At 60.7% G+C, this 57,411-nt stretch carries 51 protein-coding genes and 1 pseudogene; 27 read left to right on the top strand and 25 right to left on the bottom strand.

Annotated features, from left to right (window positions below):
* Nucleotides 1–56: 56 nt before the first annotated feature.
* Nucleotides 57–1,076, top strand: coding sequence for a thymidylate synthase (locus G9X64_RS03925; RefSeq protein WP_171375981.1), 1,020 nt, complete (start codon nt 57–59; stop codon nt 1,074–1,076).
* Nucleotides 1,021–1,971: an alpha-glutamyl/putrescinyl thymine pyrophosphorylase clade 3 protein gene (locus tag G9X64_RS03920; RefSeq protein WP_312864022.1), complete on the top strand. Its 951-nt coding sequence runs from the start codon at nt 1,021–1,023 to the stop codon at nt 1,969–1,971. The genes G9X64_RS03925 and G9X64_RS03920 overlap by 56 nt, the downstream gene beginning before the upstream one ends.
* Here G9X64_RS03920 and G9X64_RS03915 read toward each other — a convergent pair.
* The 3 genes from G9X64_RS03915 to G9X64_RS03905 all read right to left on the bottom strand — a co-directional run bounded on the left by G9X64_RS03915 (nt 1,968) and on the right by G9X64_RS03905 (nt 3,831).
* Nucleotides 1,968–3,068: an ImmA/IrrE family metallo-endopeptidase gene (locus tag G9X64_RS03915; RefSeq protein ID WP_171375979.1), complete on the bottom strand. Its 1,101-nt coding sequence runs from the start codon at nt 3,066–3,068 to the stop codon at nt 1,968–1,970. The genes G9X64_RS03920 and G9X64_RS03915 overlap by 4 nt on opposite strands.
* Nucleotides 3,065–3,391 (bottom strand): hypothetical protein, encoded by a 327-nt coding sequence (locus tag G9X64_RS03910; RefSeq protein WP_046639277.1) that lies wholly within the window; start codon nt 3,389–3,391, stop codon nt 3,065–3,067. The genes G9X64_RS03915 and G9X64_RS03910 overlap by 4 nt, the downstream gene beginning before the upstream one ends.
* 74 nt (nt 3,392–3,465) lie before the next feature.
* A complete protein-coding gene (locus G9X64_RS03905; protein ID WP_171375978.1) occupies nt 3,466–3,831 on the bottom strand; it encodes a hypothetical protein in 366 nt (121 codons plus the stop codon).
* Between the two features lie 550 nt (nt 3,832–4,381).
* On the opposite strand from G9X64_RS03905, the gene G9X64_RS03900 reads away from it, so the two are divergent.
* Genes G9X64_RS03900 through G9X64_RS03875 form a run of 6 tightly spaced genes read left to right on the top strand, consistent with a single transcriptional unit; the run spans nt 4,382 to nt 11,457 of the window.
* Nucleotides 4,382–4,897, top strand: coding sequence for a toll/interleukin-1 receptor domain-containing protein (locus G9X64_RS03900; protein WP_210259612.1), 516 nt, complete (start codon nt 4,382–4,384; stop codon nt 4,895–4,897).
* Nucleotides 4,898–4,949: 52 nt separating this feature from the next.
* Nucleotides 4,950–5,552, top strand: coding sequence for a TIR domain-containing protein (locus G9X64_RS03895; RefSeq protein WP_171375977.1), 603 nt, complete (start codon nt 4,950–4,952; stop codon nt 5,550–5,552).
* Nucleotides 5,549–6,709 (top strand): Thoeris type III anti-phage system protein ThcB4, encoded by a 1,161-nt coding sequence (gene thcB4, locus G9X64_RS03890; RefSeq protein WP_171375976.1) that lies wholly within the window; start codon nt 5,549–5,551, stop codon nt 6,707–6,709. Before G9X64_RS03895 ends, thcB4 begins: the two co-directional genes overlap by 4 nt.
* A 2-nt stretch (nt 6,710–6,711) precedes the next feature.
* Nucleotides 6,712–7,362 (top strand): Thoeris type III anti-phage system protein ThcA, encoded by a 651-nt coding sequence (thcA, locus tag G9X64_RS03885; RefSeq protein WP_171375975.1) that lies wholly within the window; start codon nt 6,712–6,714, stop codon nt 7,360–7,362.
* 52 nt (nt 7,363–7,414) lie between these two features.
* Nucleotides 7,415–10,432: a GTP pyrophosphokinase gene (locus G9X64_RS03880; protein ID WP_171375974.1), complete on the top strand. Its 3,018-nt coding sequence runs from the start codon at nt 7,415–7,417 to the stop codon at nt 10,430–10,432.
* A gap of 2 nt (nt 10,433–10,434) precedes the next feature.
* Nucleotides 10,435–11,457 (top strand): hypothetical protein, encoded by a 1,023-nt coding sequence (locus G9X64_RS03875; RefSeq protein WP_171375973.1) that lies wholly within the window; start codon nt 10,435–10,437, stop codon nt 11,455–11,457.
* A gap of 323 nt (nt 11,458–11,780) precedes the next feature.
* Here the strand turns inward: G9X64_RS03875 and G9X64_RS03870 are convergent, their stop codons facing one another.
* Nucleotides 11,781–12,428, bottom strand: coding sequence for a MarC family protein (locus G9X64_RS03870; RefSeq protein WP_018242015.1), 648 nt, complete (start codon nt 12,426–12,428; stop codon nt 11,781–11,783).
* 236 nt (nt 12,429–12,664) lie between these two features.
* Here G9X64_RS03870 and gyrA point away from each other — a divergent pair, with 236 nt between their 5' ends.
* Entirely contained in the window at nt 12,665–15,502 is a 2,838-nt protein-coding gene (gene gyrA, locus G9X64_RS03865) for a DNA gyrase subunit A (protein ID WP_168311918.1), read from the top strand.
* Nucleotides 15,503–15,665: 163 nt separating this feature from the next.
* Here the strand turns inward: gyrA and G9X64_RS36955 are convergent, their stop codons facing one another.
* The 3 genes from G9X64_RS36955 to G9X64_RS03855 form a co-directional block, all read right to left on the bottom strand.
* Nucleotides 15,666–15,800: a hypothetical protein gene (locus G9X64_RS36955; RefSeq protein WP_018445350.1), complete on the bottom strand. Its 135-nt coding sequence runs from the start codon at nt 15,798–15,800 to the stop codon at nt 15,666–15,668.
* 38 nt (nt 15,801–15,838) lie between these two features.
* A complete protein-coding gene (locus tag G9X64_RS03860; protein WP_003539654.1) occupies nt 15,839–15,994 on the bottom strand; it encodes a hypothetical protein in 156 nt (51 codons plus the stop codon).
* A 122-nt stretch (nt 15,995–16,116) separates the two neighbouring features.
* Nucleotides 16,117–16,404, bottom strand: coding sequence for a hypothetical protein (locus tag G9X64_RS03855; RefSeq protein ID WP_171375972.1), 288 nt, complete (start codon nt 16,402–16,404; stop codon nt 16,117–16,119).
* A 135-nt stretch (nt 16,405–16,539) separates the two neighbouring features.
* On the opposite strand from G9X64_RS03855, the gene coaD reads away from it, so the two are divergent.
* From coaD to tgt, 5 genes are all read left to right on the top strand, one after another.
* Complete coding sequence (coaD, locus tag G9X64_RS03850; protein ID WP_138329481.1) at nt 16,540–17,034, top strand: pantetheine-phosphate adenylyltransferase; 495 nt, start codon at nt 16,540–16,542, stop codon at nt 17,032–17,034.
* Between the two features lie 58 nt (nt 17,035–17,092).
* Nucleotides 17,093–17,665, top strand: coding sequence for a peptidylprolyl isomerase (locus G9X64_RS03845; protein WP_168311920.1), 573 nt, complete (start codon nt 17,093–17,095; stop codon nt 17,663–17,665).
* Between the two features lie 29 nt (nt 17,666–17,694).
* Nucleotides 17,695–18,204, top strand: a complete 510-nt coding sequence (locus tag G9X64_RS03840) for a peptidylprolyl isomerase (RefSeq protein WP_003559389.1) — start codon at nt 17,695–17,697, stop codon at nt 18,202–18,204.
* A gap of 69 nt (nt 18,205–18,273) precedes the next feature.
* The gene (queA, locus tag G9X64_RS03835; protein ID WP_168311921.1) at nt 18,274–19,359 is read left to right on the top strand and encodes a tRNA preQ1(34) S-adenosylmethionine ribosyltransferase-isomerase QueA; all 1,086 of its coding nucleotides are present in this window, start codon (nt 18,274–18,276) and stop codon (nt 19,357–19,359) included.
* Nucleotides 19,356–20,486: a tRNA guanosine(34) transglycosylase Tgt gene (gene tgt, locus G9X64_RS03830; RefSeq protein ID WP_168311922.1), complete on the top strand. Its 1,131-nt coding sequence runs from the start codon at nt 19,356–19,358 to the stop codon at nt 20,484–20,486. The genes queA and tgt overlap by 4 nt, the downstream gene beginning before the upstream one ends.
* 31 nt (nt 20,487–20,517) lie before the next feature.
* Here tgt and G9X64_RS03825 read toward each other — a convergent pair whose 3' ends face one another.
* The 5 genes from G9X64_RS03825 to G9X64_RS03805 all read right to left on the bottom strand — a co-directional run bounded on the left by G9X64_RS03825 (nt 20,518) and on the right by G9X64_RS03805 (nt 25,186).
* Complete coding sequence (locus G9X64_RS03825; protein WP_168311923.1) at nt 20,518–20,946, bottom strand: DUF4864 domain-containing protein; 429 nt, start codon at nt 20,944–20,946, stop codon at nt 20,518–20,520.
* A gap of 80 nt (nt 20,947–21,026) precedes the next feature.
* On the bottom strand, nt 21,027–22,292 hold the full coding sequence (gene fabF / locus G9X64_RS03820) for a beta-ketoacyl-ACP synthase II (RefSeq protein ID WP_171375971.1): 1,266 nt from the start codon (nt 22,290–22,292) through the stop codon (nt 21,027–21,029).
* 13 nt (nt 22,293–22,305) lie between these two features.
* Entirely contained in the window at nt 22,306–22,812 is a 507-nt protein-coding gene (locus G9X64_RS03815) for a winged helix-turn-helix transcriptional regulator (RefSeq protein ID WP_168317659.1), read from the bottom strand.
* 77 nt (nt 22,813–22,889) lie between these two features.
* Entirely contained in the window at nt 22,890–23,192 is a 303-nt protein-coding gene (locus G9X64_RS03810; protein ID WP_168311926.1) for a hypothetical protein, read from the bottom strand.
* Nucleotides 23,193–23,323: 131 nt separating this feature from the next.
* Nucleotides 23,324–25,186 (bottom strand): calcium-binding protein, encoded by a 1,863-nt coding sequence (locus G9X64_RS03805; protein ID WP_168311927.1) that lies wholly within the window; start codon nt 25,184–25,186, stop codon nt 23,324–23,326.
* 263 nt (nt 25,187–25,449) lie between these two features.
* On the opposite strand from G9X64_RS03805, the gene G9X64_RS03800 reads away from it, so the two are divergent.
* Nucleotides 25,450–27,822, top strand: a complete 2,373-nt coding sequence (locus G9X64_RS03800; protein WP_171375970.1) for an alpha-amylase family glycosyl hydrolase — start codon at nt 25,450–25,452, stop codon at nt 27,820–27,822.
* A 19-nt stretch (nt 27,823–27,841) separates the two neighbouring features.
* Here G9X64_RS03800 and G9X64_RS03795 read toward each other — a convergent pair whose 3' ends face one another.
* The gene (locus tag G9X64_RS03795; protein ID WP_168311929.1) at nt 27,842–28,030 is read right to left on the bottom strand and encodes a hypothetical protein; all 189 of its coding nucleotides are present in this window, start codon (nt 28,028–28,030) and stop codon (nt 27,842–27,844) included.
* Nucleotides 28,031–28,324: 294 nt separating this feature from the next.
* On the opposite strand from G9X64_RS03795, the gene G9X64_RS03790 reads away from it, so the two are divergent.
* The 6 genes from G9X64_RS03790 to G9X64_RS03765 all read left to right on the top strand — a co-directional run bounded on the left by G9X64_RS03790 (nt 28,325) and on the right by G9X64_RS03765 (nt 34,010).
* Complete coding sequence (locus G9X64_RS03790) at nt 28,325–28,720, top strand: hypothetical protein (protein ID WP_168311930.1); 396 nt, start codon at nt 28,325–28,327, stop codon at nt 28,718–28,720.
* Nucleotides 28,721–28,936: 216 nt separating this feature from the next.
* A complete protein-coding gene (locus G9X64_RS03785) occupies nt 28,937–29,767 on the top strand; it encodes a metallophosphoesterase family protein (RefSeq protein ID WP_168311931.1) in 831 nt (276 codons plus the stop codon).
* Complete coding sequence (locus tag G9X64_RS03780) at nt 29,764–30,969, top strand: ABC transporter ATP-binding protein (protein ID WP_168311932.1); 1,206 nt, start codon at nt 29,764–29,766, stop codon at nt 30,967–30,969. Before G9X64_RS03785 ends, G9X64_RS03780 begins: the two co-directional genes overlap by 4 nt.
* The gene (locus G9X64_RS03775) at nt 30,962–31,885 is read left to right on the top strand and encodes a carbohydrate ABC transporter permease (protein ID WP_168311933.1); all 924 of its coding nucleotides are present in this window, start codon (nt 30,962–30,964) and stop codon (nt 31,883–31,885) included. Before G9X64_RS03780 ends, G9X64_RS03775 begins: the two co-directional genes overlap by 8 nt.
* Nucleotides 31,882–32,718 carry a carbohydrate ABC transporter permease gene (locus G9X64_RS03770; protein WP_171375969.1) on the top strand — a complete coding sequence of 279 codons (837 nt, stop codon included), beginning with the start codon at nt 31,882–31,884 and terminating at the stop codon, nt 32,716–32,718. The genes G9X64_RS03775 and G9X64_RS03770 overlap by 4 nt, the downstream gene beginning before the upstream one ends.
* A 26-nt stretch (nt 32,719–32,744) precedes the next feature.
* On the top strand, nt 32,745–34,010 hold the full coding sequence (locus G9X64_RS03765) for an ABC transporter substrate-binding protein (RefSeq protein WP_168311935.1): 1,266 nt from the start codon (nt 32,745–32,747) through the stop codon (nt 34,008–34,010).
* Between the two features lie 71 nt (nt 34,011–34,081).
* Here G9X64_RS03765 and G9X64_RS03760 read toward each other — a convergent pair whose 3' ends face one another.
* Nucleotides 34,082–35,062: a substrate-binding domain-containing protein gene (locus G9X64_RS03760; RefSeq protein ID WP_168311936.1), complete on the bottom strand. Its 981-nt coding sequence runs from the start codon at nt 35,060–35,062 to the stop codon at nt 34,082–34,084.
* 237 nt (nt 35,063–35,299) lie between these two features.
* Between G9X64_RS03760 and G9X64_RS03755 the strand changes: the two genes are divergently transcribed.
* Complete coding sequence (locus G9X64_RS03755) at nt 35,300–38,146, top strand: M16 family metallopeptidase (RefSeq protein ID WP_171375968.1); 2,847 nt, start codon at nt 35,300–35,302, stop codon at nt 38,144–38,146.
* Nucleotides 38,147–38,160: 14 nt separating this feature from the next.
* Here G9X64_RS03755 and G9X64_RS03750 read toward each other — a convergent pair whose 3' ends face one another.
* The 3 genes from G9X64_RS03750 to G9X64_RS03740 form a co-directional block, all read right to left on the bottom strand.
* On the bottom strand, nt 38,161–38,841 hold the full coding sequence (locus G9X64_RS03750; RefSeq protein WP_168311938.1) for a GNAT family N-acetyltransferase: 681 nt from the start codon (nt 38,839–38,841) through the stop codon (nt 38,161–38,163).
* Nucleotides 38,838–39,329 carry a MarR family winged helix-turn-helix transcriptional regulator gene (locus tag G9X64_RS03745; RefSeq protein WP_168311939.1) on the bottom strand — a complete coding sequence of 164 codons (492 nt, stop codon included), beginning with the start codon at nt 39,327–39,329 and terminating at the stop codon, nt 38,838–38,840. The genes G9X64_RS03750 and G9X64_RS03745 overlap by 4 nt, the downstream gene beginning before the upstream one ends.
* Before the next feature lie 116 nt (nt 39,330–39,445).
* Nucleotides 39,446–40,612, bottom strand: coding sequence for an MFS transporter (locus tag G9X64_RS03740; protein ID WP_168311940.1), 1,167 nt, complete (start codon nt 40,610–40,612; stop codon nt 39,446–39,448).
* Nucleotides 40,613–40,828: 216 nt separating this feature from the next.
* On the opposite strand from G9X64_RS03740, the gene G9X64_RS03735 reads away from it, so the two are divergent.
* Entirely contained in the window at nt 40,829–41,740 is a 912-nt protein-coding gene (locus G9X64_RS03735) for an agmatinase (protein ID WP_168311941.1), read from the top strand.
* Between the two features lie 52 nt (nt 41,741–41,792).
* Here G9X64_RS03735 and plsY read toward each other — a convergent pair whose 3' ends face one another.
* Nucleotides 41,793–42,452, bottom strand: a complete 660-nt coding sequence (plsY, locus tag G9X64_RS03730; protein WP_168311942.1) for a glycerol-3-phosphate 1-O-acyltransferase PlsY — start codon at nt 42,450–42,452, stop codon at nt 41,793–41,795.
* A gap of 138 nt (nt 42,453–42,590) precedes the next feature.
* Between plsY and G9X64_RS03725 the strand changes: the two genes are divergently transcribed.
* The gene (locus G9X64_RS03725; protein WP_171375967.1) at nt 42,591–44,099 is read left to right on the top strand and encodes a winged helix-turn-helix domain-containing tetratricopeptide repeat protein; all 1,509 of its coding nucleotides are present in this window, start codon (nt 42,591–42,593) and stop codon (nt 44,097–44,099) included.
* A 29-nt stretch (nt 44,100–44,128) separates the two neighbouring features.
* Here G9X64_RS03725 and G9X64_RS03720 read toward each other — a convergent pair whose 3' ends face one another.
* The 6 genes from G9X64_RS03720 to G9X64_RS03695 form a co-directional block, all read right to left on the bottom strand.
* Nucleotides 44,129–44,662, bottom strand: a complete 534-nt coding sequence (locus G9X64_RS03720) for a YidB family protein (protein WP_168317669.1) — start codon at nt 44,660–44,662, stop codon at nt 44,129–44,131.
* A gap of 169 nt (nt 44,663–44,831) precedes the next feature.
* Nucleotides 44,832–45,173: a hypothetical protein gene (locus G9X64_RS03715; RefSeq protein WP_168311280.1), complete on the bottom strand. Its 342-nt coding sequence runs from the start codon at nt 45,171–45,173 to the stop codon at nt 44,832–44,834.
* A 166-nt stretch (nt 45,174–45,339) separates the two neighbouring features.
* Complete coding sequence (locus tag G9X64_RS03710) at nt 45,340–46,020, bottom strand: peroxiredoxin-like family protein (RefSeq protein WP_168311281.1); 681 nt, start codon at nt 46,018–46,020, stop codon at nt 45,340–45,342.
* Nucleotides 46,021–46,092: 72 nt separating this feature from the next.
* Nucleotides 46,093–49,332: an adenylate/guanylate cyclase domain-containing protein gene (locus G9X64_RS03705; RefSeq protein ID WP_171375966.1), complete on the bottom strand. Its 3,240-nt coding sequence runs from the start codon at nt 49,330–49,332 to the stop codon at nt 46,093–46,095.
* Nucleotides 49,333–49,538: 206 nt separating this feature from the next.
* Nucleotides 49,539–51,245 carry a biosynthetic-type acetolactate synthase large subunit gene (gene ilvB, locus G9X64_RS03700; RefSeq protein WP_168311283.1) on the bottom strand — a complete coding sequence of 569 codons (1,707 nt, stop codon included), beginning with the start codon at nt 51,243–51,245 and terminating at the stop codon, nt 49,539–49,541.
* A gap of 415 nt (nt 51,246–51,660) precedes the next feature.
* The gene (locus G9X64_RS03695; RefSeq protein WP_168311284.1) at nt 51,661–52,749 is read right to left on the bottom strand and encodes a LacI family DNA-binding transcriptional regulator; all 1,089 of its coding nucleotides are present in this window, start codon (nt 52,747–52,749) and stop codon (nt 51,661–51,663) included.
* A gap of 348 nt (nt 52,750–53,097) precedes the next feature.
* Here G9X64_RS03695 and G9X64_RS03690 point away from each other — a divergent pair, with 348 nt between their 5' ends.
* The 3 genes from G9X64_RS03690 to G9X64_RS03680 all read left to right on the top strand — a co-directional run bounded on the left by G9X64_RS03690 (nt 53,098) and on the right by G9X64_RS03680 (nt 56,748).
* On the top strand, nt 53,098–54,060 hold the full coding sequence (locus tag G9X64_RS03690; protein ID WP_027665802.1) for a sugar-binding protein: 963 nt from the start codon (nt 53,098–53,100) through the stop codon (nt 54,058–54,060).
* Between the two features lie 78 nt (nt 54,061–54,138).
* Complete coding sequence (locus tag G9X64_RS03685) at nt 54,139–55,680, top strand: sugar ABC transporter ATP-binding protein (RefSeq protein WP_168311285.1); 1,542 nt, start codon at nt 54,139–54,141, stop codon at nt 55,678–55,680.
* A 42-nt stretch (nt 55,681–55,722) separates the two neighbouring features.
* The gene (locus tag G9X64_RS03680) at nt 55,723–56,748 is read left to right on the top strand and encodes an ABC transporter permease (protein ID WP_168311286.1); all 1,026 of its coding nucleotides are present in this window, start codon (nt 55,723–55,725) and stop codon (nt 56,746–56,748) included.
* A 79-nt stretch (nt 56,749–56,827) separates the two neighbouring features.
* Here the strand turns inward: G9X64_RS03680 and G9X64_RS03675 are convergent.
* A pseudogene (locus tag G9X64_RS03675) lies at nt 56,828–57,275 on the bottom strand (helix-turn-helix domain-containing protein); the annotation flags it as partial.
* Between the last annotated feature and the right edge of the window lie 136 nt (nt 57,276–57,411).

Genomic DNA, 57,411 nt, shown 5'->3' with positions numbered 1-57,411 from the left:
TTCCATTCAACGGTGCATCGCATAAGATGCGATCCTGCTAAGATTCGGAGCGCTGAATGTTGCTTGAGGGCGAGGGCATAGATGAGATCATGATCGAGCTGTACAAAGCGCTCGATGCCGAAGGAGCCGTGAACACAGGAACCCGCGGCGACATGAAGGAGAAGCTTGGCGTCTTCTTCCGGATTACCAATCCGCGAGCACGGATCAGCCGATCCCAGGACCGAGGCAAGCCTTTCAGTGCGCTCGGCGAGCTTCTATGGTACCTCGCCGGTCTCAACACGCTCGATTTTATTAAGGCTTACATTCCGGACTACGCCGATGACGCGGAGAATGGTGTCCTCGCCGGCGCCTACGGCCCGAGGATCCACGCCATGCGCGGTAGCATCAACCAGTTGGAGAACGTCACTGCCCTGTTGCGAAAGAACCAGCCGTCCAAGCGGGCTGTAATCCAACTCTACGACGCCGCGGACAATGATGTTTACCACAAGGAGATACCCTGCACGACGGCGCTACAGTTTTTGATCCGAGAAGGACGGCTCCACATGTCCGTGACGATGCGCTCAAACGACGCTTACAAAGGACTCCCGCACGACGTGTTCTGCTTCACCATGCTACAGGAAATGATGGCTTCGCGGCTGGGCGTCGAACTCGGGAACTATCTCCACTACGCGGCGAGTATGCACGTCTATGATGAGTCCATGGAGGCGATGAAGCGCTACATTCACGAGGGCCATCAAAAGACGATTGAGATGCCGCCGATGCCGGGCGGCGATCCGTTTCCGCTGACCGGCCGCCTGATGGACGCGGAAGCCGAACTGCGGAGCGGAATCACGATTGAAGCCGTGAAGGTGTTCGACGACCCGTACTGGGCTGATATCGTGCGGCTGCTGCAGGTGTTTTGGGCGACGAAGAAGGAGGACGCGCCAGGTTTCGAAGATCTCGACGCACTTAAGGGCGAATTCCACCACGAGGTTTACCGGACCTTTCTTGAACGGCGCCGCAAGATTCGACTGATAAGAAATGCAGGCAAAAAGACTTCTGGAGAAGATTGCGATGTGGCCGACAAGAACCGGTAGATGGGACGAGATCCGGCAGGCGCTCCAAACGCATTCCCAGACCGTTCGCGACCTGCCAGGCGTAGCAGATGACGATAGCCGCAGCACTCTGGCGATGCAGTTCGTCGCCAGCCTGCGGCGCGAGGATTACTATCGCCGGGTCCAGGAAAAGCACATCGGCGCCGCCAAGGCCGATCCGAATTCGGGCGCCTTCGATCCGGAGCGGGCGGTGGCGTACCATCTCCAGAATGGCGACGTCGAGGAGGCCGCCTGGCTGGTCTTCCTCATGACCCATTTCGCCCGGCCGGCATCGACTGGTTGGCTCCGTCTCACGCAAGTCTATGGCCGGCTGGGGCAAGGCACATGGGATTGGGTGACTGTGAGCTCGGATCCCGACCAAATGATAGCGTGGCTTGCAGAGAACTGGACAAACGTCGGCGGAAAGTTCGGTAACCATCGAAAGTACGAAAGCCTTCGTCCGGATTCAAACCGCAATTTCGGCAGCGTTCTGAATAGCTATCTCGCATGGATCGGTGAAGACGGCCATCGGTCGTTCTTCGCCAACATGGTCCAGCAGACGGGGAACGATCCCACGCAGATATTCGACGCGCTGTATCGGAGCATGAAGGTTTCGACGTTCGGTCGACTGGCGAAGTTCGACTACTTGGCAATGATCGGCCGATACGGAATTGCCCCGATCGAGGCGGGTTCGGCGTATCTGAAAGGAGCGACCGGGCCGGCGTCCGGAGCGCGACTGCTTTTCACGGGTTCGGTTCAGGGCGTCGCGATCGAAACTCAGCTACAGAGCTGGCTCGACGAGCTGGACGCCAGCCTCCACGTCGGAATGGCGGTTATGGAGGACGCGCTCTGCAACTGGCAGAAAAGTCCTTCGTCCTTCGTCCACTACAAGGGCTAGACCCGGACCGGGTTGATCTGAGCCCAATCCCAAGTTCTCTTCAGGTAGTTCAGCTTGTCCGGTCCTAGCATTCCGCGATGCTGCATCTGCCCGACCGTGAGGCCCGCGCCGATGCCGATCGACACGCTGAACCGAAGGATGTCGTCCCTTTTCGGAGGAACCCGCTCGAACTCTGATTCCCTCAGCGGTGGGATGATACATTCGGCCGCGAACTCGTTGGCCTCCTGTTCCCGGTCGGCGTCGCTAGGAACGGCGTCGTCATCGACGAACGTGTCCGCCTTATGGAGGACGAGATGTCCCATTTCATGAAAAACGGTGAACCAGAACTGGTCATCTCGTTTGTACCTGAAGCTGAGAAGAAGCATGGCTTTGTCGGGGTCGACCATCCTGATCGCGCCGCTTGCCCGACACCCTTCGGGCGCCTTGACGATGACGAGGGCCACCCCAGCCTCGGCACACAGGGTGCGAAGCTTCGGCAGGAAAGCCTCGGGATGCCTGATCATCGAAAGCTTTCGGATCGCCTCGAGCCGATCCAGAAGGTTTCCCGCATTCCAGACCCGCGTCTGGACCATGTCGGCCTCGAGCTCGCCGCGTCTCAGCCACAGCAGCGTGGCGTCTTCCTTCGCAACGAAGGTTTTCGACGTCCGGTAGTCGGTCTCACCGACGAGCCGGCCGTAACGAGCGGTCCATGATTCCGCGTTCGGAACATTATAGAACACAAGCCGCTTACGGATTTCTTCAATGCGCCTCTCGGCCGACAGTCTCCCGCCGGCTTTGCGTCCAGGCGCAGGGAGGCGCAGCAGGACGTCCTCGAGCCCACTTTCTTGAATCTGGATGACCGCGCGATGGACGGCCGCTTCGAAATTTTCTTGACGCTTCAGCCAGAACTTCGGTGATGCGCCCAGCGCCTCGGACAGAGTGTTCGCGGTCTCTTCGTCGATACGGCGCGATCCGTCGAGCAGTGTCCTAACCGTCTCGATGCCGTCACGGAAGCACTGCGCGAGATCGTGCGCGCCGATCTCGCGGCGCTGCATGATCGCCCGTATCGAGTCGCCTGGCTTCGAAAACCAATTCGCTGTTGCGTGCTCTTCGATCATTGTACTTCCGATATGGACATCAACTTAATGTATTCAACACTCGCCCAGACGATCCGTCCATTCACGTCGAAGGCTGCGTTCTCGTCCACGCTGACGAAGGTCGCCATGTAGCTCGAACCGATCACCACTTGAAAGGAATTGTCAGCAAAGGTCGTCACGTTACCCCCAAGAATCTGGTGCCACTCGTCGACGTAGTCGAATGCCTCGGCGTCCGCGATTTCCGAAACCAGGCGGTCGGCGTAGGTCCGACCGAAGCGTTCTTCGGCTACCTCGCGCTTCTGACAGCATCGCTTCAGGTCTGCGGTATCGTAGGAAATCTGCATACGATTCTCGCTACTGTCCGCGACTTTGACAATGAGCCTTGAGGCTTGTGCACGCTGCTGAGCGGGATGAAACTTCATTGCGGCAGTGCCGAACCTTGTGGCCTGGCGGCCTGCTTCGCCCGAATCCTGTCGATTCTGGCCCAGTTCCGATCCAGTTCGCGCTGCCCTGCCTCCTCCATGTCTATGCCGTTCGCGTTGCAGAGCGCAGCCAGCGTCACGAGCGTGCCGCCGGTCTCCTGGGCGAGCTCTCCCGGCGCGCGGCCATAAACGTAGTCGACGAGATCCTGCGCATCCTGCCTGGAGCATCCGTTCGCCTGGGCAAGCTCCAGTGCTTCCTCAAGAAAGCGGTGTGTCCGCTCCTTTACATCCGCATGGGCCTGGGGCGGGAAGCATGCAGCGATCCATTGCCAGACCCGTTCCTGAAATGAGTTCCCTGACATGAATTCTCCTGCAAGTTGTCTGCAGAAGACACTGAGTCCCCTTCGTCTTCAAGCTCCAGGCGCGAATTGGTCCACAGTCATGACGTTTGCAGTGCTGAAATCTGTCACGGATGCCAGCTCCAGGTCCTTCGTCTTTCACCTCCCGAGCAGCGTGTAGCCCAAAGAGTATACGCGACATAATCCCGATCTTTCGCGATTACCTCCGCGCATATCGCAGCGTTCTGCCTTCCTAAAAGAAATGAATCTACTTATGGCTAGGCTAATTCATCGAGGGGGTGCAGCTTCGGGTTGGATGGACGATAAGCAGGCTGTTCCGGCCCGCAGCGCGTGCGCTCGGCTTCACCGCGGCGACGCGCAACTCCTTGGTCGTTCTGCCTTGGCGCTCGCCCCGGTGCACTCCCGGCGCTGCTGCCGCCGTCATCCGGACGCAGACCGTGACCACTTTTTTCCGAGTGATTAGGCCGAGGCGCGGCGTCGGCTCCGAGATCGCAGTCCTGGACTCGATTAGCGGTTGAGAATCAGGCAAATAACACTCCACTTGGAGGGGTGAATGGCAATGGCGATTGATCAGAGCGACATACGAAGTTCAGCAAGCTATTCAACTGTCAGAAAATCCGCGAGCGACGGGAGGAGGGAAAACAAGCGAACCGCCTTCCTATGCCACAGCCATGTGGACGCCGATCTCGCAAAGGGTCTGCAGGGTTATCTCCATCGAAAGGGCTGGGAGGTCTACATCGACTGGGAGGACCATACGATGCCCGAGCGTCCTGATCGCCGGACCGCCGAGAAGATCCAGGGAAAAATTCGCGACCTGGAGATGTTTTTCTTCCTCGCCACCCAAAACTCGATGGCTAGCCGCTGGTGCCCTTGGGAGATCGGTTACGCCGACGGCGTGAAGGATTTGAACCGAATCCTGGTCATTCAAACTAGGGACAGCCGCGGCGTCACCCACGGAAACGAGTACCTACAGCTCTACCGTCATCTCAATGACACGCAGTCAGGGGGTATCGGCCACTTCGACGCAGCCGGAAATGGACATCGCTTGAGCGGAAACCAGGTGCCTTGACGGGTTCGCTTCAATCGCCGTGATTGTCAACTTTGGAAATGGAAAGTAGCCGATGGCGCGACGAACATTTTTTTCCTTTCATTACACTCCAGATGTCTGGCGCGCGTGGATCGCCCGCAATTCCTGGGTGGTCGCACCCGCAGATCAGATCGACGTCGGCTTCTTCGACAGCAGCGTCTTCGAAGCGTCGAAGCGCGAGAACGACGACACGCTGAAGAGCTTTCTTCGGAAAGGACTCGAGAATACTTCGGTGACCTGCGTCCTTACCGGAACGAACACTTGGCAGCGGCGATGGGTACGCTACGAGATCGCGCGGAGCGTTATCAAGGGCAACGGCCTACTCACCGTGCATGTCCATGGTGTCAAGGATAAGAACGGCAACACTTCGACGAAGGGTGCGGACCCCCTTGCACAGATGGGCGTCTACAAGACCGACGCAGGGATCTATCTCGCGGAATGGAAGGACGACAAGTGGGTGAAATACGCCGACTACACACTTGCGATCCGTAAAGGCGACCTCTGGTTCGACCCGCCGACGTCCACTACCGTCGTGCAGCTCTCGCAGCATTGCCTAAGCTACGACTATGCGCAGCAGAACGGTCACAAGAACATCGGCGGCTGGATCGAGACAGCCGCAGGGCTTGTCAGCCGATGAGCCTCTACGAACTAGCGATATTAGGGCAGCCGACTGGTGAAGAACGTGCCAGGCTCGCCACAACCATCGGAGAGATGATCGCCGACTTCGATCTGTCGGTCGGAGAGGGTGTTCTGATCCACGATGGCCAGTCCGTCGGTGGCCGCGACCGGCGCAATGCGTTCGCAGCGATATATTTCGGAAGTGCGGGACATCCCGATCTCGCTGAGGCGCAGGAACTGGTCGCCGCCAGCATGCCGATAATCCCGACCGTTGGACATACGGAAGACTTTGGCGCCCTAATCCCGAAGCCCCTGCAGTTTGCTAATGGTCTCAAGCGTCGGCCCGACGATGCCAATCTGACCGAATTGTCCTCCGCCGTGCTGGAGTGCGTAGGGCTTTTGCGTCCGCAGCGCCGAGTGTTCGTTAGCTACCGACGAACGGAGTCGCGGGCGGCCGCCTTGCAGCTCCACGATCTTCTCAATTCGCGCGGCTTCGACGTCTTCCTAGACACGCATGACATTCGCCCCGGTGACCCGTTTCAAGACGTGCTCTGGCATCGCCTCGTTGATTCCGACGTGGTGGTCATGCTCGACACACCGACCTACTTCGAAAGCCGATGGACACGCCAGGAGATTGGCCGAGCTCGAGCGAAGGAAATTCAGGTCATTCGCGTTATATGGCCCGAGCACACCCCGACCCGACTGACGGATATGTCCGAGACGGTCTACCTCGATCCGGAAGAGCTTCTTGGGCAGGACGGCCCGATCGCAGATGCTACCGCCGAATCCATTGTTTTGCGTGTGGAACGACTGCGAAGCATGAGCATCGCGGCGCGGTACATGTCGATAACCGGAAAGCTCAGGGCCGACGTCGAGAAGATCGGAGCGTCGATCGAGGCGATTGGGGCTCATCGAGCGATCGCCGTGCGCCTGCTGAACGAACGGTTGGTCTGGGCCTATCCGATCGTTGGGATTCCTTCTGCCGAGACCCTGAACGATGTCGCCACCAAGGCCAGAAAGGCCAATCAGGGGGAGACCCCGATTCTGGTTTACGATCACGTAGGAATTCGTGATACTTGGATTCAGCATCTCGCGTGGTTGGACGAGCAGATCAAGGCGGTGAAGGCGATCCGGGTATCGGAGGCCGGCTGGGCCTTGGCAGGGATGGACGATTGATCATGGCTGAAGCTATCTTCCTATCGGCAGGAGTTCCTGACCCTAAGCGCGGCCCTGCCTACGCGGAAACAGCAGACACCGTTGCGATCACCTCCGCAGTCTCGGCACTTGCCTATGTCACCTTGGGACGGCGGCCGCTGGTCTGGGGCGGGCATCCAGCTATTACCCCGATGATCCTTGTAATGTCCGAGGACATGAGCGTCGACTACGGCGAATGGGTCACACTGTATCAATCTGAAGTGTTCAAGGACGAATTCCCGGAAGATAACAAGCGCTTTCACAACGTCGTGTTCACCGCAAACCTCGGAGGGGACCGGGACGCGAGTCTGAGCCTGATGCGCGAACGCATGTTCACCGAGACTCAGTTCAAGGCCGCCGTATTCATCGGCGGAATGGGCGGCATCGTTGCCGAGTACGAGATGTTCAAAAAGCTGCAGCCGGACGCGAAGGTTATCCCCGTCACTTCGACGGGCGGTGCTTCCTTGGAAGTCGCCAAAATCATGGGCGACGTCTCCTCGGATTTCGAACTCAACCGAGACTACGTCGCGCTCTTCCACGAGCACCTCGACATTTCCGTTAAGGAGGAGCGGTATCGCGTTCCGGAGGAACAGCCTGCGACGGCGGAGGATCGGTACTGGCGGCGCAACAACTAGACACGGGTCGCGCAGAAATAGATATGTTCGTAGCTGAAAAAAGCTCCACTCGATGAACCTCCAAGACTACGAGCGCTTCTACTTCGCTGTCTACCAGGCCTTCGCAGACACTGTGGCCCATCTGCTCGAGCGCTCGATCGCCGCTGCGGGCGATCTTCCCAAGCCGCAATCGATACAAGCGCGCGCCAAGACTCCCGAGAGTCTTCATAAACGAATGCAGGAAACCGGAAATCTGGACGCGGACGTCGCAGTGGTCCGTCGCGATCTCGCCGGCGTGCGCATCATCTTCTATACGAATAACGACGTCGACCGGTTCCTGAACTCAAGCATCGTGTTCGACAACTTCGACGTCGACCGCGATGCAACGAAGATCCATCATCCAGTAGAGGAAAACGGACAAGTCCGATATCAGGCCGTCCACTATACCGTGTCATTGAATGAAGCGCGCGCCGTACTGCCAGAGTACCGCGACTTTGCCGGTCTCCGTTGCGAAATACAGATCCAGACGATCCTAATCCACGCCTGGGCGGAGACCTCTCACGATATCATCTACAAGATCGATGACCGGGAAGGATTTGGCAACGAGGCGCTTGATCAGATCAGGAAGCGTTTCGACCGTATCATGGACAGGTACCTCATGCCCGCGGGATATGAATTCCAGCGTGTGCAGCAGGACTACGAGCGCCTTGTCGCGGGCAAACAGCTCTTCGATCAGAACCTTCTCGAATCCTTGAAGGCTGCCGCCGACAACAACGAGCGCTTCGATCTCGTATCGTCGCTTTCCGACGACCTCCTACCTCTATACGACGATGTGCCCTCCGTATTTCCCGAGGTTGTCGAGGTTCTGGTAGGCGCGGTTGAAGCCGCGAGAGCGACGACTACGAAGCCGATCGAGACGCCGTTCTCAACCTTTGACGGTCACGCGGCCGAGGAGATTGCAGAGAAGGTCGTTGAGGTGATCGATCGGTATCGCTACACCGCGGTCGAAGAGGTCTATCTAGCACTTCAGAGGATATTCGTGGGCGAGGCCGAGGAAAGGATTCGAACGAAGATCCTCGATGCCGTCGGACATCTGGCCCAGTACAATCTTCAGGTTTGGGAACAGGTCGGACCGGACGTACAGCGCCGGCTAGCGAAGCTGATCAAGCGACAGAAAGACTGTTCTACCGAAACTCGCCCATTGATCGTCGAGACATGGAAGGAACTGCTCGACGCGGAAGCCACCGGTACGGAATGGAGCGCGGACGCCGTCTCCTGGCAAGCTGGAGAGGTGCCGGTTGCAACGGTATACGAACTCCGGCAGACGGCGATGACAGCGCTTTTCGAGTTGTTCGAGACCGCAGTCGACGACCGCGAGCGGCGACTGGTATTCCATGCTCTGGACAATGCGACGAGAACCGCTTCCCGCAGCGGACCGAGCGGCGACTTCCTTCGCCAGGTGCTGATCGACCACGCAGCGATCATTAGCTTCTATACCAGCCGCGCTGAACAGATTTCGTACGAGCTGCGCGAGACGATCGAGCACAACGCGCTTTACGCGTACTACCGAACGACGGAGCTGCTGGGAACCAAGGGCGCTGCGATGGGTTGTCTTCATCAAGCATCCCAGCTCGCGGAAGCGATTCTCGCTTTGCGCGACAGATTCAACACGGACCAGACCTTCGTTCGGTACAAAATCCTGGTTGGTTTCGAAGGCGTCATGCCACAGCAGTGGGAAGACCGGGGGTTCGACCACGCGAAAGTGGACGCGTACCGAGACAGCCAGATCGAGGCTTTTCTCGACGAGGTCGACGATCTCTCCCGCTCTACCTGGCTGGAGTTCTTGGAACGCTGCGCCGCTACCAGGTCGGACGACATGGCGACTTTCCCGAAGCTCGGGCAGTTCATCGTGAAGCTTTCGGAGAACCAGCCTTCGGTCGCAAAGTTCCTGCTTGCCAACGGCAACGACGATCTTTTGCGTTTTCTGCCGGGCTTTCTGAACGGCCTCATCAAAAGCGGCGATCACGCGGCGTATAAACAATCGCTAGACGAGTTCCTCGCAAGGCCCGGTCATCTGCTATCGATCGCGGTCCATTGGCGCGGATCGTCGCCCAACGATCCGGAAACTTTGAAGGTCCTACTGAACCGGGCGATCGAAGACGATGACCGGCATGCAATCGCGGAGTGTCTGCTCTTCGCCATGCGAAATTATCCAGAAAACGTTCCCTCGAACGACGAGCTGGTGCGCCCCGCACTCCGCCATCTAATCGCTGTCAAAGATGCACGTTGGATCAATCTGGCGTGGCTGCCAGAAAAGACACCGTTCTTCGAGACCTTCGAAGCCATTGACGCAAGCCTAATCCTTGAGAGTCTTGTCGAATTCCCGGAAATTCCCTGGAATGGCGAGCGAATTCTTTCCTTCGTCGCGGAACCCTACTTGGAGCTGGTTTGGGACTTCCTTGGTCGTCGCCTCCAACATCCAAGCGAGGGTGGCGACGACGTCCGCTACGAAGCCGTGCCCCATCGGTTCCAGCTTCTTGCCGCGTCTCTATCCTCGGACGCCCGCTTGGCGGTGGCGAAAGCCCGCGGTTGGTTCGAGGAGGACTCCTCGTTGTTTGGTTATCGCGGCGGTCGCGTGCTTGCCTCGATCTTCTCCGGATGCCCGCCAGAATTTGCAGCCGCGCTCGTCGCCCTCATTGATGCCGGAACGGTCAAGGACGCGAAGTTCATCCTTAGCGTTATGCAGAACTATCACGGAGAAACCTCGACGCACTCGGTTCTGAAGGCTCTCCTTCTTAAACTCCCGGACGACGAGGGGGTGAGAGCCGGCGTTTCCAGAAGTCTCGAGAACACCGGCGTCGTCCATGGGGAGTTCGGATTCGTCGAAAGCCTCAGAATGAAGAAGGCACTTATCGAGCCGTGGCTGGAGGATGGCGACGTGCGCATCTCCGGATTTGCGCGACGGCAGATCGCGGATATCGATCGACGCATCCAATCAGAAAAGAGACGGGCCGATGCGCAAAGCGCCCTCCGCAAGCTCGAGTTCGACAATCTCGACGACGACGCGGATGGCAACCGAGAAGGGGGCTGATCTTGACCGTTTCCGTCGATGTTCTACGCGATCGCCTCAATCAGGTGGAAGAACGGTTCGAGGCTTATGCGGCTCAGGCGAAATCGAATGGAGGAAGCCTGCGCCGTCACGAGTTCTGGCGGCAGGAATACCTCTCGTTTCCATATCTCATCGGGGCACCTGACGAACGCGTCGCCCAGCGGTTCCGCGACGTCTTTATCAATGCGATGGAATTGACAGGCATTGGTCAAATCGGGCTCCTTCCTGTTGGCTCGTCCAACGGCTTCATGGTCACCTACACGCATCTGCTCGAGGAGTATGCTACGCGGATCGGCATCCCCACTGATGTGATAGGCGAAGCCAGAAAGCCGCTGCTTGCATACTTCGAGAACGGGGAGCCGATCGGTGTGAGGATGTTCGCTGGATTTTCGGCGCCGACCTCGTCGTTCGTCGTGAAATACGGCCGTAGGGAGTTCCTCGAGCCGATGCTGCGGACGGGACACCTGAGAATCTGTCCGGCAAGCTACTACAACGACGGTTCGCACAACGCAGCCATCAAGGACGACGAGATCCATCGGACCTTTTACATCCCGACGTTTCGGGAGCGACTAAAGGGCATCCATCACATCGACTTCCAAGGGCACCGCGTCGTCTTCGGTGACGACGACATCGTCATGCCGATCATAGCGCCAGACTACTTTCTGTTCAGCCTGTGCGATCACATCTACTATCGGATGCCTACTGACTTCGGCTCTGACGCCGCGCTCGTGATAAGAAACCCGGACTTCTTTGCGCAGCGTATTATCTCCAGCTTCCTGGCGCGATGGGCCGATTGGGAACCTGACTATGGCCCGGTAACCTACTTCGACCCGTACCGGGACTACACAAAGGTGAAGGTGCACGAAATGTCGAAGCACTTCGGCTACTCCTACCAGCGGGAAGTTCGCATCGTACTCCGGGCGACCCGCCGACCGCGGTCAGCACTGCAGCCGGAGTTTCTCGATATCGGCCCGATGACGGAGTATGCGGAACTGATTTCCGCCTGACTGGTCGCTCGTCAAGTGCAACCAGGCCCTATGCCGTTTGCCGCCCAATCCAAGGGGCTTTTTCAGTCGCCGTTCATTTTTGTAAACTAAAAGCCGAAAAATCCCCCAAAATCGGACACAAATTTACAAGATGTCACATCGGGGCAAATTGAAGGAAGATAAGCTTCTGAAATACCGATCTTTCTCTCTCTCAGTTTACAAATGAACTCCCTATTACCATTCTGATCGGTAGCCTTTTCTGGCTTTGTGAAAGACGTGAGAGAGCATGATGCCTTGGATGGCGTAATGCTCTTTTTCTTTGATTTCGCGGCAGATGCCGCCATTCAGTGCGGCGTCGCGCTGATGAGATTGAGCGCCGATTTCGCGCCGTCGACGACGAATTGGGCGGCAAGGGCGGCGAGGATGACGCCGAGGAGGCGTGTCAGGATGGCCCGGCCGGTGACGCCGAGGAAACGGTCCAGCCTTTCGGCGACGAGCAGCATGAGGAAGGTCAGCAACAGATTGGCGGCAAGGACGCCGATCAGCTGCGCCTTTCCGACGGAGGTCGCCAGCGTACCGGCAAGCAGGATCGTCGCCGAGATCGCGCCCGGGCCGGCAATCAGCGGCAAGGCGAGGGGAAAGACGGCGATATTCTCGATATGATCCTTGGTGATCGCCACCTCCGTGGCCTTCTCCTTGCGGTCCTGGCGCTTCTCGAACACCATCTCGAAGGCGATCCAGAAGAGCAGCAGCCCGCCGGCGATACGGAAGGCGCCGATCGAGATCCCGAGTACGCTGAGCACGCCGGCGCCGAACAGCGCGAAGACGGCGAGGATGATGAAGGCGATGGTCGAGCCACGCAGCGCCACCTGCGTGCGCTCACTGCGGCTCATGCCTGTCGTCAGGCCCAGAAAAATCGGTGCGAGCCCCGGCGGATCGATGGTGACGAGAAGCGTCGTGAAGGCGTTGATCAATTGGTCGGCGCTTGCCATCGGCTCTCCGGAACCCCATATGAGTGCGTGGTTTTTATGATTGTGAAGCGGGGATTCCGATTTGGCAAATATCCCGCGGTGGACTGCGGCGGATTTGTCGGGTCCGGCGGCGCCACTCACATGTTTTACCCTCTTTAAGCCGCAAAAGCCTGTTCAAAACGCGCTGTGAAATTGGCGCGGGAACAGGCTTTCCGCTATAAATCTTCAAGTGATTCTAGAAGAGATCGTGATCTGTTTTGACTGAGCAAACACCCCCCGGCGGCGGGAAGCTCCCGCCAGGCATCGAGCCCATCTCCATCATGGAGGAAATGCAGCGGTCGTATCTCGATTACGCCATGAGCGTCATCGTCAGCCGCGCGCTACCCGACGTGCGCGACGGCCTGAAGCCCGTGCACCGGCGCATCCTCTACGGCATGTCCGAGCTCGGCATCGACTGGAACAAGAAATACGTCAAATGCGCCCGCGTCACCGGTGACGTGATGGGTAAGTTCCATCCGCACGGCAATTCCGCGATCTATGATGCGCTCGCCCGCATGGCGCAGCCCTGGTCGCTGCGTCTGCCGCTGATCGATGGTCAGGGCAATTTCGGCTCGGTCGATGGTGATCCGCCGGCGGCCGAACGTTATACTGAATGCCGCCTCGAAAAGGCTGCCCACTCGCTGCTCGACGATCTCGACAAGGAAACCGTCGATTTCCGCGACAACTACGACGGCACGCTCTCCGAGCCGGTCGTGGTGCCCGCCAAATTCCCGAACCTGCTCGTCAACGGCGCCGGCGGCATCGCCGTCGGCATGGCGACCAACATCCCGCCGCACAACCTCTCCGAAGTCATCGACGGCTGTATCGCGCTGATCGACGATCCGGCCATCGAGCTGCCGGAACTGATCCAGATCATTCCCGGTCCTGATTTCCCGACGGGCGCGAAGATCCTCGGCCGTGCCGGCATTCGCTCGGCCTACGAGACCGGCCGCGGCTCCGTCATCATGCGCGGCGTTGCCGCCATCGAGCCGATGCGCGGTGATCGCGAACAGATCATCATCACCGAGATTCCGTATCAGGTGAACAAGGCGACGATGATCGAGAAGATGGCCGAGCTGGTGCGCGACAAGCGCATCGAAGGCATCTCCGACCTGCGTGACGAATCCGACCGCCAGGGTTATCGCGTTGTCGTCGAGCTGAAGCGCGACGCCAATGCCGAGGTCATCCTCAACCAGCTTTATCGCTACACGCCGCTGCAGACTTCCTTCGGCTGCAACATGGTGGCGCTGAACGGCGGCAAGCCGGAACAGCTGACCCTGCTCGACATGCTGCGCGCTTTCGTCTCCTTCCGCGAAGAGGTCGTTAGCCGGAGAACGAAATTCCTGCTGCGCAAGGCGCGTGACCGTGCCCATGTGTTGGTCGGTCTCGCCATTGCCGTCGCCAATATCGACGAGGTCATCCGCGTCATCCGCCAGGCGCCCGATCCGCAGTCCGCCCGCGAAGAACTGATGACCCGCCGCTGGCCGGCGGAAGATGTCGAAAGCCTGATCCGTCTGATCGACGATCCGCGCCATCGCATCAACGAGGACCTGACCTATAATCTCTCCGAAGAGCAGGCGCGCGCCATCCTCGAACTGCGCCTTGCCCGCCTGACGGCGCTTGGCCGCGACGAAATCGGCGACGAACTCAACAAGATCGGCGAGGAAATCAAGGATTATCTCGATATTCTCTCCTCGCGCGTCCGCATCCAGACCATCGTCAAGGACGAACTTCTCGCCGTCCGCGACGAGTTCGGCACGCCGCGCCGCACCGAGATCGTCGATGGCGGTCTCGAAATGGACGACGAGGATCTGATCGCCCGCGAAGACATGGTCGTCACCGTCTCGCATCTCGGTTATATCAAGCGCGTGCCGCTCACCACCTACCGCGCCCAGCGGCGCGGCGGCAAGGGCCGCTCCGGCATGACCACTCGCGACGAAGATTTCGTTAGTCGGCTATTCGTCGTCAACACCCATACGCCGGTGCTGTTCTTCTCCTCGCGTGGCATCGTCTACAAGGAGAAGGTCTGGCGCCTGCCGATCGGCACGCCGACCTCGCGCGGCAAGGCGCTGATCAATATGCTGCCGCTCGCACCCGGCGAGCGCATTACCACCATCCTACCCTTGCCCGAGGACGAGACGAGCTGGGACAATCTCGACGTCATGTTCTCGACGACGCGCGGCACGGTTCGCCGCAACAAGCTGTCGGACTTCGTCCAGGTCAACCGCAACGGCAAGATCGCCATGAAGCTCGAGGAGGAGGGCGACGAAATCCTCTCCGTCGAGACCTGCACCGAAGATGACGACGTGCTGCTCACGACGGCGCTCGGCCAGTGCATCCGCTTCTCCGTCGACGACGTCCGCGTCTTTGCCGGCCGCAATTCGATCGGCGTGCGCGGCATCTCGCTTGCCGGCGGCGACCGCATCATCTCGATGACCATCGTGCGCCATGTCAACGCCGAACCTTGGGAACGCGCCGCCTATCTGAAGCGCGCCGCCAACGATCGGCGACTGACGACGGGCGAGGCCGAGGAGATCGCGCTGGTCGGCGAGGAAGTCACCGAAGAGGGACAGCTGAGCGACGAGCGTTACGAAGAGCTGAAGCAGCTCGAGCAGTTCGTGCTCACCGTTTCCGAAAAGGGCTTCGGCAAGCGTTCGTCCTCCTACGACTTCCGCATCTCCGGCCGCGGCGGCAAGGGCATCCGCGCCACCGACACGTCGAAGACCGGCGAGATCGGCGAGCTGGTCGCGGCTTTCCCCGTCGATGACGGCGATCAGATCATGCTGGTCTCCGATGGCGGTCAGCTGATCCGTGTGCCGGTCGGCGGCATCCGCATTGCCAGCCGCGCCACCAAGGGCGTCACCATCTTCTCGACGGCCAAGGACGAGAAGGTCGTCTCGGTCGAGCGCATCAGCGAGCCGGAGGAGGATGAGACGGAAGAGGCTGTCGAGGTCGCCGAAGGCACCCCCGCTACCGACGAAGGTGCTGCCGACGAAGGTGGCGGCGACGAGGCGCCGATTGCTGATGACGATCCGGCCGGGCCAGCCGAAGAGTGATCAAATGAACGGGGCGGCTTCGAGCCGCCCTTTTTCTTTTCAGATGGATGATGGTTCAGGACGACACCAAAGAAAAAAGCCGGACGCTGGGTGCATCCGGCTTTAAATAGCCCTGGCGACGGAAGGGTTCCGCTCAAGGGTGGGAAGAGGAGAGAAAGGAACGTCAGAATGCTCTATGTTTTTCGTTCAGAGCCTTCACCTCTTCGCCTTCGCGCCGGAGCGCTGAAATCGTCGAGGCCACAGACACGATGAACATGACGCTGATAAGGGCGGTGAGCACTGTCAAGATCGTGAACATAGGCATTCCTTTCCTGGGGAGTTGTGCGTTCTCGCCCCTCAGTACTGGCCCAGCACGGCCGTCCGGGCCGAAGCATAGGGACCATAAACCTTGGACGTATCGACCTTCTGATCATAGAGAGCGACAGTTGCGGTCAGCATGCCCGTGACCATTACCATCCAGAGCACGTTAATCATCGTAATCTTGCCGGGCATTTTTAATCCTTCCGCGCCGCTCTATGTATCGGTTGAATGAACGCATCCGTCTATAAATGGTTCCGCCGGATGTTGATCGGGTGTTTACCAATGCCGATCTGAAGCGACCTTGAATGTCTCGTTCATCTGGCATTCAGATTCGAAGCTCGTTTTTCGCACAGCCGGCCCTGAGCGCGCACGATCGCCGCATGCTCGGCAAGCTCCGGCCGCACCCAGCTCATCTCGTATCGATCGGCGAAATAGCCATAGGCCATCTCGGCAGCGAGAGAGGAAACGATGGCAAGTGCAACGAGTACGATCAGCATGGACCTGGTCTTTCGGGGAGTGCCGGATGCCGGAATGGCATCGGCTGCTTTGATGATCGGAGTTAAGCAGATCCTGTCTGAAACGGTCTTGAACGGGCCATTCATCCGCCGTTTAACCGCCCGGCGCATAACGTCCTTTACGCGTCTGAAAAGACGCGCGGTGCTCTGGCCGGAGCTGGGCAAATCACTTGCGGGAAGGCGGCATCCGTGACAAAAGGCGTCAAACCAACGGTCGGGCCAATGACGACAGCTTTCTATCCGGGGTCCTTCGACCCGATCACCAATGGGCATGTGGATGTTCTGGTCCAGGCTCTCAACGTCGCCGAAAAGGTGATCGTCGCGATCGGCATCCATCCCGGCAAGGCGCCGCTCTTCTCCTTCGAAGAGAGGGCCGAGCTGATCCGCCGTTCTCTGGCTGAAGCGCTGCCTGGTAAGACCGGCGACATCACCGTCGTCTCCTTCGACAATCTGGTCGTCGATGCCGCCCGCATCCATGGCGCCACGCTGTTGATCCGCGGTCTACGCGACGGCACCGATCTCGATTACGAAATGCAGATGGCCGGCATGAACCGGACGATGGCGCCCGATATCCAGACCATCTTTTTGCCGGCGGGCACGGCCTCGCGGCCCATTACCGCCACATTGGTCCGCCAGATCGCCGCCATGGGCGGCGATGTCAGCGCTTTCGTGCCTGCCGCCGTCTTGCAAGCCCTCACATCCAAGCGCCCAAACTAGTCAGAACAAAGACTAGCAAGCGCAAAGACCAGGCGGACCCCGCCGCAATGGAGCTCATATGAAACTCTTTTATCTCGCATTTGCCGGCGTGTTGTATCTCGCCTCCTTCGCGGGGGATGCTTTCGCCCAGTCGGCCGATCATTATCTCACAATCGAGCTGAAGAACGGCCCGGTCGTCATCCAGCTCATGCCTGAGGTGGCGCCGAAGCATGTCGCCCAGATCGAGGCGCTGGCCAAGAAGGGCGAATACGATAACGTCGCCTTCCACCGCGTCATCGACGGCTTCATGGCTCAGACCGGCGACGTCAAATTCGGCAACATGGAAAAGGGCTTCGATGCGAGCCTTGCCGGCACCGGCTCCTCGGATATGCCTGACATCCCGGCAGAATTCTCCAAGACCCCGTTCGTGCGCGGCACGGTCGGCATGGCTCGCTCGCAGGATCCGAATTCCGCCAATTCGCAGTTCTTCATCATGTTCGCCGAAGGCTCGTTCCTGAACGGCCAGTACACCGTCGTCGGCAAGGTCGTCTCCGGCATGGAGAACGTCGACAAGATCAAGCGCGGCGAAGGCCAGAACGGCGAAGTCAAAAGTCCCGACCGGATGATCAAGGTCACCCTGGGCAAGAAGTAAGTTACGAGAGAAAACGAGAGGAAAAGACAATGGCCGAGATCAAGGATCCCGAAAACACCGTCATTCTGGAAACCACCAAAGGTAAGGTTGTCATTCAGCTTTTGCCGCAGGTCGCCCCGGAGCATGTCGCCCGCATCAAGGAACTCGCTCGCGAGAAGGCCTATGACGGCGTCGTTTTCCACCGCGTCATCCAGGATTTCATGGCCCAGACGGGCGATGTCGAATTCGGTAAGAAGGGCTCGGAAACCTTCAATCCCGGCCGCGCCGGCATGGGCGGCTCCTCGAAGCCGGATCTGAAGGCCGAATTCTCTGCGACCACGCATACGCGCGGCACCTGCTCGATGGCCCGTTCGCAGAACCCGAACTCGGCCAATTCGCAGTTCTTCATCTGCTTTACCGACGCGCCCTGGCTGAACAAGCAGTATTCCGTCTGGGGCCAGGTCATCGAAGGCATGGACAACGTCGACAAGATCAAGCGCGGCGAGCCGGTTTCCGATCCGGACTCGATCGTCTCCATGCGGGTTGCCGCCGACGTCTGATTGTGATTTCTGCTGAAACCCGCCCTTGCGTGACTGCGCGAGGGCGGGTTTCGCTTTGAAAGTGCCCTGATGCGCGTAGACCTTTTCGATTTCGATCTGCCCGATGAACGCATCGCGTTGCGGCCCGCCGAGCCGCGCGACAGTGCGCGCCTGCTCGTCGTCGATCCGAATGCGGCAAACAGTCTTTCGGATCACAGGGTCGGCGACCTGCCGTCCTTCCTGCAAGCGGGCGATGCGCTGGTCTTCAACGATACCAAGGTCATTCCCGCCCAGCTCGAGGGCATCCGCCATCGCGACGGCGCCGGCGGCCAGCAGGTGTCGGCAACGCTGCACATGCGCACCGGCCCCAGCCGTTGGAAGGCCTTCGCCAAGCCCGGCAAGCGCATCAAACAGGGCGACCGCATCGCCTTCGGCCATTCCGGCGAAAGCTGCTTCCTCGGCTCGCTCGATGCCACCGTGGAGGAAAAGGGCGAGGCCGGCGAGGTAACGCTGCTGTTTGATCTCTCAGGTCCTGCGCTCGACGAGGCGATCGCCGCCGTCGGCCATATCCCGCTGCCGCCCTATATCGCCGCCAAGCGCCCCGAGGACGAGCGCGACCGCGCGGATTACCAGACGATCTATGCCCGCGAGGAGGGCGCCGTTGCGGCCCCCACCGCCGGCCTGCATTTCACGCCGGGCCTGTTCGAGGCGCTCGACAAAGCCGGCATCGAACGCCATTTCGTCACGTTGCATGTCGGTGCCGGCACCTTCCTGCCGGTCAAGGCCGACGATACCGACGATCACAGGATGCATCTGGAAAGCGGCTATGTCAGCGACGAGATCGCCGCCCGGCTGAATGCCGTGCGGGAAAGAGGCGGGCGCATCGTCTGTGTCGGCACGACCTCGTTGCGGCTCATCGAGAGTGCCGCCGGGGAAAGCGGAGAGATCAAACCCTGGGCCGGCGCTACCGGCATCTTCATCACGCCTGGCTACCGCTTCAAGGCGGTCGATATGCTGATGACCAATTTCCACCTGCCGCGCTCGACGCTGTTCATGCTGGTCTCGGCCTTTGCCGGCTTCGAGACCATGCACGCGGCTTATAAACACGCCATTTCGACGGGCTACCGCTTCTACTCTTACGGCGACGCGAGCCTTCTTTTCCGGAAAGACAAATGACAGACAACTTCCAATTCACCCTGAAGAAGACCGATGCCGGCGCCCGTCTAGGCCAGGTTTCCATGCCGCGCGGCGAGATCCGCACGCCGGCCTTCATGCCGGTCGGCACTGTCGGTACGGTCAAGGCGATGTATCTCGACCAGGTGCGCGAGACAGGCGCCGACATCATCCTCGGCAATACCTATCACCTGATGCTGCGCCCGACGGCCGAGCGCGTCGCCCGTCTCGGTGGCCTGCATAAGCTCATTCGCTGGGAGCACCCGATCCTGACCGATTCCGGTGGCTTCCAGGTCATGTCGCTGTCCGGTCTGCGCAAGCTCGACGAGCAGGGCGTCACCTTCAAGTCGCATGTCGACGGCAGCCTGCACCATATGTCGCCGGAGCGCTCCATCGAAATCCAGGGGCTGCTCGGCTCCGACATCCAGATGCAGCTCGATGAATGCGTGGCGCTGCCGGCCGAGCCGAAGGAGATCGAGCGCGCCATGGAAATGTCGCTGCGCTGGGCCGAGCGCTGCAGGGTCGCTTTCGGCGAGCAGCCCGGCAAGGCGATGTTCGGCATCGTCCAGGGCGGCGACATTCCGGCGCTGCGCATCCGTTCGGCCGAGGCGTTGAGCCAGCTCGACCTCAAGGGTTATGCGATCGGCGGCCTTGCCGTCGGCGAGCCGCAGGATGTCATGCTGCAGATGCTGGAAACGACGCTGCCGGTACTTCCTCTGGAAAAGCCGCGTTACCTCATGGGCGTCGGCACGCCTGACGATATCCTGAAATCGGTCGCCCGCGGCATCGACATGTTCGACTGCGTCATGCCGACCCGTTCCGGCCGCCATGGCCTGGCCTTTACCCGCCGCGGCAAGGTCAATATCCGCAATGCCCGCCATGCCGAGGATATGCGCCCGCTCGACGAACAGTCGAACTGCCCGGCCTCGCGCGACTATTCACGCGCCTACCTGCACCATCTCGTCCGCTCCAACGAGGCGCTCGGCGGCATGCTTCTCTCCTGGAACAATCTCGCCTATTACCAGGAACTGATGCAGGGCATCCGTAAGGCGATCGCCGAAGGCCGCTTTGCCGATTTCATGGCGGAAACGCAGGAGGAATGGGCGAGGGGCGATCTCGAACCCGTTTGATCCAATCAGACGAAGTTTGATCAGAGCGGAATCATATGCCCTTGCTATCGGCATCCGGCATGATCTGCACGCCGTTGATCCGATAGCTGCCGTCCGGCTGGCGGGTGATCTGGTAGATTGCCGTCCAGTCCTTGCCGTCCCGGCCTGAAATCAGCACCTCGTGATAGATCAGCGCGCCGTCGTCGATCGAGCGGCTGCGGCCGAAGGCGTAATTGCCGGGGTGATAGACCGGCTCGTAGCTCTTCTTCACCATGGCGAAGAACAGGTTCTTGTCGGGATACATCGCCTTGATGCCAGGGGCGGCGAAGGAATAGGCGGTCTCGGCATCGTCCTTGAGGAAGGCCTTGATCTGGTCCTCGATCATCGTCCGCGTCGTGTCGATCGGATCTTCGGCGCGGGCCGAGACAGGAGAGAAAAAGGACGCTGTACACAGAATAAGAACTGCGAAGAAGGCGCGCATGGGGTATCTCCGGCTCTATCGGGAAAGGATCGCCGATAGAGCAGAAGTGTAGGCGATTTTCAGCGCAAGGAAAGTGGACTTTACGACCAGCGGCGGAACAGGGCGCTGGCATTCACCCCGCCGAAGCCGAAACCGTTGGTGATGGCATAATCCATGGTGAGCGGCCGCGCCGTCTTGCCGACGATATCGATGCCGTCGGCGGCGGGATCGGCCTCATCGAGGTTGCGGGTCGGCGGCGCGATCTGGTCGCGTAGCGCAAGGATGGTGAAGATCGCCTCCAGCCCGCCGGCCGCCCCGAGCAGGTGGCCGGTCGCCGATTTCGTTGCGCTGATGGCAATACCGCCATTGCGGCCGAAGACCGTGCCGATCGCCGCGATCTCGCCTCTGTCACCGACCGGTGTCGAGGTCGCATGCGCGTTCAGATGCCTGACCTCCGAAGCCGTGATCTTCGCCTGCCTGAGTGCCGCCTCCATCGCCCGGCGCGCCCCGTCGCCGTCTTCGGGGCCTGAGGTCATGTGGTAGGCGTCTGCAGCCGTGCCGTAGCCGACGAGTTCGGCGAGCGGTGTGGCGCCGCGGGCAAGCGCGTGCTCCAGCGTTTCGATGACTAGGATACCGGCGCCTTCGCCCATGACGAAACCGTCGCGGGCAGTGTCGAAGGGCCGTGACGCAAGTTCCGGCGTTTCGTTGAAGCCGGTGGAAAGCGCCCGCGCAGCGGCAAAGCCGCCGAGGCTCACCTTGTCGATGCAGGCCTCGGCACCACCGCAGATCGCCACATCCGCTTCGCCGGAGCGGATCAGCCGCGCCGCATCGCCGATTGCCTGGACGCTGGCCGCACACGCCGTCACCGGAGCCCCGAGCGGCCCCTTGAAGCCGTAGCGGATGCTGACCTGGCCGGCGGCGAGATTGACGAGGAAGGAGGGCACGGTGAAGGGCGACAGCCGCCGCACGCCTCGCGTTTCGCCGATCCGCACCGCTTCGGCGATCGCCGGGAAGCCGCCGACGCCCGACGCGATGATCGTTGCCGTGCGCTCGCGCTTGCCTTCATCAACGGGCACCCAGCCGGCCTGCCTCACCGCTTCCTCCGTCGCCGCCATGGCGAAGTGGATGAAGCGGTCCATCTTCTTCTGGTCCTTCGGCGTGATGTAACGGTCTGGATCGAAACCAGCCTCTGCATCTTCCGCGATACCGGGAACTATGCCGCCGACCTTGGCCGAGAGTTCGCCGACGATATCCTCCGCCAGCACCCTCAGCCCCGAACCGCCACCGAGAAGGCGCTTCCAGGCAGGCTCGACGCCGGTGCCGAGTGGCGAGACAAGTCCCATGCCGGTGACAACGATGCGATCCATTGTATTTTCCTCTCTATCCGTCGATGCCGAGATACCAGGCGCGCATACGGGCGATCCGTTCGTGCACCTCGTCGTCGGCGGCGGGACCTGCAAGCAGGCTGGTGTTTTCGGGGGTCACTTCTTCGCCGGTCCGCGCATCGACCAGCATCGTCTCGCGCTTTTTGCCGGAAGCGGCATCGCCCAAGAGAAAGGCGAGATCCTCTTCCGGGATGTGCCGGCTTCCCCAGGAAAACAGCGTCATCAGAACAGGAAAGAAGTCACGGCCCTTGTCCGTCAGCCGATATTCGTAGCGGGCAGGGCGCTGATGGTAGAGCCGCCGTTCGAACAGCCCTTTTTCCGTCAGATGTTTGAGCCGCCGCGTCAGGATATTCGGCGCCACGCCGAGGCTTTTCTGGAATTCGTCGAAGCGCGAAAGCCCCTGGAAGGCGTCGCGCAGGATCAGCATGCTCCACCAGTCGCCGACGCTGTCGAGTGCGCGCGCCGCCGGACATTTGAAATCGCTGAAGCTCGTTCGCTGCATGGCTGATGTCATTATAGCAGTGACTATCATCATGCAAGTTACTTCAAAAACCGCCGCACACTTTTGCGCGATATGTTTTAGATCGCGTCGCCCTCGAAAATACGGGCAAGCAGGATGCCGGCAACGAGCATGCCCGCTGCCACGAAGATCGTGTCACCCGGCGTGCCGATATAGAGCGGCCCGATATTGGCAAAGAGCAGGAAGGCGATGAGGAAATTCGCCCAGCCCCAGATGACATTGGCTGTCGGCGAGCCGAGCTTTGCGCCTTGCGCGAAGGGAATACGGAAGCGCCGGCCGCTGACCCCGGCGACGAAATGCGGGATGCCATTGGTCAGAAATGCCGCGGCGATGAAATGGACGATATAGGCGATCCAGGGCAAAGGCTTCTCCTGACCTGCACGGGTGGCGTCAACGGAGAATGTGGCCGGGATTCCGGCTCCGGCAAGAGGAGGAGACACGTCGGCCCGTGACGCTGTCGGTCCGCCGCCTGAAAGGCGACGGACCGACCGGCTCAGACAAGCAAGAGATCTTTGAAGTGAAGTGCGGCGGAATTGTCGAGATCGGCGACATGGATTGCCCCGCCTGCTGCGTTTCCATCCGCATCATAGGATAAAATGCCGCTGGCCTGATCGTAGATCAGCTTGTCATCAGCCTCGAACGCCTTCGTTCCCAGGACGAAATTCTCGGCCGAAAAGCTCGATGGTTTGAGCCCGGTGAAAATCGCATCGTCGAACACCAGCTTATCGCCTGCGGCTGAAGAGAAATCGACGATCTTGTCGACGCTCGTATTGCTGGGCTTCACATCGAAGACGAAGGAATCGCCTCCACCTCCGCCCGTGAGAACGTCAGCACCGGTCTTGCCCATCAGCTTGTCATTGCCGAGTGCGCCGACCAATCGATCGTTCCCTTTCCCGCCGTTGAGAAAATTGTTTCCGTCGTTGCCGGTGAGAACGTTGGCCGTATTGTTGCCTGTCGCGCTGAGATTGGCCGTCCCGGTCAAGGTGAGGTTTTCGATCGTTCCGATCGCATGCGCCGTGTCCGCGAGGCTGAAGGAGATCGAAGCCTTGACGGTATCCGTTCCGCCGCCCCGGCTTTCGTCGACGATTTGATTCGCATTAGTCACGGTGAAGGTATCGTTGCCGGTGCCGCCATAGAGATGATTGGTGCTCGGCGGCGTGCTGGTACTGCCGCGTTCTATGTCGATGATAACGGGATGGTCGAGGACATCGAGCGTCAGGGACGACACGTTGCTGAGGCTTTTGATCGCCGTCGTTCCGGTCACGGGGTCGAAGACCTTAACGGAGCCGAAGGAGGCGCCGAGATTGACTTTGACGGCTGTCGTCGCGGCCTGAATGGCCGTGTCGGTGGTCTGGTTCCAGATATCGGGCTCGTTCCAGATGATGATCTGGTAGCTTCCGTCCGATTTTTCCGTGAGCAAGCTGCGGGCCGAGGACGGCAGACCGTCAATCGAATAATTGAGGGTTCCCGCGCTGAAGCTCGCCTTCGCAGCGCCGTCGTCGGCAAGGATTTCGGTCAGATTGTGGATCGCCGTCGCCGCCGGCTTGGCCGAATAGTCGAGACGAAAAAGGCCGAAATGCTTTTCTTGATTGGCGCCCTGCGGATCGGAATAGGCGTCCAGCAGCTCGTAGATGAAGGTCTGTTTCGAGCCGAGTGCGGCGCCGTCCATCAGCGTATTGAGCAGGAGCTTTGCCTGCGTCGCCTCACTGACTCCTTCCCACCCGCCATTGGTGTCGGCGGTGAGCGAGGTGTGGTATCCGGTCTCGGTGATCGCCAGCGGCTTGCCCGGATCGGCAGCGCGCTGAACGCCGGCTTCCCGGGAAAGCCATGAATATGGCTGGTCGCCATCCTTCGCATAGGTATGGATCGTCGTGTAGTCGGAGGCGGAAGCGACCGTATATCCGGTAAAGCCGAGGACCGGGATATTTTTCAGCAAGGGATCGGCGTTGACGGCGGCAGAGAGGTCTTTCTGATAGGCGAGCGCCGCAGCCTGGCCGCTAAGGCCATGATAGCTGACCGGCCAGTTGTTGACTTCGTTCGGACCTTCGATACCGACGACCGATCCGGGATGGGCTTGCACGAAGGCATGCAGCCGCTGGGCGACAGTGGCGGGGTCGACTTCACGCTGGGCGCTGAAAACGAATTGCACGCCGGCTTCCGCGGCATCGCCGAGATGCGTTTGGCCGTTGGGGTCGGAGGCGGAGTTGGGGGCGTGATCGCGAACTGTATCAAGGCCAAGATAGTCGAGAGCCTTAACAACTTCTCCGACATTGGAATATTTTCCGTCGGTGTAGTCGATATGCGTGTCAATTCCAAAGGAACGAATAATATCGTTTATTCGAACGGCTTGAGCCAAAGTTTTTCTCCCAGTTTATGAGGGAATTGGCGATGGGAATTTATTCTTCACATTTCTGATGCCAATTCGATTTAATACACGAGGAGGGCCGTGCAGTGCTGCCCGTTAACCATGATAAATTGTCCTGAATGTGGCCCCGCGCCGGATCGGTTTTTAATGCCGAACCTGTGCTTGCATTTTTGCGCCCAGCCGGCCGATCATGACCCAGTGAAACAGACGCATAGGCAGAATCTGGCGAAGTCCAACATGGCCCGGAGGATCCGATGACCGTTAATGTTCAATTCCGGTTTCGCAGCGGCTTGCCGTCGACGGTGTTCGACAATGTCCGTCTTCGCGGCAGTTGGGACGAGCAGGGCCGTCCTTCGAACGAGTGGACATCTGTTCCGATGCAGCGCTCTCGCGACGAGGATGGTTATGATGTCTTCGTCGCCAGGGTTTCTTTTCCCGATGACGAGATCGGTACGCATTTTCGCTGGGGGATCGAACTCGATCGACCCGGCGCTTCAAGCCTGTGGGCGATCGCCGCCGAATTGGACGACGAGGCCTCGACGCGTCGCGAACGCTCCTTCGATCTCCAGCAGGGGATAGCGGCGCAGACCTATTATCTGACATGGATCGGGCGTCTGGGGGCGAACCGGGTTGAGAGGCGCAACAGTGTCGACGGCATTCGCTTTTCGGTCTGGGCGCCGAATGCCCGAGATGTCTTGCTCGTCCTCGCCGATCCCGCCATCGGCTACGTCGCCGACGACGGCACCGGAACGGTCGCAACCATCGGGATGCGCAGGACCGTTGATGGATTCTGGAGCGTTGAAACCGGCGAGGACCACGACCTTTCCGATTTCGACAGCATGGTCGGCACGCCCTATATGTACCGCATCACCAGGGATGATGGATCTCTCGCCTACCGCACTGATATCTGGTCCCTCATGCAGATCGGCGCGGGAGACTTCGATCCGGATGGAGCGATCTATCACGGATCGCCAGCCGCATTGGACGGACCGCAAAGCTGCTCGGTCGTCTGCGATCCGAAGCGGGTCGTACTTCCATCCGGGCAGGAGGTTGCCGCCGAGACGTTCTGGGCTGACGAATTCGTTGGAGGTCGAACACTTCCGGAGCGGCTCGAGGATCTGGTGATCTACGAACTGCACGTCGGCGCGCTCGGTTTCGGCAAGGCCGCGCCCGGCACGCTTGATGATGCCATCGCCTTCATCGAGCATCTTTCGGCACTCGGCGTCAACGCAGTGGAACTGCTGCCGATTGCGGAATTCGAGACGCGGGCCAACTGGGGTTACGGCACGTCGCATTTCTTTGCCGCCGACCAGGGGGCTGGCGGCACCGACCGGCTGAAGATGTTCGTCAAGATCTGCCACCAGCGCGGCATCGCCGTCATCCTCGATGTTTGTTACAATCACTTCGACCCGGACGGCGAACGGGCGCAATGGGCCTATGATTCCACCGATCACACCCGGAATATCTATTATTGGTATGAGGGACGCCCCGGCGATTACGCCGATCCGACAGGCGGCTACATCGACAACATCTCCACGGGATGGGCGCCTCGCTTCGATGAGGAAGCGGTGCGCCAGCTTTTCATCTCCAGCGCGGCATTCCTCGTCTCCGTCTGCCATATCGATGGTTTCCGGCTCGATCAGACAAGTTCGATCCATCAATATCCGGTTCTGCATGCCGACGGCCGACGCGCCGATCGGGCCGCAGCCTTCGGCACCAAATTCCTGAAGCAATGGACCCGCACGATGCGGCTGATCAAGCCGCAGCTTTTCCTCACGGCCGAGGACTATTCGGACTGGTCGGCGATGACCGAGCCGAGCCTGACCGGCGACGGGCTCGGCTTCGATGCGACCTGGTACGGCGATTTTCATCACAACCTCGTCGAATATCACGGCGGCGCGCAGGCGCAGCTGTTGAAGAATGCCGGCTTCGGGGACAAGCGGGCGCTGACCATGTCGTCTCTTGCCGGCGCATTGCAGACGAGCGCGCGATCCAAGGTGGTCTATAGCCAGTCGCATGACGATTGCGGCAATCGTGAAGGATCGGCGCGAACCGCCGTTATCGCCGTCAATTTCGCGCCGATCGTCGGTGAGACAAGGGCGTGGGCTGAGGCGAGATCCCGGTTTGCGGCGGCGATGACGCTGCTATCGGCCGGCACGCCGATGTTTTTCATGGGCGAGGAAATCGGCGCCCAGAAGCCCTATCGCTACAATGATTTCCTCGAGAACCGGGAGAATATTCTCGGCGAAGCGGAAGGCAGCGGCGCAGGGATGCTCAGCTGTTATCGCGATCTGATCGCGCTCAGCATCCATCAGGATGCCATTCGCTCGCGCAACATCGCCATTCCCCTGGTTCACGACGAAAATCGGGTGATCGCCTTTCATCGATGGAATGACGGCGAGGATTTCCTTGTTGTGGGGTCGCTGAACGACGCTCCCTTCGAACACGGCTATCAGCTGCACAGCGAACGTCTGGGGGATGATCTCTGGGAGGAGATCTTCAATACCGACGCTCACCTATATGGCGGCTGGAACGTCGGTAACGGCGGCGGAAGAATCAGAGCAACGGCGGGAGTGCTGAATGCCGTGTTGCCGGCATCAGGCGTTCTGGTCTTTCGCAGGCTGTGATGCGCCACGCCCGGAACGGTCAGACAAACCCGAGCGGCAGATTTTCCACTTTCCTGTCATTGCCGTAGTCGCGCTCGTGCGGCGAGCGACGACGACCGTCGCGGCGAGCAGAAAGGTCGATCCGGTTTTCGGCGAAAATTCCGTCGGGCCAGGTGCCGGTTTCATGGCAATCGGCGTCGATCTTGGGGGCAAGGATTTTCAGGATCATCGGGGGTTCCTCCAGGCGGAGCATCAACATTTGGAAAGCGCGTCCGGTTCCTTTTATAAATCCGGAATTATTAATAAATTAACCATAAAACTTAGGAGCGAGGGGCGCGACGGCATTCGATCCGGTCACTCGCGAAAGGGTGACATTTAATGGATGATTGATGGCGAGGACATCGACGCCAGCATCCGCTCGGTCGCCCGGATCAGCCTCACCGCTTCTCTTCAGTGGAAGTGGCATTGCCGTGGAACTCCGAGACCTGAAGGCCGTTGAGGTGCATGAATATAGGAGGTTTCCATGCAGCTGATCGATACTCGGGTGACGCAGGCCGGCGACATCTTTACCGTCGAATTCCTGGGCGAGGGAGGAGAATCGATTTCCGTCAAAATCGACAACTCCCATGGCGAACTCGATGATAGGGCGGCGGTCGACCGCGCCAAGGTCATGATGGTTCAGCTGACTGCCTTTGCCGGCGGAGAAGCAGACGGCAGCATCAACCGCTACGATGCCTTGAGCAACGGCAATATCGACGAAGGTAGCAAGGGATTGATCGGCCAGCCGAGTGCGCGTTCGGCCGGCGACAGGCAAACGCTGGAAGAGGAACTCGATGAAGGCCTCGAGGACAGCTTTCCTGCAAGCGACCCTGTCTCGGCAACGGTATCGTCCATTCCCGCCAACGCGCCACGGCATTGATTGCAACGCAATGTTACAGAGCCCGCGTATTCTTAATTCCAAATACAGGTGAAGGCTGTCCAGTTCCGGCAGCCCGTCTTCATCAACATGACAGATTAATGACAGAACTGAAAAACAGCTGAAAACTTCAGCTATGTGATTGACATGGGAGCCTTCTAGAGAGGGCCCGAGAAGGAGCGCCGGTGAGGCGCTGCCGACGTCTCGGAGACGCGCCCCATGAAAATCATTCAGATCACCGACACCCATTTCAGCCCCGGCAAGCCGCATTTCAACGGCAACTGGGCGCCGCTTCTGAGCTGGATCGAAGAGACCGGCGCGGACCTGATCGTGCATACCGGCGATCTCACCGTCGACGGCGCCGACAATGGTGACGACATCACCTTTTCCTTGGATCTGATGCGTCAGGTGTCGATCCCGATGCTGATCGTCCCCGGCAATCACGATGTCGGCCACCTCAAGGGATCGGACCAGCCCGTCAATGCCGAGCGGTTGTCCCGCTGGCGCAGCCTTGCCGGCGACGACCGCTGGCTGGAAGATGCCGGTGCCTGGCGCTTCATCGGGTTGAACTCATTGCTTCTCGGCCATGAGGATGACGAGGAGGAGGCGCAGTTCGAATGGCTCGACCAGGTGCTGTCCGACAGGGCAGGGCGGCGTGTGGCGCTGTTCGCGCACAAGCCGCTATTCGTCGATGCACCCGATGAAGGCGATACCGGCTATTGGAGCGTTCGTCCGGTTCAGCGCCGCCGGCTTTATGATCTGATATCAGCCCATGACGTGGCGCTGTTTGCGAGCGGCCATCTCCACTGGGCCTGGCAGGGTCGCTTCGACAATACCCAGCTGACATGGGGTCCGTCGGCCGCCTTCATCATCGACAAGATGGAGCGCGAGATGCCTGGCGATCGCCTGATCGGCGCCGTCGTCCATGAGTTCGAGGCATCGGTCAAAAGCACGATCGTCGCCGTTCCCGGCATGACCGCGCATGTGCTCGACGATGTCGTGCACGAGGTCTACCCCCAGGCGGTCAAGCAGCGGGAACCCGTCGAATGAGCGCGCTCTCGCTTCGCGGCATCACCAAGGCGTTCGGCGGCAACCAGATCCTTGGTGGCGTCAGCCTGGATGTCGCCGCCGGTGAATTCATCGCGCTTGTCGGCCCTTCCGGCTGTGGCAAGAGCACGCTGTTGCGCGTCCTTGCCGGCCTCGACCACGCCGACCAAGGCGAGATCCTGATCGGCGGGCTGGATATGTCGGGCGTTGCCGCCGCCGACCGCAACATCGCCATGGTCTTTCAGTCCTACGCGCTTTATCCGCATCTGACTGCCTCTGAGAACATCGCCGTGCCCTTGGCGATGCGCCGGCTGTCGAGAATGCAGCGGCTGCCCTTCATTGGGTCGCTGACGCCGGGCCAGCGCGCCACCCGCAGGGCGATCGCCCGCGACGTCAGGGATATGGCGACATCGCTGAAGATCGACCACCTGCTCGACCGCAAGCCCGGCCAGATGTCGGGCGGCCAGCGTCAGCGCGTGGCGCTTGCCCGCGCCATGGTGCGCCAGCCGAGCATCTTCCTGATGGACGAACCGCTCTCCAATCTCGACGCCAATCTGCGCGTCCACGCCCGCGGCGAGATCGTCGACCTGCATCGCCGCGCCGGCGTGCCGACGCTCTATGTCACCCACGACCAGGCGGAAGCGCTGTCCATGGCCGACCGGGTCGCCGTGATGATGGGCGGAAAGTTGCTGCAGATCGCCAGCCCCGAGGTCATCTACGATGATCCCGCCCATATCGAGGTCGCCCGCTTCATCGGCCAGCCGCGCATCAATCTGCTGCCGGCCTTTGCCGAAGGCGGCGTCATTCTCTGCGGCGGCCTGCGCCTGGCGCTTGAAAATGCACCCGACAGAAAGATGCCGGTCACGATCGGCATTCGCCCCGAATTCGTCTTTCTGTCCAAGAATCGGCATGACGGCCTTGCCGCCCGGATCGAACGCGTCGAATTCCTGGGCTCCGAAGTCATCCTCCATTGCCGGCTCGAGGCGATCGGCGAGACGATCGTTGCCAAGGTTCAACCGGCCGAAGCCTCCGGCCTTGTGGCCGGCGATCCGGTCGGGTTGCGGCTTTCGCCCGGCCGCACGCTGATCTTTGCCGAGGACGGCAGCCGGCTGCCCGGCGGCGTTGCTGCTGGTGATGCCGGGCTCGGCGCTGCCGATGCTGGGCTCGCTAATAGCGATGGCCAGCGGGAGAGGGCGCATGGCTAGCGTCGTCTCCATGGTTGTACCGCACGATGCCGCCGTTGCGCACCGGCGCAGCGAGGCCCGCATCGCCTGGATGCTGGTGATGCCGGCTATGATCCTTCTGTTCCTCTTCGTGCTTTTGCCGGTTGTATCAGTCATCGTGCTCGGATTCACCGATTTCGAACTGGGCTACGGCAAGTTCCGTTTCGTCGGCTTCGAGAATTACGCGCACCTGATCACCGACCGGACGTTTCGCAAGTCGCTGTGGAATACGACGGTGTACACGGCGCTCGTCGCACCGGTCTCGATCCTTCTCGGCCTTGGCATCGCCATGCTGATCGAGAGCGAGACCAAGGCGCGCAGCTTCTTCCGCACCGCCTATTTCCTGCCGGTCGCTTCGCTGATCGTCGCCATGGCGACCGTCTGGCAATATATGTTCCACCCCACAATCGGCCCGCTCAACGCGCTGCTGGCCCTCGTCGGGCTTCCAGGCCCGAACTGGCTCGGCAGCTCCGGCACGGTGCTCTACAGCCTCTCGATCATCGGCGTCTGGCAATCGGCCGGCTTCAACATGGTGCTGTTCCTCGCCGGCCTGACGGCGATCCCGCGCGAGCTTTACGCGGCAGCGGAGGTGGATGGCGCCAGATCCTCCCTCGACCGCTTCTTGCTGGTGACCTGGCCGATGCTCGGGCCGACGACGCTCTTCGTCATCACCATCAGCATCACCAACGCGGTCAAGGTCTTCGAGACGGTCAAAACGCTGACCGAGGGCGGCCCGAACAAGGCGTCGGAGGTACTGCTCTTTACCATCTACCAGGAGGGCTTCGTTTATCTGCGCGTCGGTTACGCCTCGGCGATGACCGTTGTCTTTCTCCTGATCCTGGTGGTGCTGATGTTCCTGCAGTACCGCATTCTCGATCGCCGGGTGCATTACACATGATGACGAGCGCTATTTCCCTCGGCAGGATCATCCGTCTCACCTTGCTTTCCTTAGGCGCGATCATCTTCCTGTCGCCCTATGTCTTCATGATCTCGACGGCAGGCAAGGCCCAAAGTGACATCTTCACCTCGTCGCTGTCGTTGATCCCGGCGCACTTCACCTATGCCGAAAATTTCGCCAAGGCCTTGAGCCGAGTGCCGATGGCGCAGCTGTTGTGGAACGGCGTCGTCGTCTGCGGGCTGATCTTCTTCTTCCAGGTGCTGGTGGCGATCCCTTGCGCCTATGCCATGGCGAAGCTGCGCTTCGGCGCCGCCCGCTTCATGATGGTGCTTGTCATGCTTGGCCTTCTGGTACCGATCCATGCGACCGCGTTGCCACTCTATGTCGCCTTCGACCGCGCCGCGCTGCTCAACAGCTATGCCGCCCTTGTCGCGCCCTTCACCATTTCGGTCTTCGCGATCTTCATGTTCCTGCAGTTCTTTCGCGCCATGCCGGACGATCTCATCCATGCCGCGCGTCTCGACGGCATGTCGGAGTTGGGCATCGTCGCCCGCGTCATCGTGCCGAATGCCTGGCCGGCGGTCACCGCCTTCGCCATCTTCTCTATCGTCGCCCATTGGAACGATCTCTACTGGCCGCTGATTGTCATCAGCAAGCAGGACTACGCCACGCCGCCGCTTGGCCTGATGTATTTCCGCGCCGCCGAGGCCGGCGACGACTACGGCGCGCTGATGGCGGCGACCCTCATCATTACCCTTCCCCTCGTCATCGCCTTCCTGCTTGCTCAGAAGCGTTTCGTCGAGGGCATCACCATGACCGGTCTCAAAGGCTGACCGGTTTCAACCCAGGAGAACGAGCGATGAAACATATCACCCAGATTCTCGCCGCAGCGGCCGTCTCGATGGCAATCGCGCTTCCGGCGCATGCCGAGACGACGCTGACGGTTCACTACCCGATGCCGGGCTTCTTCAAGGACGTGATGGACACGATCTCGAAGAAATTCATGGAAGAAAACCCCGATATCAAAATCCAGTTCGCCAGCCCCTCGGCCACCTATGAAGAAGGCATCCAGACGATCCTTCGCCAGGTCGGCACCAGCGAGATGCCCGATATCACCTTCATCGGCCTCAACCGCCTGCGCATGCTCGACGAACGTGACGTCGCCGTCGATCTCGGCCCGCTCGTCCAAAAGGACGGCAACATGGCCGAGCAGGGCTTCTCCGACACGATCCTCAAGCTTGCCCAGGTCAAGGGCAAGCAGGTGGGCCTGGCTTTCGCGACCTCCAACCCGATCATGTATTACAATGCCGATCTCGTGAAGGCGGCCGGCGGCGATCCCGACAATCCGCCGAAGACCTGGGATGAGGTCATCGCGCTCGGCGGCAAGATCAAGGCGCTCGGCAACGGCGTCGACGGCATCGATTACCGCTGGCAGGGCGACGACTGGATGTTTTCGGCACTGCTCTTCGGCGCCGGCGGCAAGATGCTGAGCGACGACGAAAGCAAGGTTGCCTTCAACGGCCCGGAAGGTCAGAAGGCCGTCGAGGTCCTGCATCGCCTGGTCACCGAGGGCGGCATGCCTGTGTTCACCAAGGCCGCCGGTGAACAGGCTTTCGCAGCCGGCAAGGTCGGTTTCGAGTTCCAGACAACCGGCGCGCTGCGCAACACGATCAAGAATGTCGGCAACAAGTTCGATCTGCGCACCGCCAAGATCCCGTTGATCGATCCGGTGAATGGCCGTCTGCCGACCGGCGGCAACGCCGTCGTCATCCTGACGCATGACGCCGCCAAGCAGGATGCCGCCTGGAAGTTCGCCAAATTCGCCGCCGGCCCTTATGGCGCTTCCGTCGTCGTGCCCGGTACCGGTTATGTCCCGAACAACGAGCTCGCGGCGAAGTCGGCCGATTATCTCGGCGATTTCTACAAGCAGAACCCGCTGTTTCAGGCAGGCCTTAGCCAGATGCCGGTGATGATCCCCTGGTATGCCTTCCCAGGCTCGAACGGCGTCAAGGTCACGCAGACGATCGTCGACAACCTCTCGCGCATCGTCGACCAGTCGGCCGAGCCGAAGGAAGCGCTCGACGACGCAGCCGCCGATGTCGAGGGCATGCTGCCGCGCAGCTGATCGGCTTCCCGATCGGGAACAGGGCAGGGCCGCCACGCCGAGCACGTGGCGGCCCTCTTGTTTCGCAAGCGTCAGATGGCGCGCACGGTGCCGCCGCGGCGAAGCGTATAGCCGACATCGAGATGGCGGGCAGGGGCAGCATTCTCCGCCATGTCGAGAAGCAACGAGGCGGCCGTTGCCCCCATGCTGGCATCCGGCATTTCGATGGTCGTCAGCGGTGGGTCGATCAGCCGGCCGATCGCAATGCCGTCGAAGCCGGCGACCGAAACATCCCTAGGCACGGAAAGCCCCTCCCGCTTCAGCGCGGCGATGACGCCGAGCGCCAGGAGATCGTTGGAGGCGATGATCGCCGTCGGCGCAAGCGAAGTCATCGCGACACCAAGATCGAGCTGGTCATAGCCGTTGACGAACGGGATCTGCACCGCATCGAGGGGTGTCAGCCCGTTCTCGGCCATAGCGTCGAGATAACCGCGGTAGCGAAGGTGGGCGCGGTCGGAGGCGGCGAAATTGCCGGAAAGAAACAGAATGCGGCGATGGCCCATGCCGATCAGGAATGTCGTGATCCCGCGGCCTGCGCCGCGATTGTCGGCAGTGACGGCCGCCGGAAACTGCACCGTCGGCAGGTTGTTGAGCAGCACGGTCGGCGGCAGCTTCGCAAGCAGCGCCTTGCTGGTGGATGGATCGCAGACGGTGAGGATCAGCCCGGTCGGCCGGTCGTTCAAAAGTGCTGCGACGGCATCGGCCTCGCGCGCCGGATCGTAATTCGACTGGGCGATCAAGACGCCATGGCCGGCCACCAGCATGCGGTTCTGGATGCTCGACAGTGACGAGGCAAAGACCGGATTGGTGATGCTCGGGATCAGCACGCCGACCACAGGTCTGCGTCCGAGCCGGCCGGCGGACGAGCCGGCCGGGCGATAGCCGAGTTCGGCGGCCGCACGGCGCACCTTGCGCACCATCAGGTCGCTGGCCGGTCCGTTGCGGTTGAGAACCCTGCTCGCGGTCGCCAGCGAGCATCCTGCCCGGAACGCGACCTGCTCCAATGTCGTCATCGAAAACGCCTCCTAGTGACAGCATCGAGGCGCAATCCCTTAGGCGGGTTCGATGACAACGGTCTGACACCCAGAGCATGATGCCGAAAAGTGTGAGCGGTTTTCGGACGAGATCCTGTTCCAAGGCCGAGTTATCTACTTATTATTTATTACACACATGGAAGTTGATGGGAAATGCAACCTGTGGAATAGTCAGATGACGCCATCTGCCCCTTCATTCTCATCACCTGGACAAGAATGTCTCACAAAAAAATGGAATGCTCCACGGTGTGGTGGTTTCTCGCGACGGTCTCCCTCGTCGCAAACTTCACGTCGCCAGCCTATGCGGACAGCCCGTCCGTGCCCTGGCCACAAACGCAAAGCGACATCCAAGCCGACCCCCATGTGCGTTTCGGCATGCTCGCCAACGGCATGCGATTTGCGATCATGCGCAATGTCACTCCGCCCGGACAGGCAGCGATCCGCTTTCGCATTGGCTCCGGTTCGCTCGACGAAAACGACAACCAGCAGGGTCTGGCGCATGTTCTCGAGCACATGGCCTTCAAGGGTTCGACACATGTCGCCGAAGGGGAGATGATCCGTATCTTGCAGCGCAAGGGCTTGGCCTTTGGGCCGGACACCAACGCCCATACCTCTTATGACGAGACTGTCTATGCGCTTGACCTGCCCGAGGTCGATGCAGACACGGTTTCGACGGGCCTGATGCTGATGCGAGAAACGGCGAGCGAGCTGACCCTCGATGCCGGCGCCTTCGATCGCGAACGCGGCGTCATCCTGTCGGAAGAGCGGTTGCGCGACACGCCGCAGTATCGCGCGGCTCTCGAAATTATGAATTCGCTGCTCGCCGGCAAGCGCGCGACCATGCGGGCGCCGATCGGTAAAGCCGACATCATCAGCAATGCGCCTGTGGCCCTCGTCCGTGATTATTACCGGACCAATTACCGACCCGATCGGGCAACGCTGATGGTGGTGGGCGATATCGACCCCGCCGCCATGGAAACGGAAATCCGGCAGCGCTTCGGCGATTGGAAGGGCGTCGATCCGGCGCCGACAAAACCGGATCTCGGCACGCTGGTGACGAAAGGCGAAAGCGCCGAACTCATCGTTGTTCCCGGCGGCATGACGAGCGTACAGGTCGCCTGGACGCGTCTCTATGACGCCGCGCCCGACACCTTCGCCAAGCGCCGCGCTGAGCTTATTGAAAATCTCGGTCTCATGGTGCTCAATCGCCGGGTGAGCACCATCGCCGGCAAGGCGGATGCTCCATTCATCAGTGCGGGCATCGGCTCTCAGGACCTCCTCGATTCGGCTCATGTCGTCCTGATCGCGGCGAACTCCGAGCCGGACAAATGGCAGGCGGCGCTCACGGCCATTGACCAGGAACAGCGTCGTATCCAGGAGTTCGGCGCTACGCAGGCGGAGATCGATCGCGAAATCCTCGACTATCGCTCGGCCCTGCAGGCTGCTGCGGCCGGATCCGCGACGCGTACGACCACCGACGTCGCTTCCATGCTGACGAGCAGCGTCGATGACGACCAAGTCTTCACCTCGCCTAGCGAAGACCTCTCGCTGTTCGAGACGATGACGAACGGCGTCACGGCGGCCGAGGTCAATCAGGCCCTGCAGCGTGCCTTCTCCGGTAACGGTCCGCAGGTCGTGTTACAAACGGCCCAATCACCTGAGGGCGGAGTCGACGCGGTTCGGCAAGTCTACGATGCGTCAAATGCCGTTGCCGTCTCGGCACTATCCCGTGCAGCTGACGTCGCCTGGCCCTACGCCCATTTCGGCGCGCCTGGCGCTGTGGTCGAACGCCGCGCCGTCGACGATCTCGGCTTGACGATGGTGCGCTTTTCCAATGGCGTGCGGCTGACCGTCAAGCCAACCAAGCTGCGTGCCAACGAAGTGCTGGTACGCGAAGATATCGGCGGCGGTCGGCTGGACCTGCCGCATGACCGTTCCGCCCCGATCTGGGCATCTCCGGCCGTCGTGCTGTCCGGCGTGAAGGCTATGGATTACCAGGATATCCAGAAAGCGCTGACGGCCAACATCGTCAGCATCGATTTTTCGGTAGGCGACAGCTCCTTCAGGTTCGATGGTCGTACAAGGACTGTAGATCTTGCGACGCAACTGCAGCTCATGTCCGCATACACCTCCGATCCCGCCTATCGCCCCGAGGCGTTCAAACGTGTGCAGCAAGCCTATTTGAGCGGTCTCGATCAGTATGAGGCGACGCCCGGCGGCATTGTCAGCCGCGATTTCCCAAGTCTCGTGCATTTGGGCGATCCGCGCTGGACCTTCCCCGATCGCGCGCAGTTGTCGGCCGCTCATCCAGAGGATTTCGAGGCGCTGTTCCGGCCCATGGTCTCCAACGGCTCGATCGATATTACCATCGTCGGCGACGTGACGGTGGACGACGCGATCCGGCTGACAGCTGAAACCTTTGGCGCCTTGCCATCGCGCCCGGAGACGACGTCGAACGACGATCGGAACGACGTGCGTTTTCCGGCGACGAACGAGAAGCCCGTTGTGGAGGCCCATAAGGGCAGGGCGGATAGCGCCGCCGCCGCGGTAGGGGTTCCGATTGGCGATTTGCTGTCCGACCTGCCGCGGTCCTTCACCGCCAATCTCGCCACCCAGATTTTCCAAAACAGGTTGATCGACCAGTTTCGCATCGCAGAAGGAGCAAGCTATGTGCTGGAGGGCGATGCTGACCTGTCAAGTGAAGTCCCTGGCTACGGCTACGCATATTTCTACGTCGAGACAGACCCGGCAAAGGTCGTGCGCTTCTACGCACTCGTCGACGACATCGCCAAGGATCTGCGGTCGCATGATGTCTCCCCGGACGAACTTGCGCGCGCCCGGGAGCCAATTATCGAGACACTGAAGCATCAGCAGCAGGGTAACGAATATTGGATTGAATATCTGCGCGGCGCTCAGACGGATTCGCGTGGTTTAGACCGGATACGCGACAATCTCAGCGGCTACGACAGGGTCGCCGCCGCAGATATCCGCGCGTTTGCCACGACTTATTTCAGCCCGGAAAAATTCTGGAAATTCGAAGTGCTGCCGCCGGCGGTGCGATAGGTCGTGGGCACGGCTCAGGAACGGCGCTTGACCACGCGCATGTTCATCTCCGCGCGAAGCGCAAAGCCATGTGTCTTGTAGAGCGAAATGGCTGATGTGTTCGCCGCATAGGCGTGCAGATAGGCTGTGTCGCCGCTCGATGCGATTTCGCCGGCAACGAAGCGGAAGAGCAGAGTGCCGAGGCCGCGTCCCTGGACATCGGGATGGGTGCAAAGCCCGCTGAGCTCGATGAAGCCTGTCTGCCGCATCCGTTGCCCGGCCATCGCCACCAGGCGGCCTTCGCTCTTGATCCCCCAGAAGCTACCGAGGCTTTGGGCTCGCAACGTGAACGGCCCGGGTTTGGTCAGTGTCGCCAATGCCAGCATGCCGACGGCATCGGACTCCGTCAGCGGCTCTATGCGGGGATCGGAAATTCTTTCGTGGGGCCGCTCGGCAACCATCTGGACCACTGATGCTTCCGCGACGACGGCAAGACCCGGTGGAATGGCGATCGGCCCGGATTCGACGAGAATCATGCTCTCCTCCGATACCGGCAGTTTCTCCAGGGCGTCGAGGCTCTCCGGCGTATCGTCGGCTGACGCCGCGAAAGGAACGATGGAAGGTGGGTATCGCCGCGCGGACTTGCCGCCTTCGGCAAGACCGGCATGCGCGGTCTCCAATGCGCTCCAGATCGGCCGGTCGAGGATATGGGTCATGAGTTTTCCTCCTTGCCGGCGTTGCGGCGCGCAAGCGGTACTGCCGCAAGCCCGTCCTCGATGGCCGCGAGCTGTTCGAGGATCGGCCCGTCGAGATCGCCGCAGAGATCGGCAACGGCGGCGGCGATGCGCGGCCAGATCACCTTTTTCGAATGATCGACGAGGTCCTGTCCCTTGTCGGTCAGCGAGACCAGTCTGCGACGCTGATCATCCGGGGCCGGCTGCATGTCGACGTAACCGAGTTCGAGAAGCTGGCCGATGGTGCGCGTTGCGCCGGGCTGGGTGATACCCACCGCCTGCGCAAGTTCGCCGATCGTCAGTGGCCCGGCTCGGTCGATCGCTGCAAGGAATGGATATTGGCCGGCTTGAATGCCAAGGCCCGCCTCATCGATGACCTGCTGCGTATCGGCCTGCAGCCTTTCTCCGATGCGCCGCAGCCGGCTGCCCATGCACAGAAACCCGAGCGTCCGGACCACATCCTCGATCATGCCGATCTCCATTTGTATTGGGTGTTATATAACGTGTTATAGATTAAATGGCAATTCTTCTGCCAAGGTGATCGGCAGATGAGGCCAGGGCAGGGCGGCACGAGCAAGTGCTTCGATCAGCCCCGCCATCTCCTGGCCATCAGAAACACCGCCAGCGCGCAGCTGAGGAGGCCAAGGGATAATGGCAGACCCCGATGTCCGATCAGTTGCATCGCCAGTCCTGTCGCCGGCGAGCCGACGATGCCACCGATGCCCCATACCAAGGCGAAGGCCGCGTTACCGGCGATCAGGGCCTGACCGGTGAAACGCTCGCCGAGTTGGATCAGCGACAGGGTGTAGATCCCGAACGAGACCCCACCCCAGCCGAAGATGAGCGGCCAGATGAGCCACGTGGTGAAGGCCGACGGCAGCAGCAGGCAACCGGCGAGGCAAGCCAGGACGCAGAAGAGCATGATCCGCGTCGAGCCGAACCGTTCGGCCAAGCGCCCGAGCAAAATCTGCAGCACGGCATTGCCGGCGATGAAACAGGTGATGAGCGAAGCGATGCGCTCCTCGGCGCTGCCGAATACTGCGCCATAGACCGCGAATAGGGAAAGCAGGATTTGCTCGAAGGCGGCAGCGGTGAAAACCGCAAACAACAGCAGCGGTGCCAGCGCGAAGAAGCGGCCCACCGATGTAGCCTCGCCTTCATCAGGCATGCCGGGCAGGCGTGGGACGACCGCAAGCACGATCAGGCCGCAGAGGAGGAAGGCCGCAACACCGATCATGAAGGGTGGCCAACCCTCCGTGCCGGTGAGCCAGAGCGACAGCGGGCCGATGGCGAAGCCGCCCGAAACGATCGACGAATAGAGTCCCATGATCCGGCCCCGGCGCGGCGCCGGCGTGATCGTGATCAGCCAGGTCTCGCTGATCACGTAAAGCGGATTGGCGAAGACGCCGAGCAGGAAGCGCAGCGGCATCCAGGCCCACACGTCCTCAGCCCAGGCGATCGCAATCAGGGTGAGGGCGGCGAGGATCGAACACAGGATCGCCAGCCGGGCCCCACCCACGCGCCGCGAAAGCGCCGGAATGAAGAGTGCGGATAGAATGAAACCGAGCGGCGTCATCGCCGCCGACAATCCGATCAGGCTCGATGTCGTTCCCTGCCGCTCCAGGATGAAGCTGAGCAGCGGATAAGTCAGCCCCTGTGCCACGGCGAATACCGTGACGGTGGCGATAATACCCGCCATCGCGGCCCATGGGATCCGCTCCGCTCGCGCTGATGTGATGCTTTCGGCAGTCATGCAGATGTCCTCGCAAGACCGGCTGGTTTGAGGGGCCGGGGAGCCTCAATGTCAAAGAGGATGAATTCTGCAGGAGGCGGGGAGCGTCGTACTTAAGTTTTCCCAAAAAGTTCTCAAAGACGTCCAAAGGGACTAAACAGGTCAGCATCGAATTTGCCTCGACTGCAAGCCATCGCCACCGCAATTTCAGCCGGACATCATCAGGACCTTCAGGAAATGACCGCCTCACTTTCCTTTCTCGGCCTTCCCGAGCGTCTCGCCGATGGGCGTTTGCCCCGTGCGGTGATCTTCGCAGCCGCTCACGGCAGCACCTATCCCGGTAAGGACAGCAGCGGCTACGCTCTGGCCGCTGATGTCATCCGCGCTGCGAGCCAGGACGATGCCGGGCTCGTCGGGCACTGGGATTTCGATCTCGGCGGCCCGCTGTTCGGTGGCAAGCCGGTCTCCTGCATCGACGCCGGCGACATCCCAACCACCCTGCATGACAATGCCGGCAACCGAGCCCGAATCGAGGCGAAGACGCGCGATCTCCTGTCAATGACCGCCGTACCGATCCTAGTCGGCGGCGATTGTTCCGTGACCATTCCCTTCCTCGCCGGCTTTGCGGATCACGGGCCGGTCTGGATCCTGCAGATCGACGCCCATATCGACTGGCGCGACGAGGTGCATGGCGAGCGCCACGGCTATTCGAGCCCGATGCGTCGGGCGAGCGAGATGCCGCATGTCGCCGGCATGGTCCAGGTCGGCCTCCGCAGCGTCGGTAGCGCACGCCTCGCCGACATCGAAGCGGCGCGGGCCTACGGCAGCCGCTTTGTAACCGCCCGAGAGATTCATGCCGAGGGGGCCGAAGCAGCTCTCCGGCATATTCCGGCAGGAGCGCGGGTCGTCGTCACCATCGACTGCGACAGCCTTGATCCCAGCATCATGCCGGGCGTGGCGGCGCGTACGCCCGGCGGCCTCACCTACACTGAGGTGATCGACCTGATCGCGGGCCTCGGCAGGCGGGCCAGAATCGCAGGATTCGACCTTGTCGAGCTCTATCCTCCTGCCGACATTGACGGCCTGTCGGCCCTGACCGCCGCGCGCCTTCTGGTCAATGCGGTCGGCGCCATCGTCCGGCAAGATTGAAACGCTGCTTCCTCTGGCAGCAAGCAGTGCATGGTGCGGTGCGTTTTCGCTTCTAGGCGACCTTGCCCAGACGAGGCTCCGTCCCGGCCAGTAGCCGCCGAATGTTGGTGCGATGGCGGGCAATCACGTAAATGCCGCCTGCGATCACCAGCAGTCGATAGGGCAGCGGTTGTTCCAAGCCGCAGACGAGAGCGATGGCCGTCAACGCCGCCAGCATCGAACTCAGGGAAACAATCCGGAAGGCCGCCAGCGCAACGCCAAAAACCATCGCGGCACCTAGACCTACGGGCCATGACATCGCCAGCAACACGCCGAGCCCCGTGGCAACCGACTTGCCTCCCGTAAAATTGAGCCAGACCGAACGGCCATGCCCTAACAACACGGCAAGTCCCGCCAGGCAAACAGCCCAAGGCTCTAAGCTTTGCGGATCAAGCGCTGTCGGTGGCGTGCCCGGTGAGACTGTCGAGAACAAAGGGTAAAACCAGCGGGCAAAGACAACTGCTCCCACACCTTTCAGGACATCGACCAGAAGCACCACCAATGCAGGCCATTTGCCGAGCGTTCGCAATACGTTCGTTGCTCCGGTGGATTTGGAGCCATGCTCCCGGATATCGATACCCTTGAGCAGTTTGCCTGCCAGATAGCCCGAGGGTGTGGAGCCGAGGAGATAAGCGATCGCCAATCCAACCGCACCCGCTATCCAGAAAACCATGGGAGTCACTCTATTTTCAGGCAGTCATCATTTGGTCGTCACCGCCTCAGCCATTTACACTGCTCGCGTCCTCGATGCCACGCGGCCCAAGCGGACGAACAGTTCCATCTAAGCTTTAAAGACTCTAGGATGCGCCTCATGCAGGGATCGCGCTTTGCCTTTGGTCCGTTCGTGCTTGATCCGGTGGCGGGAACTCTCCTTCGGAACGATGATCCCGTCGCAGTCGGCCATCGCGGGGTCAAACTGCTTGCAGCACTCGTCGAACGACCCGGCGAAATCTTGGGGAAGGCCGAGTTGATGGACGCGGCGTGGCCGGGCAGGGCCGTCGAGGAGGGCAATCTCACCGTCCAGATCGCGCAACTGCGCAAGCTGCTTGGTCCGGCCGCCGACGGCGGTGAATGGATCTCCACGGTTCCGCGCATCGGCTACCGCTTCACAGGCGCCGTCAACCAGTTGGGCGGCGTGAAGCGAAAACCCTTGCCGCTGCCCGACAAACCATCGATATCAGTGCTGCCCTTCGTGAATATCAGCTACGATCCCCAGCAGGAATCCTTCGCGGACGGGCTGACCGAAGACCTGATCACCGACCTCTCCAGGATGCCGGGTCTGTTCGTCATCGCCCGCAACTCGGCCTTCGCCTACAAGGGCAAGGCGATGGATGTGCGGGAGATCGCCGAGGAACTCGGCGTGCGCTACCTGCTGCTGGGCAGCGCAAGACGCGTCGAGGCGCGCGTGCGCATCAACGCCCAACTGGTCGATGCGGCAAGTGGCGATCATCTATGGGCGGAGCGCTTCGATCGCAGCCTGAACGATATCTTTGCCGTTCAGGACGAGGTGACTGGCAAGATCGTTGAGGCGCTGCTCGGCCGGCTGCGCGCACCGCCGCCACGCAATCGGCCCCAAAATATCGAGGCTTACGATCTCTGCGTACGGGCGCGCAGGCTGATGGATGACACGCCGCAGGCGGCGCGGGAAGCGCATCTGATGCTGACGCGCGCGATTTCGCTCGATCCCGACTATGCCGAGGCGTATCGCTGGCTTGCCATGAACCATTGGATGGGAGAGGTGCATTCCGGCGGACCGACGGGACCCGCCCGCAGGATTGCTCTGCAACTGGCGCGCAAGGCTGTCGCGATCGATCCCAACGATGCAGGATGCCGCTGGGTCCTGGCTTACCTGCTTGCCTATGAGCGCAGCTTCGCCGAGGCGGATGCGGAATTCGCCAAGGCGATCGAGCTCGACGCGAACGAGGCCGACACCTTTGCTGCCCTATCCGACATCGCGGTCCTCGCCGGGCGGGTCGGGGAGGGCCTCGAGCATATCGCCAAGGCCTTCCGCCTGAACCCGTTTCCGGCAAGCTGGTACTATCTGACGCTCGGCCAGGCGCAATATGCCGCCGGTGAGTACGAAGCCGCTGTCGAGACTCTGCGCATGGACGAAACCTACCGCACGAGCTCACGCCGTTTCCTGGCGGCAAGTCTTGCCCAACTCGGCCGGCTCGACAAAGCGCGCGCCGAGGCCGAACTCTTCCTCGTCGCCAACCCGAATTTTTCAACCCGCCATTGGGCGGCGACCGAGCCATTCCGCGACGCTCGAACGCTTGAGCATTTCGTTGACGGCTACCGCAAGGCGGGACTTCCGGAGTGATGTTGGTGCGCCTCATAGACGGCCGGAGGTTAGATAGTGTCGGGCCGCGCGGAGGTTGTTGATTGGCTCGCGGAAGATAAAAAATCCTCTTCGGCGGAGGGCAGTTTTCCGTTTGGTGTGAGGTCGTCGACCGCTTTGGGAAGATCGCGCTTCAGTCGCCCAAGGATCTCTTGATGCGAAAGGCCGGTATTGGCAGCGATCTCGTTGAGAACCTCCGGTCCCAGTGCTTCCGCGAGCTGGCCGTCATCGATGGCCGCATTCGGACCGGGCTTTACCCACGACTCCGCCTTGTCACCGTGACCATTCTGCTGAAACGTCTTCAGCAGGTCGCCGAGACCGCCGCTGACGATGCTGCCGGATGTCAGCCCGCCGAGAAGGCCGCCGAGCCCACCCGAACCGCTCAGTCCGCCAAGAAGGCCCCCAAGCCCCCCGGGCTGCTGGTTTCCCGCGCCAGCCTGCTGAGGGTTCTGAATGCCCCGTAGGAGCTCCCCGATCTTGTCTCTGTTCTGATAGCCGGCAACGGCAAGGACGGCGAGAAGCGCCTTCAATTGACCGCTCATCATGATGAATCCTCCTATGGTGCTCAAAGGGTGCACGCGACCCAAAGCAGTGCGCTGCATGGGCAGCAATGTTCAGGGTGGCCAAAGGTTCCGCCGGTTTGAAAACAAGGCTCGCCGCCGCATTTCTCGATCTCGAAGGCCCGGCTGTCCACCTCATTTGCTCTCGCTGCGGTCAGAATTCCGGGCAGCCGCGCCGGTTTGCGAAGGTCATTCGTTCCGGTCCACGGCGCGTCATCCCCTGCACAACAATACTGCGGGGAGACATGCGTACGATCTGCGCCCTGCGAAGTCCTTCGCTGCGTGCGATATCGAGAGCATCATCCGGGTCGCATCCGCGCGGTCGGCGCCGATCATACCCGTCATATGGGTCACGGTCGCGATTGCGGTCGTAAACGCCGACGCCACCGGGGCCGAGCCGCAGCTCCAAGTCTTGCGCTGCTGCGATCGTCGGCGAAATCGTCAAGCCGCTTATCGCAGCCAAGCCGACCAGTACGAACTGAAGAGATTTCCGCATGAGTTCCTCCCATGGTCCTATGCTTATCATAGTGACAACATCGCCATGCGAGATTTGTTCCTTGAGGCAAGACGACTGGGTGCGAACGCCGAACGGGTAGTTCGTCTCATGGAAAGCGCGTCGCATGAATCCGATTCGATGCAACGCGCTTTAAAGATCATTTGCTTCAAACAGCCATGTCCGACGCTGCCGACATCACTTCCCGGGGGGCGGGACCGCCGAACATATGGCGGCCATCCTCCTCGACTTCCGTGAAACACCAGCGCACGATTCCATCCCGATCGAGCAGGAATTCGCCGACAAGTTGGCCGTGGCCGGTGGCGATCATCTGCTTGTCGTCCTCGGTAAATTCATAGCCGTCCGCCTTGTCGAGAAATTCCACCGCCGCCATCAGGTCCATGGGCGCTGGAAGCTCGTCCGGCATGTCGATGCGCATCGAAGTCACCGCATTCATACTCATTTTGTGCGGCCAGTCATTCTCGTCTTCGGTGAATTGAAGGTTCGGCAGGCCGAAGGCTCTGTGCGATACTCGTTCTGGGTCCGAGGCCGCCAGCAGATTGGGAAGCGGATGGTAGCGGAAATAGAGGCGAGCGCGGTCGATCGGAGTGTTGACCACGGTCAGGCTGTCGATGCCTTTCTCCTGCAAGGCATCGGTGAGTTCGGCCATGGCGGCAATCTGGCGGCGACAGAACGGGCAATGCAGTCCGCGGAACAAGCCGACAAGCACCGGTTTCTGGCCGCGAAAATCGTCGATGGCGACCTTGCCCTGGCGGGTGATTGCGTCCAGCACCACGTTCGGCGCGCGATCTCCCGGCTGCAATGGTCTTGCGGCGTGGTTCTCCTGCATGTTTCGTTCCTCCCTTTATGCTTTTGAATCGATTTGCCTAATCGATCTCCTGCGGTTGTTGAACGGGGACAGTCAGTCGAGAAACGGCAGGACGACGAGCGTGCCAGGATCGAGGTTGTGGCGGGTGCACACATCCTGGGCCAGCGTGAAATACCGTTCTGCCTCGTCCATGTCGTCATGCTCGAGGCTGAGTGTCGCCAAGCCATCATAGCACGGAAAGAGCAGTTGCGGCTCGTCAATTTCCTTTGCGACCTCAAGGGCTTCCTCGTAATACTTACGGGCTAGCTTCGGCTGCCCGTGGCATTGATGAATTTGGCCCAGCACGATCAGCGGCACGGAGAGATGGTCGCGCTGATCGAGCGCCCGGTCGATTTCGACGGCTCTTTCCGCAGCCGGCACACCCTCGGCGGCACAGCGATCGGTGAAGGTGCAGCAGGCAACTGCGAGGTTGGCGAGAAGCCGCGCCTGGAAGCCGAGATCGCCGATACGGGTCGCAAGCTCCAGTCCGCGCCGGCAGATCTTGATGGCGTTGGCCGGATCGACAATCGTGTAGAGAACCCCGAGATTGGAATAGGCGCGACAGGCAGCACTTTGCAGATCGGCCTTTTCGGCGACCGAGAGGCTGCGCTCCACTTCCTGCACGGCCTCGCGGCGACGTCCGAGCCGCGCAAAGGCCGCACCCTTGGTGTTCAGCGCCTCCGCCATCGCTCGCGCTGTCTCCCGTCCGGCCTCCGTCGTTCCGTCGATCGCCAGCGTTTGCAGGCATTGCAGCGCCTGCGTCGCCCACTCGGCGGCAGCGGCCTGATCCCCCATGCGGAAAGCCAGATGGCCGCGCTCCTGCAGAACATGTGCACGTTCGACCGGCGCATCGATCGCTGCGATTATCGCTTCGGCTTCGGTCAAATGTGTCTCCGCTTGATCGCGGCGTCCTGCATCGAGATGCAAACGGCCGACCTTGCGCAATATCCGCGCTGCGGCGATAGGGTTGTTGTTGCGGTGGACCGCAAGCGCTCGCTGGTAATGGTTCAAGGCAGCGTCGCGGAGGCCGGCGGGACCGCAGAGATCGGCAAGACGCTCCAGCAGCGCGAGTTGCTCTGGTGTCACCTCCGCCTCGTTTGCGAAGGCCGCAAGGGCCTGACGATAGAGGCGCATCGCATCGTCATTGGCGTAGGTTTTGCGCGCCAGATCGCCCGCCGCCATCAGATAGGTGGCCCCCTTGGCCTTTTCGGTGGTCAGGCTGAAGTGATGGCCGAGCTGCGCCAGATGCTCGGGCCGGTCGGGCGCTGCGCCATATTGACGTTCCAGAACCCGGCCGATCCGTTGATGAAGCTCCATGCGCCGTTGCAGCAAGAGATTGTGGTAGATGACGTCGTGCATCAGCGTCTGGCTGAAGCGATAGCCCGGCGATTGCCCAGCATCAGGCCCGCGCAATTCCTCGATGATATTGGCATCGCAGAGATGATCCAATGCAGCATCGATGGCGGCCGGGTCTGTGGCGACGGTGCGGAGCAGGGCGGTATCGAACTTCGGGCCGACCACCGCCGCCTCCTGCGCCAAGCGTCTGATCTCCTGCGGCAGACGATCGACGCGGGCAAGCAACAGGGCTTGCAGGTTCACCGGTATATCGACATCCGTGTCTTCCGCTGCGACATGCCAGCGCTGGCCGTCATTGTGCAACGTGCCCATGTCGATCAGTGCCCGAAGGATTTCTTCGATGAAAAGCGGATTGCCGCCGGCGCGGTCGAGGATGTGTTTGCGCATCGTGACCGGCAACTTGCCATGATCCTCGCCAAAAAACGCAGCAAGCAGCTTCTGCCCGTCGGCCGCAAAGAGTGGGGCAAGACGCTGCACGGTGACGCTGACACGATTGGAGTCCAGTGGGTCGGTCTGCGATGTCGGCCGGTAAACCGCAAGCAGCATCAACCGGCTGCGCTCCAGCCGGTCCATCATGAAGCGAAGCACTTCCAGCGAGGCGGCGTCCGCCCAATGCAGATCCTCGATCACAAGCAGCAGAGGACCTTGCGCCAGCCGCCGCTCGAAAACGGTGCGGACGCCATAAAAGATCTGCCGCCGCAACTGCTCCGGCTCGATGTGCCGCAACGCGCCATCGGGATCGCCGAGGCCGAGGACATGCAGAAAGAGCGGCAGAAGCCCCTCGACCTCCTCCTGCGTCAGATCGAGCGCGCGGAACCCCGTTGCCAGCAATTGCCGCGCCCTGTCGAGATCATCCCGCTCACCGATGACGTAGGCGCTGCGCACGACCGCGCCGAGCGTGCCATAGGATTGTTCGCCGAGCGGAGAGCAGGTCGCTTTGCGGATGGCGAGGCCGTGGAAACGGGCAGCACTGCCGGCAATTGCAACGAATTCGTTGACCAGCCGCGACTTGCCGATGCCCGCTTCGCCGATCAGGCGGACAAGCTGTGCTGCGCCGCCGCAGGCAAGGTCGAGGCATGTCAGCAACCGCGACAACTCCGTATCCCGTCCGATCATCGGTGCCTGAAGGCCGAGGCTTTCGAGCCCGCGTGCCGTATGCGGCGCTTCCGACACCCCTGTCAGCCGATGGACAAGGACGTTTCCGCTTTTGCCGCGCAACGTCTGCGCGCCGAGATTGTCGAAGGCAAAGGCATGGCGGGTGAGGCGATAGGTCAGCGGCCCGACAAGGATATCGTTTTCGCCGGCCATGGATTGCAGGCGTTGGGCAGTGTTCACCGTATCGCCGGTCACCGAATAGGATTTTGTACTGACCGCGCCGAAGCCGCCGGTGACGACAGGGCCGCTATTGATACCGATATGCAGACGCAGCGGCACGCCCGCGCGTGCGTGCCAGCGCTCGCCGACCTGCGTCGCCCGACCGATCATATCGAGTGCGGCACCCAGCGCCCGGACCGGATCGTCCTCATGGGCGACCGGCGCGCCGAACAGCGCCAGCAGCGCATCGCCGACGAACTTGTCGACGAAGCCGCCATAGGCTTCGACGGCCTGGGTCATCTCTTCGAACAATTCGTTCTGCAGCACCCGCATGACTTCAGGATCGATCTGTTCGCTCAGCGTCGTGAAGCCGCAGAGATCGGCAAAGAGCACAGTCACCGGCCGCCGGTCGGCATCGCCCTCCGATTGAGGTAGTGCCTCAATCTTCGGCTTCGTTGCGGGTTGGACTTTGCCGGAAATCGGCGCGCCACATTGGGGGCAGAAGGCAAAATCGGGCTGACAAGGATAGCCGCAGGTGGCGCACAATATCGGTTGCCTTGCGCCGCATCGCGGACAGAAAGCAAAACCGCTCTGAACATCGAACCCGCAGCCGCTGCACTCCATCGGACGCATCTCACGAAACCCCCGATGTACGGCTATTTCAGCCGCAACCAGCAGGCCTCAGACAGGGGATAAGCATGAACCTGCTGCCGCGGGCCCGCAAGCACTAAACAAGCGGCGATCTGGCGACAGCTTCGGCAGCTTGAGAACGGTGATCTGTGGGCTGCAGGATCGCACGGCTTGCTTTTGGGGTGTTCGGTCATCGACCGTCACTGCGGATGGGCGTCGGCGAGCCTTGCAACCCGGCAGTCGAGGAGCACCGGCCGGTCCGCGTCGATCATCTCCTCGATCCTGGCATCGAGTTCGCTGGGGCTCTCGCAACGAAGGCCGATGGCGCCGTAGGCTTCCGCGAGCTTCGCGAAATCGGGCAGTGAGGCCGAATAGGAGCGCGATCGACCGTTGCCATCCGGCACTTGTTCCGATTCTCGCGCCATGCCCGGATGCTCATCGCTCAAGACGAAGATCTTGATCGGCGCTTGATGCTGTATCGCCGTCGACAGCTCCTTCATCGTCGTTTGCACCGACGCGTCGCCGGCAATATCGATGACAAGGCGGCCGGGATTTGCGATCTGCGCCCCCAGCGCGGCAGGAAGACCGAAACCCATGGTCCCCAGTCCCCCTGAGGTAATCCAGCGATTGGGTTTGTCGAACCCGAAGAACTGCGCCACCCACATCTGCTGACCGATCTCCGTGGCGATGATGGGGTCGTGCCGCTTTGTCAGCGCATGCAGGCGCTCCAGGGCATGTTGCGGCATGATGGCATGGTCCAGCCGCTCGTAGGAAAACGAATGGTGGGCTCGCCAATAGTCGATCTGTGTCCACCACGCCCGCAATCGCTTCTGGGCGGGCATGGTGGAAAGTGACCGCCAGGCATGCAGCATACCCGCCAGCACATGCGCGGCGTCGCCTTGAATACCGATATCGACGGGAACGCGTTTGTTGATCGACGAGGCATCGATATCGATCTGGATTTTCTTCGAGTGAGGCGAAAACTCATGGATGCGCGAGATCGCAAGATCGTCAAACCGTGCGCCGATGGCGACCATCAGATCGCACTCGCCAATTGCCATATTGGCTTCATGCGATCCGTCCTGTCCGGCGACTCGCAGCCAGTTCGGCCCGCTGGCGGGATAGGCTCCAAGTCCCATGACGGTGGACGTTACGGGAAAGCCGGTGAGGTCGACGAACTCACGCAAAAATCGCGACGCCTCAGGTCCCGAATTGATGATGCCGCTGCCGGCATAGATGATGGGGCGCCGGGCTTCGGCCATCGATGCGACCGCCGCTCGGATCGCGTTTCGATCGCCTTGTATTGCCGGCTGGTAGCTCGGCAGCGGAGGTACCTTGTCAGGTGAGACGTATGTCCCGCTGGCGAAGAGCACGTCCTTCGGCATGTCGACGAGAACAGGACCGGGTCGACCGGCCGCCGCGATCCGGAAAGCCAGATGGATCGTTTTGGCCAGATCGTCGATGTGTTTGACCAGGAAATTGTGCTTTGTGCAGGGGCGGGTAATGCCGACCGTATCGCATTCCTGAAAAGCGTCCGTGCCGATCAGACTTGTCGGCACCTGGCCGGCGAGGCAGACGAGCGGAACGGAGTCCATAAGGGCATCCTGCAGCGCCGTGACCGCATTTGTAACGCCTGGTCCCGATGTCACCAGCATGACGCCAACTTTTCCCGTTGAGCGGGCATAGCCTTCGGCGGCGTGTCCGGCACCTTGCTCATGGCGCACCAGGAAATGTTTGACGTCCTCCTGTTGGAAGATTTTGTCGTAGATTGGCAGCACCGCTGCGCCGGGATAACCGAAGATGTGCTCGACACCGTTGTCGTGCAGCGCTTGCAGAACGATCTCGCCGCCGTTCATGCGACGATCAGAAGGGTTGTTGAGGGTAGAGTTGGCTGTCTCGCCGGTCATATCTGCGTTCCGTCGTGAGTGAGGTGATGGAGCGACGGGGCATAAAAAAAGGCCCCGTCAGGGACCTGTTTTCGGCGCATGGGTGGCTATTGCCGGACGATCAGACCGTCTTGCCCATGCGCGATATCACCACTACGAGAACCATTGCGATTTTCATGGACGACAGAGCTAGCTCTAAATCTACACGTCGTCAACGTCGCCTCTGCGTAGATTGTATCTATGGTTGAGAATATTTGAGATCGGTTGAGTAGTCAGTGACGAGGCAGGGGCAGGGGGCAACCCGTTCGCAACCTATCGACAACGCACACTCTGCCCGTTCCATCGCCCGCTAAGCGATTTCGACCGCCTCATCCAGTGTCGCCGGTCACGGTTTCCGAGCCAGCCGCCGGCGTTCCGTCCCGCGCGAACCTAAGTTCTATGGCGAGGTATATGCGCCATCGAGGATCTGCCGCGCCTCGGCCCGCGGCGTGGCGACGGAATGACGCTTAACCAGCGAGCATTCGAGCTTCGCAATGGGATAGCGCTTGCCGGATGTACTTTCCGGGTTGAGATGTTCGATCGCCCATTGCCCCATGGCAAGATGTGGAAGGACCGACGTCGTCAGCGGGGGTACGAGATGTCGTGAAATTTCTTCGTCGTCATAACCCACCACCGACATGTCCTGGGGAATGCGAAGCCCTGCATCCTTGAGCGCTTCATAGCACCCGATGGCGGTGCGGTCGTTCTGGCAGAAGATCGCGGTGGGCGGCTCTTTCAGAGCAAGCAGTTTCATCGTGGAGGCATAGCCGGCACCGGCCGACCAGTCGCCCTCAATGACCAATTCCGGATCGAAGGGTATATCGGCGGTCGCCAGCGCGCGGCGATATCCCGTCAGCCGGTCCTGCGCCGCCTGCATCCAGATTTCGCCGGTGATCGTCGCGATACGATGGTGTCCGTGCATGATCAGATGCCGGGTGGAGCTCTGCCCTCCAGCGATTTCGCTCGGCACCACGGCGGGAAAGGCATGGTCCGCCGTATAACAGTTCAGCAGGACCGTCGGGATGTTGAGCTTGCGGACATAGGAAGGAAGCTCCACCTGTCGGGTATAGATTGTCATATAGATGAGCGCCGATATGCCTCCGTTCGTCAACGCCTCGATTGCCTTCGGCTCCATGACGGGATCACTGAGCGTCTGGGTTACCAGAAGGACATTGCCGGCGTTCCAGGAGGCTTGCCGCGCGCCTTCGATCGCAACGATCGCTTCCGGGCTGGTGGCGAGCTGATCGACGGCGAAACCGATGACGTTGTCCAGTCCCGAATAAGAGGCCTTCGTCGCATAGGTCTTCTCCATGTAGCCGAGCGCGCGCGCCGCCTCCCATACGCGATCGCGCGTCTGTTGTGAGATACGGGTGCCGGGCGTGTTATTGAGGACGAAGGAGACGGCCGCCTGCGAGCAGCCAGCCGCCGCGGCGATGTCCATCATCGTCACGCGCGCAGGTTTATTTTGGGTCTTGGGTTTTCGCATTCGTGGAAACTGTCTCTCTCGGGATAATAGGGTAGGGTGGATTGATCGTCGTATTAGATAATTGATATTAGCATCTATCTGAAAGCGCTGGCAATTGCGTGAATTGCTGCAACACTTGCAGTTATTGGCCATTGCCAGTACAAAATTGCCGTCCTTAGTCCTACGCGATCAAATGTTTTGATCTGCATTGATAATACTATTTACTAATTAAATTTCTTGTATACCGTCAAGGAGCGATCGGAACCTATGCCACTCGTCGCTTTGCGACGGCCCTAGGAGGGGGCGCGCATCCGGCCGGCCGTAAATCGGAAACGGGCCCGTGAACTGCGGCCCCTCGGGAGGTGTATTATGAAACAGCTGAAACGCAATGCTGCCTTGTTCTTCGCCGGGTTGATGTTGAGCGCGGCGCCGATTGCCGTATCGCATGCTGCCGACAAACCGACACTTGCATTCGTCGTCAACGGCGCATCCGACTTCTGGAAAGCTGCAGAGGCGGGCGTGAAGAAGGCGCAGGGCGAGATGCCCGACTACCAGATGGAGCTGAAGTACCCTGAGCAGGCATCTGTCGCCGTTCAGCAGCGGCTTATGGAAGACTTGGTCAGTGCCGGCGTCAAGGGGATCATGGTTTCCGCAGTCGATCCCAAGACCCAGACGGACGGCTTGAACAAGATCGGCTCGCAGACTGCTCTTTTCACCACAGATAGTGACGCGCCGCAGACCAACCGCGTCGCCTATATCGGCTCATCGAATATCGACGCCGGCATGCAGGCCGCCGAAATCGCCAAGAAAGCGATGCCGGACGGCGGCAAATGCATCGGTTTCGTCGGCCTGCTCGGCGCCGACAATGCCAAGGAACGCATCCAGGGCATGAAGGACGGCCTGAAGGGCACGAAGATCGAGCTGACAGATGTACGCGGCGACGATATCGACCAGACGCGCGCAAAGAAGAACGTCGAGGACGCGCTGGTGGCCAGCCCCGACGTCACCTGCATGGTCGGTTTCTACTCCTACAATACGCCGCGCATCTATGAGGCGTTGCGCGACGCCGGCAAACTCGGCCAGATCACCGTCGTCGGCTTTGATGACGATCCGATCACGCTCGGCGGCGTCAAGGAAGGCACCGTCGCAGCGACCGTCGTGCAACAGCCGTTCGAATGGGCCTATCAGGGCATGAAGCTGATGGCGGCCTACCTCAAGGGCGACAAATCCGGCGTTCCCAGCAACGGCTTGATCATCATCCCGACGGTGATCATCGGCAAGGATGACGTTGACAAATATGCCGCCAGTCTGAAGGCCATGTCTGGAAAATAATCTTCCTTCGCGGCGGGGCACTTGCCGCCGCCGCGAAAGGCGTCTCATGCCGACAGTATTGGCAGCCATGGACAGGCGATGAACCACAGCTCCGACATCCCGTCACCGGACGCGCTTGCAACGCCATTCCTTTCGCTTTCCGGCGTTGGCAAGACCTATCCGGGCGTCGTTGCGCTTGAGGGCCTGTCGATCGACATCATACCGGGCGAGGTCATCGGCCTCGTCGGCGAGAACGGGGCTGGAAAATCGACGCTGATGAAGATTCTCGGCGGCGTGATCGCACCCGACCGAGGCACGATTCTGCTCGACGGCGCAGAGCTTCGTTTCCTCACTGTGGAATCGAGCATCGCATCCGGCATCGCGTTCGTACACCAAGAACTCAATCTCTTTGAGAATCTTGACGTTGCTGCCAATATCTTCCTGGGCCGCGAGCCGCTGAAGGCCGGACCTCTCAAGCTCGTCGATCGCAATCGGCTGCGAGACATGGTGAAGCCGCTCTTGAAGCGGGTAGGGGCTCATTTTTCCGCCGACACACCCGTGGCATCGCTTTCCCTTGCCGAGCAGCAGATGGTGGAAATCGCCAAGGCGCTGTCCATCAACGCCAGACTCGTCATCTTCGACGAACCCACGTCCAGCCTGCCGCTGGCCGAAACCGAGCGGCTCCTGAGCATTATCAAATCGCTGAAAGCCGATGGCATCAGTGTCATTTTCATCTCGCATCGCCTCCACGAGGTTGAGCGCGTCGCAGACCGCGTCGTAGTCCTGCGCGACGGCACGCTTGTGGGCACGCTCGCCAAGAAAGACATCGGCCACGACCAGATGGTCAAGCTGATGATCGGCCGGGTGCTTGCGGCCCGGACCGCAAAACCGCAGCGCTCGCCCGGCTCGGTTGCGCTGAAGGCAAGCGGCGTGCGCACCGAGGCCTATCCCGGCCGTCCCGTTGATCTGGAAATCCGGTATGGCGAAATCATGGGGCTTGCAGGGCTCGTCGGGTCGGGCCGCACCGAGCTTGCAAAAGTCCTCTTCGGCATCGACCGGAGCTACGGCGGAGCCATTCTGCAGGACGGGCGGCAAATTGCGGTCAACACTGCCCGGGACGCCGTCGCTCGCGGCATTTTCCTGGTCCCGGAGGATCGCAAGCGCAACGGCATTCTTCTTGATTTCCCGATCGCCCAGAACATAAGCCTTGCCGATCTCCCCAAACTCTCCAGGCGCTTCATGCTTGCTGCCGAGCGGGAGAGGGCGGCGGCCGAAAAGCAGCGTCTTCGCCTTGGTATCAAGGCGCCTTCCGTTTCGACGCGAACCGGCACTCTGTCCGGCGGCAACCAGCAGAAGGTGGTGCTTGCCAAATGGTTGTCGATGAGCCCGAAGGTGATGATCTTCGACGAGCCGACACGCGGCATCGATATCGGCGCGAAGAACGAGATCTACGGCCTGATGCGAGCGCTTGCCGATGCCGGAGTGGCGATCCTGATGATCTCCAGCGACATGGAAGAGGTGATCGGCGTTTCCGACCGCATCGCCGTCATGCACGAGGGCCAGATCGCCGGCATATTGGAAGAGGACGAAATCAGCCAGGAAAGCGTCCTTTTGCTTGCTGTCGGCAAAAGGGTAAAATAGCGGCTGCGGCCAATACAAATAAGTATCGGGGATGGATCTCGAATGATCAAAAAAGATCTCGGACTGCTGCTTTTGATCGTTGTCGTCGGCATCGTCGTCGCCATCATCAATCCGCGCTTCCTGCTGCCGATCAACCTGGCCAACACTGCCAACCTGATCGGCCTGTTCGGAATCCTGTCGATCGGCCAGGCCTTTGTCATCATCACAGGCGGTATCGAGCTTTCCGTGGGTTCGCTTGTAGCGCTTCTCGGCGTGCTCTTCGTCGATTTCATCGCGGTCCAGGATATGTCCTGGATGCTGGCGCTGCCGCTCATTCTCGCTCTCGGCGCGGTCATTGGCGCGGTCCACGGCTGGCTGATCACCCGGCTCAACCTGCAGCCCTTCGTCGTCACCCTCTGCGGCCTCCTGATTTATCGTGGGGCAGCGCGCTTCTATACGGCTGACGGAACAGCCGGTTTTGCCTTCGGCCAAAATTTCCCTGACCTCGAATTCCTGACCGCTGGACGGTTTTACGGCGTTCCCAACACCTTCATCGCACTCGTCATCATTGCCGTGGTCATGTGGATCATGCTGCATCGCTCTGTTTTCGGGCGTTATCTTTACGCGATCGGGAAGAACGAGGAGGCGGCCCGCTATTCCGGTATCCGTACCGGCCGCATGGTCATGTCGGCCTATGTCATCTGCGGGCTGCTGACGGCGCTTTCGGCGATTTATTTCGCCATGTACACACGCTCGATCTCGCCGGCGAGCCATGGTCAGTTCTACGAACTCTACGCAATTGCCGCTGCCGTACTCGGCGGTTTTTCGCTCCGCGGCGGCGAGGGATCGATCGTCGGCGTCGTGCTGGGCACGGTCCTGCTCCAGGAGTTGCAGAATCTCGTGAATCTCCTTGGTATCCCCTCGTCGTTGAATTTCGCGGTCATGGGTGGCGTGATCCTCATCGGCGTCCTGATCGACCAACAATGGCACGCGATCCGCGCGAAGCGCCGCCTTGTCTCGGCCGCCCGGCAGACCGATACCCGTCTTTCCAACGAAGGCAGTTTGCCTGTGGTTGCCAATCAGGATTAAGTCCGTGCATGGGGCATGCGTGTCGTGACCTTGCGCCGTTGAAATAGTTCGTTTTTAGCTCTGGGCGGGTGAGGGGCACCGAGCCGTCGATCTGGATGAGTTCACCGAAACAGTCGCGCCGGCCGCGTGGTTGGAAAGCCCGCTTCTTACGCTCGCGTCGCGAGACCCAGATGCCGGCCTCCGTCATCCATTGACGCAGTGTCTCCTTGGCGACCGAGATATGATGCAGTTCGATCAGCTTCTCGCGCGCCAGCGTCGGACCGAAATCCAGATAGCGTTCGCGAACCAGCGTCACCGCATAATCCCGAACACCATCGCTGATCCGGTTGTTCGACGGTCGGCCGATCCGCCTTGTGCCGGATCGACGCCGCACCACCAGTGCTGATCCGCTCCAGCAGACGACGTACTTGGCGCGTACTCGGTTCAAGCACATGTGCCGCCGACACCATCGTCATCCGGCCGGCAATCACTTTCGATAGAATCTCGATCCGCTGTAGATCACGCTCGCTCATCGCTATCAGTCCCATCCGCAATCTCCACCGTCATCAAACGCGGGGAGAGTGACATTCCAACTTTGCAGAAACAGGACACTTCAACTTTGCGGTTGGAGAATCTACACCAAGTGCAACATGGGCGTTTGAAGGGTAGGGGATCAGCCGCATT

Source organism: Rhizobium sophorae, assembly GCF_013087515.1.
Taxonomy (GTDB): Bacteria; Pseudomonadota; Alphaproteobacteria; order Rhizobiales; family Rhizobiaceae; genus Rhizobium; species Rhizobium sophorae.
The sequence above is the reverse complement of the archived record's forward strand: the minus strand, read 5'-3'. Positions and strand labels throughout refer to the sequence as shown.

Coding starts and splice junctions, on each gene's coding strand:
- G9X64_RS03720 (WP_168317669.1), bottom strand. CDS start 44,662: ATGATGAGCGGTCAATTGAAGGCGCTTCTCGCCGTCCTTGCCGTTGCC.
- G9X64_RS03745 (WP_168311939.1), bottom strand. CDS start 39,329: ATGATCGAGGATGTGGTCCGGACGCTCGGGTTTCTGTGCATGGGCAGC.
- queA (WP_168311921.1), top strand. CDS start 18,274: ATGCGCGTAGACCTTTTCGATTTCGATCTGCCCGATGAACGCATCGCG.
- G9X64_RS03765 (WP_168311935.1), top strand. CDS start 32,745: ATGAAACATATCACCCAGATTCTCGCCGCAGCGGCCGTCTCGATGGCA.
- G9X64_RS03910 (WP_046639277.1), bottom strand. CDS start 3,391: ATGCAGATTTCCTACGATACCGCAGACCTGAAGCGATGCTGTCAGAAG.
- G9X64_RS03915 (WP_171375979.1), bottom strand. CDS start 3,068: ATGATCGAAGAGCACGCAACAGCGAATTGGTTTTCGAAGCCAGGCGAC.
- ilvB (WP_168311283.1), bottom strand. CDS start 51,245: ATGACCGGCGAGACAGCCAACTCTACCCTCAACAACCCTTCTGATCGT.
- G9X64_RS03685 (WP_168311285.1), top strand. CDS start 54,139: ATGAACCACAGCTCCGACATCCCGTCACCGGACGCGCTTGCAACGCCA.
- G9X64_RS03880 (WP_171375974.1), top strand. CDS start 7,415: ATGAACCTCCAAGACTACGAGCGCTTCTACTTCGCTGTCTACCAGGCC.
- G9X64_RS03780 (WP_168311932.1), top strand. CDS start 29,764: ATGAGCGCGCTCTCGCTTCGCGGCATCACCAAGGCGTTCGGCGGCAAC.
- tgt (WP_168311922.1), top strand. CDS start 19,356: ATGACAGACAACTTCCAATTCACCCTGAAGAAGACCGATGCCGGCGCC.
- G9X64_RS03760 (WP_168311936.1), bottom strand. CDS start 35,062: ATGACGACATTGGAGCAGGTCGCGTTCCGGGCAGGATGCTCGCTGGCG.
- G9X64_RS03840 (WP_003559389.1), top strand. CDS start 17,695: ATGGCCGAGATCAAGGATCCCGAAAACACCGTCATTCTGGAAACCACC.
- G9X64_RS03920 (WP_312864022.1), top strand. CDS start 1,021: ATGCAGGCAAAAAGACTTCTGGAGAAGATTGCGATGTGGCCGACAAGA.
- G9X64_RS03740 (WP_168311940.1), bottom strand. CDS start 40,612: ATGACTGCCGAAAGCATCACATCAGCGCGAGCGGAGCGGATCCCATGG.
- G9X64_RS03680 (WP_168311286.1), top strand. CDS start 55,723: ATGATCAAAAAAGATCTCGGACTGCTGCTTTTGATCGTTGTCGTCGGC.
- G9X64_RS03905 (WP_171375978.1), bottom strand. CDS start 3,831: ATGTCAGGGAACTCATTTCAGGAACGGGTCTGGCAATGGATCGCTGCA.
- G9X64_RS03900 (WP_210259612.1), top strand. CDS start 4,382: ATGGCAATGGCGATTGATCAGAGCGACATACGAAGTTCAGCAAGCTAT.
- G9X64_RS03795 (WP_168311929.1), bottom strand. CDS start 28,030: ATGATCCTGAAAATCCTTGCCCCCAAGATCGACGCCGATTGCCATGAA.
- fabF (WP_171375971.1), bottom strand. CDS start 22,292: ATGGATCGCATCGTTGTCACCGGCATGGGACTTGTCTCGCCACTCGGC.
- G9X64_RS03815 (WP_168317659.1), bottom strand. CDS start 22,812: ATGCAGCGAACGAGCTTCAGCGATTTCAAATGTCCGGCGGCGCGCGCA.
- G9X64_RS03705 (WP_171375966.1), bottom strand. CDS start 49,332: ATGGAGTGCAGCGGCTGCGGGTTCGATGTTCAGAGCGGTTTTGCTTTC.
- G9X64_RS03690 (WP_027665802.1), top strand. CDS start 53,098: ATGAAACAGCTGAAACGCAATGCTGCCTTGTTCTTCGCCGGGTTGATG.
- G9X64_RS03735 (WP_168311941.1), top strand. CDS start 40,829: ATGACCGCCTCACTTTCCTTTCTCGGCCTTCCCGAGCGTCTCGCCGAT.
- G9X64_RS03785 (WP_168311931.1), top strand. CDS start 28,937: ATGAAAATCATTCAGATCACCGACACCCATTTCAGCCCCGGCAAGCCG.
- G9X64_RS03710 (WP_168311281.1), bottom strand. CDS start 46,020: ATGCAGGAGAACCACGCCGCAAGACCATTGCAGCCGGGAGATCGCGCG.
- plsY (WP_168311942.1), bottom strand. CDS start 42,452: ATGGTTTTCTGGATAGCGGGTGCGGTTGGATTGGCGATCGCTTATCTC.
- G9X64_RS03855 (WP_171375972.1), bottom strand. CDS start 16,404: ATGAATGGCCCGTTCAAGACCGTTTCAGACAGGATCTGCTTAACTCCG.
- G9X64_RS03725 (WP_171375967.1), top strand. CDS start 42,591: ATGCAGGGATCGCGCTTTGCCTTTGGTCCGTTCGTGCTTGATCCGGTG.
- G9X64_RS03825 (WP_168311923.1), bottom strand. CDS start 20,946: ATGCGCGCCTTCTTCGCAGTTCTTATTCTGTGTACAGCGTCCTTTTTC.
- G9X64_RS03750 (WP_168311938.1), bottom strand. CDS start 38,841: ATGACCCATATCCTCGACCGGCCGATCTGGAGCGCATTGGAGACCGCG.
- G9X64_RS03770 (WP_171375969.1), top strand. CDS start 31,882: ATGATGACGAGCGCTATTTCCCTCGGCAGGATCATCCGTCTCACCTTG.
- G9X64_RS03775 (WP_168311933.1), top strand. CDS start 30,962: ATGGCTAGCGTCGTCTCCATGGTTGTACCGCACGATGCCGCCGTTGCG.
- G9X64_RS03695 (WP_168311284.1), bottom strand. CDS start 52,749: ATGCGAAAACCCAAGACCCAAAATAAACCTGCGCGCGTGACGATGATG.
- G9X64_RS03895 (WP_171375977.1), top strand. CDS start 4,950: ATGGCGCGACGAACATTTTTTTCCTTTCATTACACTCCAGATGTCTGG.
- G9X64_RS03925 (WP_171375981.1), top strand. CDS start 57: ATGTTGCTTGAGGGCGAGGGCATAGATGAGATCATGATCGAGCTGTAC.
- G9X64_RS03870 (WP_018242015.1), bottom strand. CDS start 12,428: ATGGCAAGCGCCGACCAATTGATCAACGCCTTCACGACGCTTCTCGTC.
- G9X64_RS03715 (WP_168311280.1), bottom strand. CDS start 45,173: ATGCGGAAATCTCTTCAGTTCGTACTGGTCGGCTTGGCTGCGATAAGC.
- thcB4 (WP_171375976.1), top strand. CDS start 5,549: ATGAGCCTCTACGAACTAGCGATATTAGGGCAGCCGACTGGTGAAGAA.
- G9X64_RS03790 (WP_168311930.1), top strand. CDS start 28,325: ATGCAGCTGATCGATACTCGGGTGACGCAGGCCGGCGACATCTTTACC.
- G9X64_RS03845 (WP_168311920.1), top strand. CDS start 17,093: ATGAAACTCTTTTATCTCGCATTTGCCGGCGTGTTGTATCTCGCCTCC.
- G9X64_RS03860 (WP_003539654.1), bottom strand. CDS start 15,994: ATGCCCGGCAAGATTACGATGATTAACGTGCTCTGGATGGTAATGGTC.
- G9X64_RS03800 (WP_171375970.1), top strand. CDS start 25,450: ATGACCGTTAATGTTCAATTCCGGTTTCGCAGCGGCTTGCCGTCGACG.
- G9X64_RS03755 (WP_171375968.1), top strand. CDS start 35,300: ATGTCTCACAAAAAAATGGAATGCTCCACGGTGTGGTGGTTTCTCGCG.
- coaD (WP_138329481.1), top strand. CDS start 16,540: ATGACGACAGCTTTCTATCCGGGGTCCTTCGACCCGATCACCAATGGG.
- G9X64_RS36955 (WP_018445350.1), bottom strand. CDS start 15,800: ATGTTCACGATCTTGACAGTGCTCACCGCCCTTATCAGCGTCATGTTC.
- thcA (WP_171375975.1), top strand. CDS start 6,712: ATGGCTGAAGCTATCTTCCTATCGGCAGGAGTTCCTGACCCTAAGCGC.